This window comes from Aliterella atlantica CENA595, assembly GCF_000952155.1.
GTDB lineage: Bacteria > Cyanobacteriota > Cyanobacteriia > Cyanobacteriales > Chroococcidiopsidaceae > Aliterella > Aliterella atlantica.
The window spans coordinates 57,672-115,342 of record NZ_JYON01000010.1 but is presented as its reverse complement, the minus strand read 5'-3'; the positions used below and the strand labels follow the sequence as shown (position 1 = coordinate 115,342).

Annotated in this window: 54 protein-coding genes (2 of these 54 cut by a window edge); 34 read left to right on the top strand and 20 right to left on the bottom strand. The window is 42.9% G+C overall.

Going from position 1 to position 57,671, the window contains the following annotated elements:
• From UH38_RS11480 to UH38_RS24810, 6 genes are all read left to right on the top strand, one after another.
• On the top strand, window positions 1-2,775 hold the 3' portion of the coding sequence (locus UH38_RS11480) for a type I secretion system permease/ATPase (protein WP_045054783.1). Its footprint begins 168 nt before the window's first position; 2,775 of the gene's 2,943 nt are visible here — the last part of the coding sequence; the start codon falls outside the window, past its left edge; it ends in the stop codon at window positions 2,773-2,775.
• A 104-nt stretch (window positions 2,776-2,879) separates the two neighbouring features.
• Entirely contained in the window at window positions 2,880-3,254 is a 375-nt protein-coding gene (locus UH38_RS11475) for a four helix bundle protein (RefSeq protein ID WP_045054835.1), read from the top strand.
• Window positions 3,255-3,278: 24 nt separating this feature from the next.
• Window positions 3,279-4,805: an HlyD family efflux transporter periplasmic adaptor subunit gene (locus UH38_RS11470; protein WP_045054782.1), complete on the top strand. Its 1,527-nt coding sequence runs from the start codon at window positions 3,279-3,281 to the stop codon at window positions 4,803-4,805.
• 21 nt (window positions 4,806-4,826) lie between these two features.
• Entirely contained in the window at window positions 4,827-6,086 is a 1,260-nt protein-coding gene (locus UH38_RS11465) for a M28 family metallopeptidase (protein ID WP_235355205.1), read from the top strand.
• A gap of 217 nt (window positions 6,087-6,303) precedes the next feature.
• On the top strand, window positions 6,304-7,419 hold the full coding sequence (locus tag UH38_RS11460; RefSeq protein WP_045054781.1) for an HhoA/HhoB/HtrA family serine endopeptidase: 1,116 nt from the start codon (window positions 6,304-6,306) through the stop codon (window positions 7,417-7,419).
• Between the two features lie 121 nt (window positions 7,420-7,540).
• A complete protein-coding gene (locus UH38_RS24810; RefSeq protein ID WP_052672350.1) occupies window positions 7,541-7,957 on the top strand; it encodes a hypothetical protein in 417 nt (138 codons plus the stop codon).
• Between the two features lie 41 nt (window positions 7,958-7,998).
• Here the strand turns inward: UH38_RS24810 and UH38_RS11450 are convergent, their stop codons facing one another.
• Both UH38_RS11450 and UH38_RS11445 read right to left on the bottom strand, forming a co-directional pair.
• The gene (locus UH38_RS11450) at window positions 7,999-8,385 is read right to left on the bottom strand and encodes a GxxExxY protein (protein WP_045054780.1); all 387 of its coding nucleotides are present in this window, start codon (window positions 8,383-8,385) and stop codon (window positions 7,999-8,001) included.
• Window positions 8,372-9,283, bottom strand: a complete 912-nt coding sequence (locus UH38_RS11445) for a ParA family protein (protein WP_045054779.1) — start codon at window positions 9,281-9,283, stop codon at window positions 8,372-8,374. Before UH38_RS11445 ends, UH38_RS11450 begins: the two co-directional genes overlap by 14 nt.
• Before the next feature lie 196 nt (window positions 9,284-9,479).
• On the opposite strand from UH38_RS11445, the gene UH38_RS11440 reads away from it, so the two are divergent.
• Entirely contained in the window at window positions 9,480-10,103 is a 624-nt protein-coding gene (locus UH38_RS11440; protein ID WP_045054778.1) for an FMN-dependent NADH-azoreductase, read from the top strand.
• A gap of 94 nt (window positions 10,104-10,197) precedes the next feature.
• Here UH38_RS11440 and UH38_RS11435 read toward each other — a convergent pair whose 3' ends face one another.
• Genes UH38_RS11435 through UH38_RS11420 form a run of 4 tightly spaced genes read right to left on the bottom strand, consistent with a single transcriptional unit; the run spans window position 10,198 to window position 16,348 of the window.
• Entirely contained in the window at window positions 10,198-10,890 is a 693-nt protein-coding gene (locus UH38_RS11435) for a cytochrome b/b6 domain-containing protein (protein ID WP_045054777.1), read from the bottom strand.
• An 11-nt stretch (window positions 10,891-10,901) separates the two neighbouring features.
• Window positions 10,902-13,514, bottom strand: coding sequence for a DNA translocase FtsK (locus UH38_RS11430; RefSeq protein ID WP_045054776.1), 2,613 nt, complete (start codon window positions 13,512-13,514; stop codon window positions 10,902-10,904).
• Window positions 13,515-15,539 (bottom strand): ATP-binding protein, encoded by a 2,025-nt coding sequence (locus UH38_RS11425; protein ID WP_045054775.1) that lies wholly within the window; start codon window positions 15,537-15,539, stop codon window positions 13,515-13,517.
• A gap of 17 nt (window positions 15,540-15,556) precedes the next feature.
• On the bottom strand, window positions 15,557-16,348 hold the full coding sequence (locus UH38_RS11420) for a hypothetical protein (RefSeq protein WP_045054774.1): 792 nt from the start codon (window positions 16,346-16,348) through the stop codon (window positions 15,557-15,559).
• Between the two features lie 334 nt (window positions 16,349-16,682).
• Here UH38_RS11420 and UH38_RS11415 point away from each other — a divergent pair, with 334 nt between their 5' ends.
• Entirely contained in the window at window positions 16,683-19,007 is a 2,325-nt protein-coding gene (locus UH38_RS11415; RefSeq protein ID WP_045054773.1) for a hypothetical protein, read from the top strand.
• 13 nt (window positions 19,008-19,020) lie between these two features.
• Here the strand turns inward: UH38_RS11415 and UH38_RS11410 are convergent, their stop codons facing one another.
• Window positions 19,021-19,206: a hypothetical protein gene (locus tag UH38_RS11410; RefSeq protein ID WP_045054772.1), complete on the bottom strand. Its 186-nt coding sequence runs from the start codon at window positions 19,204-19,206 to the stop codon at window positions 19,021-19,023.
• 258 nt (window positions 19,207-19,464) lie between these two features.
• On the opposite strand from UH38_RS11410, the gene thrC reads away from it, so the two are divergent.
• The 10 genes from thrC (at window position 19,465) to UH38_RS11365 (ending at window position 27,911) form a co-directional block, all read left to right on the top strand.
• Entirely contained in the window at window positions 19,465-20,556 is a 1,092-nt protein-coding gene (gene thrC / locus UH38_RS11405; RefSeq protein ID WP_045054771.1) for a threonine synthase, read from the top strand.
• A gap of 370 nt (window positions 20,557-20,926) precedes the next feature.
• On the top strand, window positions 20,927-21,844 hold the full coding sequence (locus tag UH38_RS11400) for a YihY/virulence factor BrkB family protein (RefSeq protein WP_045054770.1): 918 nt from the start codon (window positions 20,927-20,929) through the stop codon (window positions 21,842-21,844).
• A 91-nt stretch (window positions 21,845-21,935) separates the two neighbouring features.
• Window positions 21,936-22,436 carry a DUF4112 domain-containing protein gene (locus UH38_RS11395; RefSeq protein ID WP_045054769.1) on the top strand — a complete coding sequence of 167 codons (501 nt, stop codon included), beginning with the start codon at window positions 21,936-21,938 and terminating at the stop codon, window positions 22,434-22,436.
• A gap of 637 nt (window positions 22,437-23,073) precedes the next feature.
• On the top strand, window positions 23,074-23,589 hold the full coding sequence (locus tag UH38_RS24805; protein ID WP_052672349.1) for a cupin domain-containing protein: 516 nt from the start codon (window positions 23,074-23,076) through the stop codon (window positions 23,587-23,589).
• Between the two features lie 40 nt (window positions 23,590-23,629).
• Window positions 23,630-24,142: a flavodoxin FldA gene (gene fldA / locus UH38_RS11385; protein ID WP_045054768.1), complete on the top strand. Its 513-nt coding sequence runs from the start codon at window positions 23,630-23,632 to the stop codon at window positions 24,140-24,142.
• A gap of 6 nt (window positions 24,143-24,148) precedes the next feature.
• Complete coding sequence (locus UH38_RS27220) at window positions 24,149-24,373, top strand: hypothetical protein (protein WP_200892397.1); 225 nt, start codon at window positions 24,149-24,151, stop codon at window positions 24,371-24,373.
• An 84-nt stretch (window positions 24,374-24,457) separates the two neighbouring features.
• Window positions 24,458-24,955 (top strand): class I SAM-dependent methyltransferase, encoded by a 498-nt coding sequence (locus UH38_RS27215; protein WP_200892396.1) that lies wholly within the window; start codon window positions 24,458-24,460, stop codon window positions 24,953-24,955.
• A 27-nt stretch (window positions 24,956-24,982) separates the two neighbouring features.
• Window positions 24,983-25,750, top strand: a complete 768-nt coding sequence (locus UH38_RS11375) for an alpha/beta fold hydrolase (RefSeq protein ID WP_045054767.1) — start codon at window positions 24,983-24,985, stop codon at window positions 25,748-25,750.
• Between the two features lie 110 nt (window positions 25,751-25,860).
• Complete coding sequence (locus tag UH38_RS11370; protein WP_045054766.1) at window positions 25,861-26,781, top strand: alpha/beta fold hydrolase; 921 nt, start codon at window positions 25,861-25,863, stop codon at window positions 26,779-26,781.
• A gap of 83 nt (window positions 26,782-26,864) precedes the next feature.
• Complete coding sequence (locus UH38_RS11365; protein ID WP_045054765.1) at window positions 26,865-27,911, top strand: hypothetical protein; 1,047 nt, start codon at window positions 26,865-26,867, stop codon at window positions 27,909-27,911.
• A 67-nt stretch (window positions 27,912-27,978) separates the two neighbouring features.
• Here the strand turns inward: UH38_RS11365 and UH38_RS11360 are convergent, their stop codons facing one another.
• Entirely contained in the window at window positions 27,979-28,812 is an 834-nt protein-coding gene (locus UH38_RS11360) for a carbohydrate ABC transporter permease (protein ID WP_045054764.1), read from the bottom strand.
• A 188-nt stretch (window positions 28,813-29,000) separates the two neighbouring features.
• Here UH38_RS11360 and UH38_RS11355 point away from each other — a divergent pair, with 188 nt between their 5' ends.
• From UH38_RS11355 to folE, 5 genes are all read left to right on the top strand, one after another.
• Complete coding sequence (locus UH38_RS11355; RefSeq protein ID WP_045054763.1) at window positions 29,001-29,696, top strand: aldehyde oxygenase (deformylating); 696 nt, start codon at window positions 29,001-29,003, stop codon at window positions 29,694-29,696.
• A 181-nt stretch (window positions 29,697-29,877) separates the two neighbouring features.
• Entirely contained in the window at window positions 29,878-30,897 is a 1,020-nt protein-coding gene (locus UH38_RS11350) for a long-chain acyl-[acyl-carrier-protein] reductase (protein ID WP_045054762.1), read from the top strand.
• 68 nt (window positions 30,898-30,965) lie between these two features.
• The gene (locus tag UH38_RS11345) at window positions 30,966-31,946 is read left to right on the top strand and encodes an acetyl-CoA carboxylase carboxyltransferase subunit alpha (protein WP_045054761.1); all 981 of its coding nucleotides are present in this window, start codon (window positions 30,966-30,968) and stop codon (window positions 31,944-31,946) included.
• Window positions 31,947-32,081: 135 nt separating this feature from the next.
• The gene (locus UH38_RS11340; RefSeq protein ID WP_045054760.1) at window positions 32,082-32,801 is read left to right on the top strand and encodes an SDR family oxidoreductase; all 720 of its coding nucleotides are present in this window, start codon (window positions 32,082-32,084) and stop codon (window positions 32,799-32,801) included.
• An 85-nt stretch (window positions 32,802-32,886) separates the two neighbouring features.
• A complete protein-coding gene (folE, locus tag UH38_RS11335; protein WP_200892403.1) occupies window positions 32,887-33,555 on the top strand; it encodes a GTP cyclohydrolase I FolE in 669 nt (222 codons plus the stop codon).
• Between the two features lie 74 nt (window positions 33,556-33,629).
• Here the strand turns inward: folE and UH38_RS11330 are convergent, their stop codons facing one another.
• Window positions 33,630-34,280, bottom strand: coding sequence for a phosphoribosylanthranilate isomerase (locus UH38_RS11330; protein ID WP_045054758.1), 651 nt, complete (start codon window positions 34,278-34,280; stop codon window positions 33,630-33,632).
• Between the two features lie 124 nt (window positions 34,281-34,404).
• On the opposite strand from UH38_RS11330, the gene psaK reads away from it, so the two are divergent.
• Complete coding sequence (psaK, locus tag UH38_RS11325; RefSeq protein WP_045054757.1) at window positions 34,405-34,674, top strand: photosystem I reaction center subunit PsaK; 270 nt, start codon at window positions 34,405-34,407, stop codon at window positions 34,672-34,674.
• A gap of 322 nt (window positions 34,675-34,996) precedes the next feature.
• A complete protein-coding gene (locus UH38_RS11320) occupies window positions 34,997-36,199 on the top strand; it encodes a site-2 protease family protein (protein ID WP_045054756.1) in 1,203 nt (400 codons plus the stop codon).
• A 124-nt stretch (window positions 36,200-36,323) separates the two neighbouring features.
• On the opposite strand, the gene UH38_RS11315 is transcribed toward UH38_RS11320, so the two are convergent.
• Together UH38_RS11315 and rimI are read right to left on the bottom strand one after the other, a co-directional pair.
• Window positions 36,324-38,798 carry an ATP-dependent Clp protease ATP-binding subunit gene (locus tag UH38_RS11315; protein ID WP_045054755.1) on the bottom strand — a complete coding sequence of 825 codons (2,475 nt, stop codon included), beginning with the start codon at window positions 38,796-38,798 and terminating at the stop codon, window positions 36,324-36,326.
• Between the two features lie 388 nt (window positions 38,799-39,186).
• On the bottom strand, window positions 39,187-39,783 hold the full coding sequence (gene rimI / locus UH38_RS11310) for a ribosomal protein S18-alanine N-acetyltransferase (protein WP_045054754.1): 597 nt from the start codon (window positions 39,781-39,783) through the stop codon (window positions 39,187-39,189).
• Between the two features lie 91 nt (window positions 39,784-39,874).
• Here rimI and lysA point away from each other — a divergent pair, with 91 nt between their 5' ends.
• The 3 genes from lysA to UH38_RS11295 all read left to right on the top strand — a co-directional run bounded on the left by lysA (window position 39,875) and on the right by UH38_RS11295 (window position 43,128).
• Window positions 39,875-41,284 (top strand): diaminopimelate decarboxylase, encoded by a 1,410-nt coding sequence (gene lysA / locus UH38_RS11305; RefSeq protein WP_045054753.1) that lies wholly within the window; start codon window positions 39,875-39,877, stop codon window positions 41,282-41,284.
• A gap of 177 nt (window positions 41,285-41,461) precedes the next feature.
• The gene (gene cdaA / locus UH38_RS11300) at window positions 41,462-42,385 is read left to right on the top strand and encodes a diadenylate cyclase CdaA (protein ID WP_045054752.1); all 924 of its coding nucleotides are present in this window, start codon (window positions 41,462-41,464) and stop codon (window positions 42,383-42,385) included.
• Complete coding sequence (locus UH38_RS11295) at window positions 42,382-43,128, top strand: isoprenyl transferase (protein WP_045054751.1); 747 nt, start codon at window positions 42,382-42,384, stop codon at window positions 43,126-43,128. Before cdaA ends, UH38_RS11295 begins: the two co-directional genes overlap by 4 nt.
• A gap of 136 nt (window positions 43,129-43,264) precedes the next feature.
• Here the strand turns inward: UH38_RS11295 and UH38_RS11290 are convergent, their stop codons facing one another.
• The 9 genes from UH38_RS11290 to mnmA all read right to left on the bottom strand — a co-directional run bounded on the left by UH38_RS11290 (window position 43,265) and on the right by mnmA (window position 50,963).
• Window positions 43,265-43,777 carry a GNAT family N-acetyltransferase gene (locus tag UH38_RS11290; protein WP_045054750.1) on the bottom strand — a complete coding sequence of 171 codons (513 nt, stop codon included), beginning with the start codon at window positions 43,775-43,777 and terminating at the stop codon, window positions 43,265-43,267.
• Window positions 43,768-44,064 (bottom strand): type II toxin-antitoxin system TacA family antitoxin, encoded by a 297-nt coding sequence (locus UH38_RS11285; protein WP_045054749.1) that lies wholly within the window; start codon window positions 44,062-44,064, stop codon window positions 43,768-43,770. Before UH38_RS11285 ends, UH38_RS11290 begins: the two co-directional genes overlap by 10 nt.
• A 272-nt stretch (window positions 44,065-44,336) precedes the next feature.
• Window positions 44,337-45,071 carry an ATP-grasp domain-containing protein gene (locus UH38_RS11280; RefSeq protein ID WP_045054748.1) on the bottom strand — a complete coding sequence of 245 codons (735 nt, stop codon included), beginning with the start codon at window positions 45,069-45,071 and terminating at the stop codon, window positions 44,337-44,339.
• A gap of 22 nt (window positions 45,072-45,093) precedes the next feature.
• The gene (locus UH38_RS11275; protein WP_052672348.1) at window positions 45,094-45,279 is read right to left on the bottom strand and encodes a type II toxin-antitoxin system TacA family antitoxin; all 186 of its coding nucleotides are present in this window, start codon (window positions 45,277-45,279) and stop codon (window positions 45,094-45,096) included.
• Between the two features lie 13 nt (window positions 45,280-45,292).
• Entirely contained in the window at window positions 45,293-45,565 is a 273-nt protein-coding gene (locus UH38_RS11270; protein WP_045054746.1) for a DUF3143 domain-containing protein, read from the bottom strand.
• Window positions 45,566-45,616: 51 nt separating this feature from the next.
• Window positions 45,617-46,126, bottom strand: a complete 510-nt coding sequence (locus UH38_RS11265; protein ID WP_045054745.1) for a J domain-containing protein — start codon at window positions 46,124-46,126, stop codon at window positions 45,617-45,619.
• 29 nt (window positions 46,127-46,155) lie between these two features.
• Window positions 46,156-48,348: a caspase family protein gene (locus UH38_RS11260; RefSeq protein ID WP_045054744.1), complete on the bottom strand. Its 2,193-nt coding sequence runs from the start codon at window positions 48,346-48,348 to the stop codon at window positions 46,156-46,158.
• A gap of 232 nt (window positions 48,349-48,580) precedes the next feature.
• Window positions 48,581-49,762 carry a sulfate adenylyltransferase gene (gene sat / locus UH38_RS11255; protein WP_045054743.1) on the bottom strand — a complete coding sequence of 394 codons (1,182 nt, stop codon included), beginning with the start codon at window positions 49,760-49,762 and terminating at the stop codon, window positions 48,581-48,583.
• 145 nt (window positions 49,763-49,907) lie between these two features.
• Window positions 49,908-50,963: a tRNA 2-thiouridine(34) synthase MnmA gene (mnmA, locus tag UH38_RS11250; protein WP_045054742.1), complete on the bottom strand. Its 1,056-nt coding sequence runs from the start codon at window positions 50,961-50,963 to the stop codon at window positions 49,908-49,910.
• A gap of 352 nt (window positions 50,964-51,315) precedes the next feature.
• Between mnmA and UH38_RS11245 the strand changes: the two genes are divergently transcribed.
• From UH38_RS11245 to UH38_RS11220, 6 genes are all read left to right on the top strand, one after another.
• Complete coding sequence (locus tag UH38_RS11245) at window positions 51,316-51,975, top strand: SPOR domain-containing protein (protein ID WP_052672347.1); 660 nt, start codon at window positions 51,316-51,318, stop codon at window positions 51,973-51,975.
• A 297-nt stretch (window positions 51,976-52,272) separates the two neighbouring features.
• Window positions 52,273-54,093, top strand: a complete 1,821-nt coding sequence (locus tag UH38_RS11240) for an iron uptake porin (RefSeq protein WP_045054741.1) — start codon at window positions 52,273-52,275, stop codon at window positions 54,091-54,093.
• A gap of 219 nt (window positions 54,094-54,312) precedes the next feature.
• The gene (locus UH38_RS11235) at window positions 54,313-54,750 is read left to right on the top strand and encodes an RrF2 family transcriptional regulator (RefSeq protein ID WP_045054830.1); all 438 of its coding nucleotides are present in this window, start codon (window positions 54,313-54,315) and stop codon (window positions 54,748-54,750) included.
• 96 nt (window positions 54,751-54,846) lie between these two features.
• On the top strand, window positions 54,847-55,806 hold the full coding sequence (cysK, locus tag UH38_RS11230; RefSeq protein WP_045054740.1) for a cysteine synthase A: 960 nt from the start codon (window positions 54,847-54,849) through the stop codon (window positions 55,804-55,806).
• A gap of 89 nt (window positions 55,807-55,895) precedes the next feature.
• On the top strand, window positions 55,896-56,600 hold the full coding sequence (locus UH38_RS11225; RefSeq protein ID WP_045054739.1) for a J domain-containing protein: 705 nt from the start codon (window positions 55,896-55,898) through the stop codon (window positions 56,598-56,600).
• 208 nt (window positions 56,601-56,808) lie between these two features.
• Window positions 56,809-57,671 carry the 5' portion of a 6-carboxytetrahydropterin synthase gene (locus UH38_RS11220; RefSeq protein ID WP_045054738.1) on the top strand. The gene runs 4 nt beyond the window's last position, so 863 of the gene's 867 nt are visible here — the first part of the coding sequence; the start codon lies at window positions 56,809-56,811; its stop codon lies off the right edge, out of view.

Sequence of the window (57,671 nt, the reverse complement as noted above, 5' to 3'; positions counted from 1 at the left end):
CTCTACCAAGGACAAGCAAGAGTTGTTTGTTATCCAGCCAACGCACCGGAGACTTTAGAATTAGTCGAACCAGGATACATATTTGGGTGGGTAAGTGCAATTAGACAAGTACCCTGCGAAACAGCCTTAGCATCCACAGAAGCTATTTGCCTGACACTACCTGTTACAACCTTTTTAGAATTTTTAGAGCGCGAACCGCAATTTGCTGCTGCCTTTTACGAGCATAGCAGCGCGATTGAGGTATTCAACTTATTAGAGGGCGATCGCAGCGCTGCTAAAAATACCAACCTCAAAGAACTAGCTTTAACAGCTTGCAAGGAAGCTACCGTACTCAATTTACCACCTGGCAAAACATCCTTACATTCCTTAGAGCCAAACAAGGTATGGTTGCTAAGTGGAGGAACAACTAACTTTGCTGTCGGTAGCCGCTTAGTACCAACTTTGGAGCGAGAATATATCAAAGTATCGCCTCCTGGTAATGCGCGTTTAGTGGGGTTGCATTTACCGGAAGAATATGAACAGAGAGAAAAAAGTAGCCTTCCCAATACCCTACTGTCAGAAATACCTTATGCGCCCGAATACCCAGAATCACAAGAAAAGGGCGCTACAAAAATAAAATACCCTTATATCCACGCCAGAGGACCTGTAGAGGCAACACTCGCCTGTTTGCAAATGGTAGCTCAACATTTGAGCATACCCTTTCGCCGCGACGTGCTGCGCCGCTCTTTAACTAACTCATTTACACGTACGGGCAGTATTTCGCTGCAATTATGCGGCGCTGTAGGCGAATTAATAGGCTTAAAGTCCCAAATAGTAAATATTCCAGCTTCTACTATTAGCCGCTTACCCACTCCGGCGATGATCCCTTGGCAAGACTCTTTCGCCATCCTTTATAAAGCAAGTCAAGAGCAAATAGTTTTAGCTATTCCCGAAACTGGCATCCGAGAAATGAAAATAGCCGCTTTTGTGGATGCTTGGGGCGAATCGGGGCAAGTGCTGTTACTGCAAGCTACTAGCCATACGCCTACTAGGCGATTTGGCATTTCTTGGTTTTTACCTTCTCTCTACCGCTACCGCAAAGTATTACTAGAAGTATTTATTGCTTCTTTTTTTGTGCAATTATTTGGCTTGGCGAATCCCTTGGTTACTCAAGTCATCATCGATCGCGTCTTAGCGCAAAACAGTATAGAAACTCTCAACGTCTTAGGCATTTTTTTGATCGTCATAGCGACATTTGAAGCCGTTATTACTAGCTTGCGGACTAATTTATTTGTCGATACGACTAACCGCATCGACTTATCATTGGGCGCACAAGTCATCGATCGCTTATTGCGCTTGCCCTTGCGTTATTTTGAACGCCGCCCAGTAGGAGAACTTGCTACCCGCGTAGGGGAACTTGAAAATATTCGCCAATTTCTGACAGGTACAGCTTTAACTGTAGTCTTAGATGCTGTATTTTCGGTCATTTACATCGTAGTAATGATCTTTTACAGCCCCTTACTTACCATTGTTGCCTTAGCTACAGTTCCGTTATTTGCCTTACTTACCCTAGTAGCTGCGCCGATAGTCAGAAATCAAGCGCGTACCAAAGCCGAACGCAATGCCGAAACTCAATCGTATTTAGTAGAAGTAGTATCGGGAATTCAGACAGTCAAAGCCCAAAATATAGAATTGCGATCGCGCTGGCAATGGCAAGAACGTTATGCTCGTTATGTCAGTGCAGGTTTCAACAGTACCTTAACTTCAACTACTGCAAGTTCCATCAGCAATTTTTTAAACAAACTATCAAGTTTATTGCTGCTGTGGGTAGGTGCTTATCTAGTATTGCAAGGCAACTTAACTTTAGGGCAATTGATCGCTTTTCGGATTATCGCCGGATACACCACAAGCCCACTGCTGCGACTAATTCAACTGTGGCAGAACTTTCAGGAAACTGCTTTATCTCTAGAACGCCTCGGCGACATTCTCGATACGCCTACAGAAATTGAAGTTGCAGGCAAGGATAATATTCCCATGCCAGAAATTAGCGGGCGCGTGCAGTACGAATCTGTATCGTTTCGTTTTAGCAGCAGTGGCGAAAAGCAGCTAAAAAATGTCAATCTAGACTTTCCTAGTGGTACTTTTGTCGGCGTTGTGGGCTTAAGCGGCGCAGGTAAAAGTACGTTAACCAAATTGCTACCGCGCTTGTACGAACTTGATTCGGGCAGAATTTTGATTGATGGCTACGACATCAGCAAGGTAGAACTGTATTCATTACGCAGTCAAATCGGAGTAGTGTTGCAAGATACCTTATTATTCGACGGTACAGTGCAAGAAAACATTGCTCTGACTAATCCTGACGCGACACAAGAGGAAATTGTCGCAGCAGCAAAAGTAGCTGTCGCCCACGATTTTATTATGTCCTTACCTCAAGGTTATAACACGCGAGTAGGAGAAAGGGGAGCGGCATTATCAGGAGGACAAAGACAAAGAATTGCGATCGCGCGTACCGTACTGCAAAACCCGAAAATATTAGTTTTAGACGAAGCTACCAGTGCTTTAGACTATCATAGCGAACGCCAAGTATGCCTGAATTTAGCAGATGTATTTAGTGAGCGCACAGTTATGTTCATTACCCACCGTTTAGCAACAATTAAACACGCCGATGTAATTGTGATGATGGATGCAGGAAGAGTCAGCGAACAGGGAACCCATGCCGAATTAATGCAAGTTAAAGGGCATTATTATTGTCTGTATCAACAGCAGGAGGCTGTAACAGTGACCAGTAACCAGTGACCAGTGACCAGTTAAATAATCAATCAATTTCTCGATTGGCAACGAATAAATTTGGGGGCTTGTACCTATTACTAACTGGTCAGCGTTTAAAGCAGGGGCAAGGAATGGAAAAAAAGCCAATAAAAACTTTTGAGGATTTATATGTATGGACAAGAGCTATTGAGTTAGTTCAACAAGTATATTTGTTGACGCAGGGTGACAAACTCAGTCAGGATTTGGGCTTATGCGACCAATTGCGGCGTGCATCCATATCCATCTCGACAAACATTGCTGTAGGTTTTGAACGTTATTCTCGCCGAGAGTATATAAATTTTTTAAAGATTGCCAAAGGCTCTACAGCAGCAGTCCGCAGCCTTTTGAAAGTAGCCCTAGAAGTCGGCTATATAGAACAAGCTGAATGCGAAGAACTTTATAACTCGGCTGTAAAATTGAGCCGGATGCTGGCAATTCAAATCCAAGCACTCAATAAATCTCTTTAAACCTTCTTTCTCCCTGCTTTTGCAATGAATTTAAATAATGGTAACGGCACTAAAAACGCTCTAACAAATAACACTCAAGAGAACGTAAAACCCCAAAACCTTTCCCCTGCTGCCTTTGACCAACCTGTCATCCTCCAACAATCCCCCCTGTGGTCGAGATGGATACTATGGTTATTGATGGGAGTTACTACAGCGGCAGTTGTTTGGGCATCTGTAGCCAAAATAGAAGAAGCAATTCCAGCTACAGGGAAGCTAGAACCAACTGGCACAGTTAAAGAAGTCCAAGCTCCAGTTAGTGGCGTAGTTAAAGCAATTCATGTCAGCGATGGGCAAATAGTCCGCAAAGGACAAACTCTAGTTAGCCTAGATTCAACCGCGGCTAAATCTCAAAAAGCTTCACTGCAAAAAATTCGCACATCTCTTACTCAAGAAAATCAATTTTATACTGCTCAACTTAACGGCAATAGAGAGATCGCATTTCTGCCAACTCAAGTACGACAGCAAATACCACCAGAAATAATTTCGCTAACCAAAAGTCGCGCTACATTGGTAGCAGAAAATCAACTTTACCGCGCGGGGCTTGACGAAACAGCTAGTTCTCGCCTCGATAGCCAACAAATCGAACGCTTACAATCGGATGCAGCAGAATTAAACTCGCGCACCCAAGCTGCTAATTCAGAAGTCGAACAGTCAAAAGCGCTATTAAATCAAAACGATGTCCGCCTGGCTAGCGCGCGTAAAAAGCTAGCGATGAATCAGGCAATTCTTAAGGATCTTAGTCCTTTAGCTAAGACTGGAGCAATATCAAAGATTCAGTATTTGAAGCAGCAACAGGAAGTCGAGACAGCACAAGCCGATGCTGATGCGCTAATTCAAGAACAAGCAAGGTTAAAGTCAGAAATTAGTGCAGGTAATTCCAAACTACAAAATATTCAGACTCTAAACCGCAAAGAATTACTCACTCAAATCGCCCAAAACAATCAACGCATTGCCGAAATTGACAGTCAGTTGACAAAAGCAATGGTAGACAACAACAACCGCATTGCCGAAATTGATAGTCAAATCGATGCTGCCGAACTAACTTTACAGTACGAAGAAATCAAGGCTCCAGCTAATGGAACGGTGTTCGACTTGCAGGCGCATACTCCTGGCTATGTGACAAATAACAGTCAACCGCTTTTGAAGATCGTTCCTAATGAGGCATTGATTGCTAAGGTATTTATTACCAATCAAGATATTGGGTTTGTCAAAGAAGGCATGAATGTAGACGTGCGAATTGATTCATTCCCTTTTAGCGAGTTTGGCGATATCAAAGGTAAGTTGGTTTGGATCGGTTCGGATGCATTACCACCAGACCAGGTGCATAATTTTTATAGGTTTCCCGCTAAAGTAGAGCTAGCAAGTCAGTCTTTGTTAGTTAATGGACGGGCTGTTCCTTTACAGTCGGGCATGAGCGTCAATGGCAATATTAAAGTACGCGATCGCACCGTCATGAGTATCTTTACCGATTTGTTTACCAAGAGCGTCGAGAGTTTGCAAAATATCCGATAAATACATACCAGCGACATACTCGTGTCACATTGGTCAAGCACAATAGGAGTTACAAGATATCTAATAGGAGACAATACAGTGCAACTTGGGCGATCGCTTAAATTGCTGGTTGCTGGTGCAAGTATGATAAGTTTTGGTGTAGTTGCAGGGTGCGCTCAACAAATTGATGCCCAAACTCTCCAGCAAAATCAAAATAGCGATGTTCGAGCTTTAGTCAATTTCGGTCCTAGAGCCAGTGGAACTCAAGCAACAGAAAAAGCTAGCAATTATTTACAACAGCAGTATCGTCAAGCTGGCTACGAAGTTAAAGTTCAGACTTTTACCTACCCTAAATTTACAGATTTAGGCTCAAATTTGACTGTCGATGGTAAGACAATCGAGGGTATAGCTCTAAATGGCTCCCAAGCTGGAACGCCTAATGCTCGCTTAGTTGTCGTACCCAATGCAGGTAGGGAAGCTGATTTCGCGGCTGTAGATGCCAAAGGTGCGATCGCAATTGTCAAGCGCGGTGAAATCCGCTTTTTGAACAAGGCGCAAAATGCCGTCAAAGCTGGGGCTGTCGGGTTAGTTATTGTTAATACCGAGCCTGGTAACTTCTATGGCACGTTAGGAGGAGATGTCCAAATTCCCGTGTTAGGGCTTTCCGGTAAAAGTGGCAGTTCCCTATTGCAAGCTAACCAACTGCGTCAAGCAAATCTTGCTGTCAATACTCGCCAGGGCAATGTCACAGGGCGCAATACAATCGCTCATTTACCAGGAGTAACTCAACCCAAGGTAATTTTAGGCGGTCATTATGACTCAGTTGTAGATTCACCAGGAGCAAACGACAATGCATCGGGTACGGCTGCGGTACTTGCGATCGCGCGTCAAGCTGCAAAAACGCCTCTAGCTCGTCAAGCCTGGTTTGTGGCTTTCGATGGCGAGGAAGATGGTTTGCATGGCTCTAGGGCTTTTGTAAGCCAAGCTCGACCTGAATTCCTCAAGGGGTTAAAGGGGATGCTGAACTTCGACATGGTAGGTATAAACGATCGCCTGCTAGTAGGCGGAACTGAGTCTTTAACCAAATTAGCTAAAACTACTGCTCCTCAAGTCTCCACTTTTGGCAGTCGGGGAGGTAGCGATCACGCTCCTTTTGCTAGCGCTGGCGTACCAGTATTATTCTTCTACCGAGGTCAGGATCCCAACTACCATCAGCCAGGTGACAAACAGGTAGATGCCAGGCTAATTGATGAAACTGCTCGTTTAGGTTTTAACCTTGCCAGCAAAATTAGCAGTCAGTAACGCCGATGTGGAAATCCGAACTTTAGCAATCAGCTAACTTCGTACTCGTCACGGCTACGATTTAGATTAAAGGCAGTTACTTTACCAACAGCAACAGACCATTTCAGAGCATTAAACTGGTCACTGGTCACTGGTCACTGTTTTAGGTCACTGGTCACTGTTTCAGGTGTGAGAGATAGTTTGAGGGGATTTAATTCACTTACCAATTAGGCACAAAATGTCTCAAAAATTTTCTATCCAAAAATCTGCTAGCGCCTTAGCTTTGGTATTTGCTGGAGCAGCAGGAACATTTATCGGGGTACAAAGTTTTCCATCCAAAGCTCAAATATCAGAGCAACCAATAGCCCAATTACCTGCGCCTATACCTAGCAACGTAGCGCCTAATTTTATTGCTACAGCGGTAGAAAGAACAGGAGACGCTGTAGTGCGGATTAATTCATCTCGCAATACAAGTAGAGAATCGCGCTTCGGTAGCGATCGCGTTTTAAGAGGTACGGGTTCGGGCTTTATTATCAAATCTGATGGACTAATTTTAACCAACGCTCACGTAGTAGACGGAGCAGATAGAGTTAGCGTCACTTTAAAAGACGGTCGCAACTTTACAGGTCAAGTATTGGGCAAAGATGAACTGACAGATGTAGCAGCAATCAAGATCCAAGCTGCTAACTTGCCAACCGTAAGAATTGGTGACTCAGAGCAGCTTAAAGCAGGAGAATGGGCGATCGCCATAGGCAACCCATTAGGGCTAGACAATACCGTTACAGCAGGGATTATTAGCGGTACGGGGCGTTCTAGTTCGGTAATCGGAGCGCCAGACAAGCGAGTTAGTTTTATTCAAACTGATGCTGCGATTAACCCAGGTAATTCTGGCGGACCTTTGCTAAATCAACAAGGGCAAGTAATTGGTATGAATACAGCGATAATTGGTGGAGCGCAAGGACTAGGCTTTGCAATTCCCATTAACACAGCGCAAAGAATAGCTAACCAGTTAATTGCAAGTGGTGAAGTAAGTCATCCATATTTAGGCATTCAGATGGCAACAATTACACCAAGTTTGAAAGAAAGCCTAAATAGCGATCCTCGTAGCAATATTCGAGTACAAGCAGATCGAGGCGTTGTAGTTATCGATGTAGTTGCCAATTCCCCAGCAGCTAGAGCCGGATTGCAAGCTGGCGATGTAATTTCTCAGATTAACAATCAATCGATCCGAACAGCCGAAGAACTCCAGCAAGCCTTGGATGCTAGTACAATCGGTAGCAACCTACCTTTAGCAGTTGTTCGTAACGGTCGCAGTTTAGCATTATCAGTGCGCCCAGGCGAATTTCCTACCTAATTCGCGCATTCGTAATTACAGCAATTCAATTACGAATTGCCGCTTTGCGGCTTGACTTTGGCTAATGGCTCCTATTAGTTAGGAGCCTAACAACACATTTACGCACATCTAGGAAATAACGATGCTGAAATATTTACCTCTAGGTGCTGCTATAGCCATTATTGCCAGCACCCAAATACCAATCGAAATCCCAGTTTTAACAACTAGCGATCGCCAAATCCAAACAAGTCAATTAGCCAATCCCAATCAACCAGATGATAACAGTGGCGTTAACACGTTACTAACAGCAGCATTAGTCGGCGGTACTGCGGCGACGGGCGTTATCTTAGCCACTAAAAAGGCAAATAAACCTAGCTCTACTGGTGTAGACCAAGCTAGCCCAAAACTGCGGAAAAGACTGCTGACGCTTCTGCACAACGACGAAGCAACGGCTAGCCGTTTAATAGCTCAAATTAAACGCAATCACCCCAATCAGTCTACTAATTGGGCAGCAGAAAAAGCGATTTATGATTTAGAACGCGATCGCGGTGGTAGATAGTAATAACGAACGCAGATGGACGCAGATGAACGCAGATAAGATTAGAAATTGCGGACGATGCGTTTTACCTCTACTTTTGTGTTGCCAAAATTGATAAGTAGACCTAGAGTTAGGTCAGTGGCTTTAAGATAATTCATGCATTGGGCAAAGTGTCTGCTATCGAGTGCTGTTACCGCTTTTAACTCAACGATAACAGCCCTTTCAACTAATAAATCAGCCCTGTAGTTGCCGACAACAATGCCGTCATACCAGACTTGAAGCATTTTTTGTTGCTCGTAGTGCAAGTTACTTTTACCTAACTCATGCACCAAGGCATTTTCATAAACCTCCTCCAAAAAACCAACCCCCAGAGCATTACTTACCTTAAACGCACACCCAATAACTTGCTCCGTTATTACATTCTGCCATCTGCGTTCATCTGCGTCCATCTGCGTTCGCCACTATTTTCAACTTCTCTAAAAACTCCTGAGTTAACTGATTAAAAGCTTTTGCCCCTGCAGTATTAGGACTATTCAAAACCACAGGCATAAAACTATCAACAGCTTTAGCTACATTCACATCTAGCGGTATATTAGTGCTGAAAAGTTTGCCTGCACCAAAGTCTTGATTGACTCTTTGCATAACTTGCCGATAGTATCTACCTGTAATTAAATTACCAGACATAGTAAATACTATACCCAGCATAGCTACGTCTAATAATTGTTCGTTTTTATGGCTTTCTTTTAAACTAATAATACGTCTTTCTAATAGCTGAATTCCTATTACAGACAAAGGTTCAGGTTTAGCAGGTAGTATATAATAATTGCTGGCAACCAAAGCACTGCGCGTCATTAGGTTATAACCAGGGGCGCAATCTAAAATAATGAAGTCATATTCAGGAACGAGCGGTTCTAATATTTTTTTTAACAAAAATCTTTCAAACCGATTCCAAACAATTTCAAATTCGCACTTGCCCAAATCAATAGCTTCTTGATAAAGCATCTGGGAAACAACAAATTCATCGTATAAATCTATGTCTCCAGGCAATAAATCTAAGCCCTTGAGATTGCAGACATCGTGTTGAACGACATCTTGACTAGAAAATTTGGGATCGTCGACAGGATTAATAATTTGCTCTACCAAATAGCGCAAAGTTTGTTTGCGTTTTCTAAATTTGGCAAATTCAGGCGGTGGCATCAAACTTAAAGTAGCACTAATTTGTGTATCTAAATCTACAACTAAAACTCGCTTGCCATGCTCTTTTACTAAGGCAGTAGCTAAATTAACAGACAAAGTTGTTTTCCCAACTCCACCCTTCATATTTGCAGTTGCAATGATATACCCCATGCTGCAATTCCTTTACTGATGACACCACTACTCAATAGGATAAAATCCCGTACGGGCGCAAAGCTTTGCGCCCCTTCTGGCTTTATAGACTTTACCTGGCTTGGGATATTTAGGCAATTTTCCTGTCTTTAGATATACACGGCAAGCTATTAGGTAATGATATTTTAAATTAGTTTGATGTTAAATTATTTATTTCATGGCTCATATACTACATATAGACTCTAGTCCACGCGGACAGCGATCGCACTCACGCAACCTAACCCATAGATTTATTACTGACTGGAAAAATGCCCATGCTCAAGATACAGTCACTTACAGAGACTTAGGACATCATCCAGTACCCCATGTAGACGAGCCTTGGATTGCTGCTGCTTACTCAGCACCAGAAACACATTCTCCCGAACTACAAAGGGCTATCAGTACCTCCGATACCTTGATAGATGAGCTATTAGCCGCAGATCGTTATGTATTTGGCATACCGATGTATAACTTTAATGTACCATCTACATTCAAAGCCTACATCGATCAAATCGTCCGCGTTAATCGCACATTTGCAGTCAACGAACAAGGCTATCAAGGCTTAGTACACAACAAGAAGATGCTAATAATCACCTCTAGCGGTGGTAGTTATCGCCCAGGAACCCCTGCGGCTGGCTACGATTATCAAGTACCATTCTTAAAAGCTATTTTTGGCTTAATAGGGATAACAGACATCACTTTTATCCACGCCGATAACATGGATATGGGCGGAGATGAAGGGCGCAAAGAGTCATTAACAGAAGCCAGTAACACTATTACCCAAGCTGTAGCTAGCTGGTAATACAATATTTTGCATTCCTCACCCACGCATTAGTAAAGCAGCGTGGGTGTTTCATCTGCGTTTATCCGCGTCCATCTGCGTTCGCCCCATATTGCTACTTTAATACCGAAACAACCCAAGCAACAACAATACTCACCAGCACAACTACTTCAAGACGAGAAGCAGACTGCAACCAGTTAAATTTCGCAGTTAGTGGCAAACACCACCACATCATAATATTATTAGCCCACAATGCAGGACTATCCTTAGCCCGAAACCGCCAACTCAGCATCGACAGCAGCAAAGGCATCCCCCCAACTTTAGCATTCATCAACAGATGCAGGGCGACGCAGACAACCATAATTAGCCATGCAATCAGATGTGCGTAGTACCAGAAATGGTTGAGTTCTCCATTCGGCAGCCATTTTTCATCCATCATCTTGCCACTAAACAGGGCAAAAGTAAGCGCCACAATTACCACTGTGTTAGTAATGCGGTTTAAGGTGTACCACCAAATAGGTTTGCCAAATTGAGTTAACTTAGCTAGCGAATCAGGCTGAATCAATCGTTTTTGCCCTCGCTGGAAGGCGTAAACAACAAATACAGGGAAAATAAGCAGAGTAAACAGCCCAAACGTTCCATGTACGCCCTCAATTTCAGGGTAACTAGGTAGAGGAATTTTACCCCAGCGCCCATCGTAAGTGTTATAAGTCCAAAAAGCAGTCAAAACCGCCGCAATGAGAAAAAGCCCTGTTAACCCGTGTAATATGCGAAGTAATAGCGGCTGATAAGGTTGGGAAGATTTCATACAGATCGCATCTATTCTATATTGATACTTGTAGCTAGCAAACTCTGCAAGCGATACATAGAAGCACCAGATAGATAAAGCAAGTCTCCCTTACCTAGCAAATTAGCAGCGTCGGTTTGCTTACCTCCCAAAATAATTGCTGAATCAGCTTCGCTAGCAGTCCGTAAAGCAACTCTTCCTGGTAAATTTGAGCGAATAATTGGGGTAACAACTTTAGCCTCTGGGCGCTGAGTCGCAATAATTAAATGAATCCCTGCTGCTCTTGCCATTGCCCCTAAACGCTTGATACTTTGTTCTAAAGCAGTGCGACTGTCTTTTTCTGCCATAAAGTCGGCATATTCGTCAAAAATGCAGACAATACGCGGTAATACTTGAGAGGCTTTTTGATTGTAGGTGCTTATGTCTGCACATCCTGCTGCCTCAAAGCGTTGATAGCGATCGCTCATTTCCTTCACTAATTGTTCCATAAGTGCGATCGCGCGATCGCTTTCTTTGACAATTGGGGAGTACAACCAAGGTATATTAGCAAATTCGGGAAAAGTTACTCGTTTGGGATCTACCAAAACTATTTTTAAGTTATCGGCACTATGGCGCATAATTAAACTAAGCAGAAGACTTCTCAAAAACTCGCTTTTTCCACTTCCTGTTGTCCCGCCAACTAGAAAATGGCAAGTATTAGGATCTGCTAAATCTGCTTCTACTAATTTTCCTGCTAAATTTATGCCCAGCGCAATTTTTACAGGTGCGTTAGGTGGTAGGGATGCAGGCGTGATGTACTCTGCAAAACTAGCAATTTGGCGATCGGGGCGCGGTAGGTCTACACTAATATAGCCAGGTTGAGTCGCAATTAAAGGTATGTTTGCTATGCCTAAATGTACTTTTAAGTCTTGAGATGTATTGACAATAGAGCTAAACTTTACTCCCAAATGAGGTTTTAGCTTGACGCGAATAAATGCTGAACCTACTACAGATCCCAAGTAATCGACACCAAGCTTGAATGATTGTAGAGTTTCTACTAATTGGTGAGCGATCGCATCTACTTCAGTTTCTTGTTTTTGGCTGTTAGGTTGGGTATCTTCTCTGCTTGCAACAATTACTCGTTTTTGAGTGGTAGGCTGAGGAGTTTCTATGCTTTGAGAAACAATATTTTTTGATTCGCTATTAGGCTCAAAATAGCTTTGACACTTAGTTTTTTGCGGACAAATATTGCATAACAATTCTGGCTGAGTTGTTGGCGGTGGGGGATTAGGTTGAGGTGCTTCCCAAGCAATCCATTGGCGCATCTGTTGCAGCTTTTGGGGAATTAGCTGATGTACTGTTTTTTCCAGTTCATCACCAGTAAATATTAATTCTTCCCAATTAGGTAAAACGCTATATACTGCTGAATTTATTGGTACTCCTAGCTTTTCTTTCAGCATATAGCTGTAGAGAGCAACTTGCGCTAACTGTGCTGATTTATCTACAGCAAGATAAGTTTTGTATTCCACCACACGAAGGCGATGATTAGCAAAATCATAAACTATACTATCAAAACGTCCTTGAACTAATTGCTGCGTACCATCTGCTAATTGAAAAGAGTGTTTGACAGTAGGCTTAAGTGTAATTAAAGTCTTACTAATTACATCTGTATAGTTGCAATAGCGTCTCTTTTCAACTAATAATTTTGCCCAATAGTAAATCAGCCTTTTTAAAGCTTCCCAAAGTTGGTATAGAGTGTTTGCTTTGCTTGGATTTGTTTTTACTATTGCTTGCAAATGAGGGAAAAAAGATAGTTCGTAGAATAACTGTTGCATCTGTTGGGCGATCGCATCTACCTTCAACTCTTCTACTTCTGGTTTAAGTAATAAGCTAAACCTATCATCCTGTTTGGCAACAAATGCAAAATTATCGGCTAATTGATGAAACTGCGTACCTATTCTTGATGAATTATTTCCTGGCAAAAACGTTATATTTCCACCCCAACGCTGCCCTAAATAAAATAAACGCGGACATTCAAAAGCTACTCTAACTTTAGTAACGCTAAAAGAACAATAATGAGAATAATTAGCAAATTTTCTCTCTAGCTTTATACTATTTTGTTCGCTTATTTCTAGCAAACGGCGATGTATTTGTGCTAAATATACCGCATCCATTTTGGCATATTCTAGCTGCGTTTTTGTGAGCGGGCGTTGTCTCCAATCGCTTGCTTGTTCGCTCTTATCTACATTAGTAAAATAACAAAGTTCTTCAGCTAAGGTTTTAAGCTTTAAATTAGGTAATTGAGTGATTATGTTAGATTTGTATCTTAATTTTTTTGCTAATTGCCAAGTACAAGTGATATTTTTTGCTCTTTCTTTACCTAAAAACTTTAAGTCGTAACTAGCATTATGAAAAACTTTCTCTATTTTAGAGTTAACCATAATTTGATTAATAAAATACATAACCAACTCTGGTTTATTTAGCACATCTAAAATATAAGTATTATCTCCAGTTATATCCGTGATATCGTTTGCAGCTTGAATTAAAGATATTTTAGGATAAGGAGTTTTCCAGTCAGCCGTTTCTGTATCTAGCCAAAGTATTTTACTAAGGGCGAGTTTATTAATTGCTATAGTTATTTCATTAGCTTTTGTTAAATAAATCATTTAATTTTTGACATTAGATTTTTTTACTACTAAACAAACTAACTGTTCTGCTAATTTAGCTTTAGAATCGACAATTTGAATTTCTTCTTCTTGACACAATTCCTGTATTAGCTTAACTACTTGCGATTCCTTTACGTCAGGAAAGTAGTCGAGCGCATTTTGAATTAATGTTTTTCGTCCTAAAAACGATTGATTTGTAACTATATTCAACAAAAACTCTTTAACTGGAGATAGTGACGGTACAACAGTAGTATCTTTGCCTTGTAGTTGTTCCAATAAAGTACATTTATCTAATACTTTTGCCTCGCGGGTGACTTCTTTAAGCTTTTTTAGATTAACAACTTCGCTACCAATAATTAAATCTCCCTCTCGCGCATCTTTAACTAACTCGTAATATGTAGTCAAAATATGAATTGAGTTAATATCTGGCTGAATTTGACGACAATTATCAGAATTAAAAATTTGCGTGTAAATCTTATAACCTTTATTATTTGCACTACCTAGTTTTGCACTGCGAATTAAATACAAGCTACTGCACATTTTTTGCTCGATAGCTTTTCTACAAGCTTCCATTACATGAAAAAAAGTAGTCATATTTTGGTCTTCCGTCCAAACAACACCTATACATTCGCTCTTGCTAAGTGACTTATAACTAATAGAATAATTAGCAAACTTCGTCGCTCTTAAAAATGGATTATTTACATCCTCCATTCCTAAAGCAATTAGTCCTTCTTGCAACATTTTGACTAATTCTGGAGATGATTGCTGGTTAAGTGTAGTAATTCGTTTTTGAACCTTAGTTAATTCATTTGTCCACTTCAATTGAAAATTTACTACTAATTTTGGCTGCTCATTTTCTACGCTAGGCTTAAATACAGCTTCTTTGCCCGAAATTAGCCAACTTTTATAGGATTGCAGTACATCTCGTCCAAAAATGAGAATTTCTCTAGGGTTTGTTTTTTTGCGTGGAAATTGTTCGATCAAATCCTGTCGATTTATAGGATAAATATTTGATTCTGGTTGCGGCTGGGATTGACGATGCAAAAAGTGTAAGCGAGTTGCTAAAATTGCTTCTGCTACAACTAAGTCTATAGGTTTTAAATAAGTTTGTATATCAATTCTATCTTTATGCGATCGATCTATATAAGTTTCATTTTGTCGCCAAGTATCTGTACTAATACTAATAATTACCAAGAAGTTTTTACTGTCACCGTGAATTTTGGTTACAATGCTAAATAAAATTTGTAGATCGAGCAGTCCATTAGGTAAACGAGCAATACTTTCCAACTGATCGAAGCATAGTACAATCGGCTGAGTTTCTTGAGCAATTCTGCCAAAGTTAAATAAAGTCTCACAAGCTGCTTCTTCTGTATCAATAGAAGTTTTTATACCCAACTCTTTGAGAGATTCTTCACTCAAATCGTCGCCGCGCAGCCATTCACAAGCTAAATTGTACTTTTTAGGATTAATTAAGTCGTATAATATGCCAAAAAATATATCTTGATTATAAATACCTGAACTTTTATAATTATTTTTAAGATGATTGATAAACTTTTGCCGATCGCTTGTTAATCCCTCCCAAAAGTTATCTTGCAAAATTCGCTGTTTTACAGTGCGCTTAGTAAACACAGACAAACTTTTTAGCCATAACATCAATTGAGAATCTTTTTGTCCTTGGGGAACTTTTACCAGACTCTCTACCGTGTAACGTAAAATATGCCGCCAAATGCGATCGCTTTGCGGAAACGGGCTAATATAAGCAAAAAAAGCTCGATCGTTTAAAGTCTTCTGCAATCGCCCTAACAAATAAGTTTTACCCGAACCAGGATCGCCTGATAACATCAACGTGCGCGTCAGGCAATCTCCTGCTACTTGCGCCAAAGTTTCTGCTACTGTAGATACTGCCTGTTGATGAATAGACTCAACTACAGGTTCATCATCTTGCTCGTTAAGCCAAAAATTAACCGAACGGTAATTATCAAAAGGATTGGTACTTTGCAGAATTAGGCGATCGATAGATGTCATGCTGAGGATATTAGTATTTAGGCAATAAATTTAATAAAAAATAGCGGACTACCCGAACGCTGCTTAATTCCAGCATTAACTTGTGCGGGTTCATAACGACTTGCTTCTACTAACGCACTTAATTCTATTTTGTCGTTTCCTTCTAATCTGTATAGTGCTTGTTCTAATTCTTCCGCACTTAAAGGTGGCTGTAACTTCTGCCTTAGATAGAAAATTGGTAAATAATTATCTGTATGTAGTTCTCGATCTAAATCTCGAACAGTCTGCAAAACCTCTTCATCGCTAGGTTTAGTCAATACTTCAGGATTAGAAGCACGCAAAAAACGTAGATAATTGTTAAGCAAATTTAAACTAATAGTCGCAGTACCCTTGGGGACGTATTCATTTCTCAAATAATCTAGTCCTTGTTGTGTCAGCCAAACTTCCTTAATTTTTCTATCTGCTTCATTGACTTGAATCAGTCCCTTTTGCGCCAAACCCTGAATTAGTCCCTGCGCTTCTGCTGCAGGAATACCAGTTTTACCAGGCGTAATCGCTGCTTTTTGGCACGATTTAAGAATTTTTAACTCCTGAGACGTTATAGGTACTTGCGTCGCTTCTAACTTCAATAAAGCCCTACCAGGAGCAGCAATTTTAAACTTACTAATTTCATCAGAAATAGCAACCAATTCACGCTTTAGCAATTGCTGACAAATGCGCTTTTGCTCTGCTGCTGAAGTTTGAGAATTAGGCTTAACTTTAGTCAACGCTTCTCGATAATCAGGAAAACCAAGCAACTTCAAAACAAACTTAACTTCACTTAAATCCATACAAAGCAACCCTCAATAACTTCCTACCTTGGCATACTTGGGGGGTTGGCGGTTCCTCCTCCCCAACCTAACCACAATAGACTTCTTGCAAAAGTAGACAATCCCATCTTTTTCTCCCTTGTCTCCTTGTCCCTATCCCCCTGTAGTCCCCCTTGTCCGATGAATTATAGGCTTATATAAAAGGTCTAATCTGTTGTAGCCCCAAACTGCCCAAAAGTTCATCCAAAGTTCAAAAAGCAAAGCCGCGAATTTACCCCAAATCAGTTTAAATCGCCATAGACTTAGAACGGAACACTCCAAACCCGTAACTAGCAAAATTTCTAGACCGTTCTAAATGAGAAATAAACGGCGCAAGCAAAGACTACAAGCAATCGAAAGCCTTCCACCGCCAATTATTCACCGCCCTATATCTGCTAAAAAAAAACATAGTTGGGGAAATTCGCTACTAGCGATCGCGCTAATCTTGACAAGTGTTAGTTTAATCGTTGGGGGCGCATGGCTAGGCTTGCAACTATTTATCAATCCCAATGCAGCAGTTGGTATAAACAAGTTCCTCCCCAAATGGGCGCAAATCCCTGTAGTCGAATCAGAAGACGCACCGCAAACCCTCACCCAAATTCAAACTCATCTGCGCCAACAAGGACAAATTCCTGGAGAACCTATAACCCTAGAAACTGACTCTAAAACCTTAATTGCCAAATCGTTAGTTATCCCGATCTTAAAGCAACGAGCAAACTGCCAAAGCGATTGTCAAGAAATATTTGAATTAAGGCTATACCAACTAGCTGTAAATAACCTCCAAATACCCCTGCAACTAGAAGAAAATACCTATCAACTAATTAGCCAGCTACCGATAATAGGACCAGAAGAATCCTTTGCGATCGCTCCTATGGTCGATCCAGACACTCCTAATTACGGTTCGACGCAGGTTTTACCCTTAACTCAACTCCAGCGCTTTATCGGCGCTACACCGCCTGGAATATGGCTATATGTTTTCGGCGAACGCCAACAAGCCACAAATGCGAACGCCTACGGTCATATACTGCATTACAGCCCCACTAGCAACGACCTAGATTTAACATTAACTTGGACTAGCCCTACAGGACAAATCCCCAAATGGCAGCAAATAACAGGCAGTAAGTTACCAGAATTGATTGTAGATCGCACTAGCGACTTAGAACCGCAATTGCAAGTTTACCAAGTAAAACCAGCACAAGATGCTGAAGACCAATACCAGTTAGAGCCAATATCTCTAGAACCACCAGCAATAAAAACTCGTGCTTATAGCGATGCTATTTTTCTTGCTCGTAACGGTTTGTGGACTCCCGCATGGCAATGGTTAAAATCTATCAAACAGCAGCGTAAAGGCAAAATATCACCAGCGGCTCAAGCCCAAATCGATCTAGTAGGTTTATACGCCAAATACACTCAAAAGCAAGCCGAAAGCGCTTGGGCAAGTCCCAGCCAAGAAGTTTTAGCCAACTTAATTGACGGTCGCTGGCAAAAAGGCTTACAAGTATTTCAAGCTTCACCAGAAAATACTCAAGAAGTTGCAACGCTTTTAGTCAACGATTCAGGACGGTTGCGAAACCGCATAGATGCAGCCTTAAAAGTCAACCCCAACCGCTTAGAAGTCCAAGCTTGGGCAGCATTACTTCTCGGCGCTCAAGAAGGACACCAAAATGCGATCGCCAATTTTAAACAGCAACCCCAAGCTACTCCAAAAAACATTGCATACATAGATAAGCTACTAAAAAGGCTAAATGGCGATTATTCAGACAGTAACCCGATGTCACGCACTAGCCGCATTATTGGCTATGCCGAAGCGATCGCCAATCCTAACTTAGCTGACTGGTTGCAAATACCACAAGCAACTGATAACTCAACTACGCAGCAATGGCAGCAAATCAAAGTAATTGCCTATCACGATGGTAAACGCTGGCAAAGGCAACCTTTTAGCGATCTCAAGCTCCCAGAGAAAGAGCCTGCTAAGTTTGTCTGGAAAAAGTTGGGTTTAGATATAGATGCCAAAATCGAGCTTGCAATCAAGCTTCCAGATGGGCAACAACAAACGACTTCTGCTACTGTCAAAGCTGTGCAACTGCAAAACGGATTGCGATTATTGACTGCAACTGATGGCGCGATCGATCCTAAAGCTGCCCCAACTTTAGCTCTAAGTGCTGAAGCAGTAAAATGGATTGAGCCAGCGCCCATTACCCTCAAAGAATTTATCCAACAAGAAACATTAGATGCAACGCAATTTCTCCCTAATATCTGGCGAGAATTGCAAAAATCTCATCCCAGTCTCGGTAAAGAAGTCCCTGATTTTGAACAATTGCAGCAACAACTAGGACAATTCCCCGTTCAGCTAATCGATTTGACTGGGGATGGAGAATCTGAAGTTGTTTTGACTATCTCTCCACCAGTAATTAATAACTTGACAAAACAAGACAAACGTGCAGGCGAACAGAAAAAGCCCAACCGTACGATGATTTTTGCTGGAAGTGGGGATTTAATGTATAGCGAATTTAGTAGCGCTACTGGAACGGTAAGCGCGATCGCCGACTTACAAGATACTGCCCCGCCAGCATTATTAATTGAGGAGGCAGGAAAATACAGTATTATACGCTGGTCAACTTTGAGCCAGCGTTTTGAGTGAGCCAAAAGAGCAATTAATCGTTCTGCTCTTGACTTGTAGGCTCTAGCCGTTGTTGACTAAGGCTTTGCAAGTGCTGCAATAGCAACTCAATTTCTGCTTCTAAATCCAGATAATGAGCTTGCACTACATCCTGATAGGGGACTTTTTTGGCAGAAATAGTATCAGGGCGATCGGTTGTTGTTGCGGAAAGTGTACTCACAGACTGGGACTTGTTTGTTAACGACAGAGAATGCGAACGATTGGACATACAAGTTGACATAGTAATTATGCCTACTCACACCAAGTAGTTATTCTAACTCGAACACTCAACATAATCCGTATTTTGTGTGTCGATTTTAGAATTGGCTGCCAAAAAGTTAACAGGAACATAGAGCGATCGCAAGTAAAATAGAAGCAAGAAGCATTAAATTTAATTGCTGAACGATCGCTTACAATTTACTGAGCTACCAATAGACCCGTGACTCTAAGCTTGCCTACCGTTACATCTCGCCAACAATCCTGGGCTGGACTAATTGAAACCTACCGCCCTTATTTGCCTGTAACAGACACAACGCCAGTTGTAACTTTACTAGAAGGCAATACGCCTTTAATTCCGGCTCCTGCCATTGAAGCGCAAATCGGCAGACAAGTGCGCGTCTTAGTCAAGTATGACGGGCTTAACCCAACAGGCAGCTTCAAAGACCGAGGAATGACAATGGCAATTTCCAAGGCAAAAGAAGCAGGGGCAAAAGCAGTAATATGTGCGAGTACGGGCAACACCTCAGCCGCCGCCGCAGCTTATGCCAAACGCGGCGGAATGCGTGCCTTTGTGCTGATTCCTGATGGCTACGTAGCATTAGGTAAGTTAGCGCAAGCACTATTGTACGGCGCAGAAGTATTAGCAATCAAAGGTAATTTTGACCAAGCGTTACATATAGTCCGAGACATGGCGACTAGCTATCCTGTAACCTTGGTAAATTCTGTCAATCCTTACAGATTAGAAGGACAAAAAACTGCTGCCTTTGAAATTGTCGAAGCTTTAGGCACTGCCCCAGATTGGCTGTGCATTCCAGTCGGTAATGCAGGCAATATTACAGCTTATTGGATGGGCTTTTGCGAATATCACGCCACTGGAAAAAGCGATCGCTTACCCCGCATGATGGGCTTTCAAGCGGCGGGTGCAGCGCCCTTGATTACTGGGCAAAAAGTAGCCAATCCAGATACGTTAGCCACAGCAATTCGCATTGGCAACCCCGCAAATTGGGAAAAAGCGATCGCCGTACAATCGGCAAGTCAAGGGCAATTTAACGCTGTCACCGACGAAGAAATTTTAGACGCGTATCGCCTTTTAGCTTCACAAGAGGGAATTTTCTGCGAACCTGCTAGCGCCGCTTCTGTAGCAGGACTATTAAAAGTCAAAGACCAAATCCCCACAGGTGCAACAGTAGTATGCGTCCTGACAGGTAACGGATTGAAAGATCCAGATACCGCCATTAAACACAGCCAAAGTTCATTTAAACAAGGAATAGCACCAGAACTTAAAGCTGTAGCCGAGGCAATGGGGTTTTAACAGTGACCAAATAATTCGTAATTCGTAATTCGTAATTTAAGAAACTTACAAATCCCTTAATTTATTGATGGAGAAACAAAATGCATAGCATTATATTTCAAGCCCCATACCTTCAGTCATGGGATAATAACGTGCGTTCTTCGCGCATTACAAAGAGCGCGAATTGCCGCTTTGCAGCTTGACCAGTTACCAGTTATGAGGTTCGTGCTTGTTGGTTCTGGCAAAACCTTTTAACTAATTTATTTATAATTTTTACCAGTCCGCACAGGCGGACGCGCCTTTTTGGAGACGCGAATTATATTTGCCTTATACTTGTGCAAGAATTCTAATGCGAGTAGACCGTAGATTAACCTCATTCGCGATCGCATTTATGCTCAAAATTCGCTTCTTCCGGTTTTTTGGTTACTTGCGTTGGGCTACTATCAAAAAAACTGCTATCCGCGTTGGCGAACGGCGATTATTTGGATTCTCTTCGGAAATTGCTTATAACGCAATGTTATCGCTGTTTCCAGCTATTTTAGCTGTGCTTACTGCCATTGGCTTGTTTGAGGAGTCTTTGCAATCGTTTTTTAGAGACTTAGCAGTTCAAGTAAGCAAGGTTGCACCAGATGAAGCATTAGTATTAATCCGTGACTTTGCTAGACAAATAACTCAAACAAAAAATAGTGGTTTATTCTCTATCAGTTTTTTAGTCGCAATTTGGGCAGCTTCGGGAGCTTTAAGCGCGGCGATGAACGCTCTCGACCAAATTCACAAAATTCCTCCTACCCAAATTCGCCCGTTTTGGAAGTCTAAACTTATTTCTATTTGTTTAACTATTGGCACGATCGCACTATTAGTAATAGCTTCTTTCTTAATCTTTATTAGCGACTGGTTGCTGAAGTTTTTTGTCCGCGAAAGCGGTCTAGATATTGTGTTAGTGATATGGCAACTATTGAGATGGCCCCTAGCATTAGCTATTGTTTCCACAGCTTTTGCCTTTGTCTACCGCTACGGACCGAGCAAGTGGGACCCTGGTACGCCAATGATGCCAGGTGCAGTTTTAGCGGCTGTTTCTTGGGCGATAGTCTCTGGTTTATTTCGGCTCTACGTGTCTAACTACGGCAACTACAACCAAGTTTACGGCGCAGTTGGGGCGGTAATTGTCTTGATGTTGTGGTTGTATATGAGCGCTGTAGTTCTACTGGTGGGAGATCAGTTGAATGTGACTGTTGGCGAAGCAATGCGATCGCACTTAGCTAATAAGCAATTAAATCCCTCAAAATCAAAAATTAATCGTTCTTTCTAAAGTTATAATTTTCTGTTAAATCTGGCTAGAGGTACAACACAAATAAAATGTGATTATGCTTGGATAGCATTAACACCTATAATGCACATCTATGTCACAAACTTCTCAACTTTCTGCTTTGGCAACTCAGTCTAAACTTGCTACCTTACAACGCCTGCGTAAATTTAGCCGCTTGCTTGATAATGCGATCGGTATTCCTGGCACAAAATTCCGCGTTGGTTTAGATCCAATCTTAGGTATTATCCCAGGAGCAGGAGATTTTATCGGTACAGCTTTGTCTGCTTATATTGTCTTGGAAGCAGCGCGTATGGGTCTGCCAAAAGAAACATTAGGGCGTATGGTGTCTAATATTGTCCTCGAAAGTGCAGTAGGAACAATCCCAGTATTAGGCGATCTATTTGACTTCGCTTGGAAAGCAAATACAAAAAATATCGAACTATTAGAAGCACATTTAAATATCTCTCCAGAAATAGAGAAAAAGAATCGTTGGTTTATCTTTTTCTTATTAGCAGGTCTGCTTGTTTTTAGTATAGGAATACTGACTTTAAGTATTTTCATTATCAGACTGCTAATTCAAGCTGTAAGCGGCTAAAGTTTACAGAGAAATAGCATTAATTTAATAAAAATAGGTATCATTATTACCTCGATTTTATAAAACACACCTAATAAAAAGCCGCCTTGCCATATCTTTAAAGGGCGTTTGAAACCCATTTTCCCTTTACTCAACCGCCGATCGCCGACTGTTCGCTCCTAGATCGGAGAGTACATTCGCCCTACCTTGTGCCTAGAATTTTCTCCTTGTATCTAGGCACAGATACTTTTTTGCTAAGTTTTATCTGGTGATAGGAACTTGAGTTTGTAGGTTTCATCAATAACATCGCAAATAACAGTAAATTACTGCAATCTATTCTTGATAAAACTTGGCAAGAACAATACATGACCCTAAAATTACTTGCAAGTGATTATCAAAGTTTTTGGGGATATTGCCACAGAACAGCATAATCCTGCAACTGCGGCTATGGCGACATCTCTGCCACATATTGGGCTAGGTCGCATTTGTTCGAGAAACTAAGAGACAGACACAGGCGTTCCTTTACTTGAGTCCTGCTATCTTAATATTTCTTAATTATGCTTAATCGTAAATTGTCGCAACAGTCATGTTAAGATGCCTCTTAATTAATTGAGGATAATTCTCAACAAGCAAGTTTTAAATAACCCAGTTTAGGAGAATGGGTGGCGCGATCGCATCGGTTGCAGCACTTAATTTAGGCGATCGCGCGAGCATGAATATTTCGTCGATAAGTTGCCTCTCAACTGTAGGCAATCCGTCTCAAAAACCTGATTATTCAAAGGCATTCATTATGGTTCAGACAACAGCTATCGATCGACCATTTAATCTTCAACTATTGCCATCGAGCGTCGCCTCTGGGCAAGTAATTAATTTCGAGATTGTTGAATACACTCACGAACAGCAAACCTTGTATCAACAGAATTTAATGAGTTTAGGTGCAGAAACTCAACTGCCAGAAATCTGCGATGACAAGGACGTGACGATCGCAGTGCTAGAAGGGCAAGGCAATTTGACATTGAATCAAGAAACTATTCTCCTTGAACCTGGACGGTTTATCTTCATTCCAGCGCAGATGCCTCATACCTTGCAGACACAAACCAGCCTCGTTGTTCTGCTCAGTCGTTGCGAATCTAATTCCGGTTTACCCGAAAAAGCTTGGTCAATTACGTTGTAACTGAAATTTTTTCTAGTCTCACAATTAGCAAGGAGTTGATATGACTAAAATTGGTTTATTTTTTGGTACGCAAACGGGCAACACCGAAACGATCGCTGAAACAATGCAAAGAGTATTTGGTGGGGAGGATATCGTTACACTACACAACATTGCGGATACTGAAGTTGCTGAACTAGAAAGCTATGAGTATTTAATTGTCGGTTGCCCTACTTGGAACATTGGAGAACTGCAAGCCGATTGGCAAGGCTTGTATGACGAATTAGACGGCATTGATTTTAGCGGCAAGAAGGTAGCTTATTTTGGACCTGGCGATCAAATTGGTTATACCGACAATTTCCAGGATGCAATGGGCATTTTGGAAGAAAAGATTTCTCAATTAGGTGGTACTACGGTTGGTTATTGGTCAACCGATGGCTATGACTTTAACGAGTCCAAAGCAGTCAAAAACGGCAAATTTGTTGGATTAGCCCTTGACGAAGATAATCAGTCCGAACTAACTGATGAACGCATCAATACTTGGGTTGCCCAACTGAAGCGAGAGTTTGGGGTGTAAATAATCATGCCTAAAACAAAAGTAGCCCTAGGTGCAATACAAGAAACACTGCTGATTCCTCTATGGGCAAGAGCAGTTGAAAAAGAGCAAAGCAATCCTATTATTGTTGACCCAAAATCTGCTGAAATCATGGCAGCAATCGACTATGACTTTGACAAGTTTAGTCACGCCAAAAGTTCTCAAATTGGTTGCTGTTTGCGGAGATTAATTCTTGACAACTGGGTGCGGTAGTTTCTCGAACAAAATCCACAAGCCACTGTAATTGAAATTGGAGCCAGACTCAATACCCGCTTTGAGAGAGTTGATAACGGTCAGGTGTGCTGGTTCGATCTTGATTTGCCAGATGCGATCGCGATTCGGCAATCATTTTTTTCATCGAGCGACCGTCGTAAATTGATTGCTGCTTCTGCACTTGATACCGATTGGATTGCTCAAGTAAAAGCAACTAACAATGCACCTTACCTATTTATATGCGAGGGTGTGTTGATCCAAGTCAAGCAACTATTTGCCAACTTGATGCAGCATTTTCCAGGCGCATTATTTGCCTTTGATTCGATGTCATCTCTAATGGCAAAGAATCAACAACGACACGACATTATGAACAAAATGGCTGGCAGATTTGATTGGCATATTTCCGATGTGCGTAAAATTCAAGACTGGGACGATCGCTATCAAGTTTTAGAAGTCGTTCGCTTCGGTGACTTGCCCGTTCAATATTGGCAGCGATTTTCACTAAAAGAGCGAATTCTTTTTTCGCTACCAGTGCTACGCAATGCCTACCGCCTAGCGATCGCGCAACTTGGAAAAGCGTAGACACTCATCAACCTATACCAAATAATCATGTCTAATTTGCCTGAAGTGCTTTGCCTAAATGCCAGCCCGCATTTGCAAGTATTCGATCGCCCGTTGCTACAATCTCTTGCCCAACACACCTCCATTGCTTGCTGGGAATATCAACTCTCGCCTGATGAACCTTGTTCCCTGGATGCTGCATTAGTGTTGCTGCATGACTATTTAAAACATAGCAATCGCCCCATTCATCTGATCGGTCACGGAGTTAGCGGGTTGTTGGCGTTGCTATATACTCAAAGACATCCCGAAAGAGTGCGATCGCTTACTTTACTGTCTGTTGGTGCGTATCCTGCGCTAGATTGGCAGGCATATTACTACACCCAGCGCAACCTTTTACCCTGTAGCCGCCAAATCTTGTTGACTCGCATGGTGGATATGTTGTTTGGCTGCTCGTCTCTACCGATGACAAAGGCGTTGGTGAAGATTTTGGGGCAGGATCTTGACTATTCTCTGTCTCCTCATAGTCTTGCCAAGTGCTTGAAGTTGACACCGATTCAAGTAGCTGTGCCTCTGCTAGTATGTGGGGGTGTAGATGATGTTGTTGTTGATGCACACCAACTTCGCAGTTGGCAGCAGTATTTCAGCAATGATGCATCACTGTGGGTTTGTCCAGGTGGACGCTATTTCTTTCATTACTTTTATCCTCAACAGACAGGAGAACAGATTTTAAGCTTTTGGCGATCGCTCTTATTAAGTCAGAATAACTACTCATCAAATTATTTGGAACATCAAGTAACTTCGCCTCTTGTTGAGTAACTCCAGCAGATGCAGTGAGATTTAGCTCTGAGTTTGCAACTTATTGTGGTGGCGGTAAAAATGTAGTAGCACTTCTTAAATAACTTGATATTATTCGTCTGAAGAACAAAATGCAAGATTGGTGGCAAGCAACATTTCCCCAAGGGAGACAAACTGTAGAAATTACTGATGCTAACGGGTATCAAGTTTCTATTGCCTACGGGGAAAAAGGGCAAGGACAACCATTAATTTTAATTCACGGGATTGCTAGTTGGGGTTACAGTTGGCGGCATTGTATTCACCCTTTATCGCAATACTTTCGAGTTATTTGTTTTGATGCTAAAGGCTATGGCTTTTCTGAAAAGGTAAATTACCCAGAAAAAGCTGGTCATCAGGTCATAGAATTAGAAAGAATTATTAGGGCGTTATGCGATCGCCCAGCAATCATTGTTGCGGAATCATTGGGTGCATTAATTGCTCTTGCAGTAGTACAAGCGCATCCAGAATTGTGCGAGCGCCTGATAATTATGAATGTGCCAGTTTTCCCTACACAATTGCCTAGTCAGGGAATGCGATTACTTTCATTAATTCCTATACAATTAATACAATTAGTTGACTTTTTGCGTTTAACTTACTTATTTGCGCCCTTAATTAGAGCGATCGCCCAATACGAACGTCAAGATGTTTTGTCAGATGATATAAAAAGTGCGCCGGATGAAATATATTGGCTAACTTATCCTTATATTGAATTTCCTGGTGCGATCGCTAAACTGACAGAAGAAATGCAACTATCAGCGCGAGAGATAGAAAAGTTATTGCAAAATCAACCCAATCATATTAGCGATATTCAGGCACAATTAGGCAATATCAAGTGTCCGACATTAATATTGTGGAGTGATGGCGATCGCTGGTTTCCGAGTAGTGATGGCGAAAAATTGCGCGATCGCCTTCCTAATTCTCAATTGCAGATATTAGAAAACTGCGGTCATAGTGCTTCTTCTAGTTGTCCAGAAGCAGTTAATACAGCCATACTTGGTTTTTTAAGTAATTGATAAATGCAAATTGGCTAAGACAATTGCTATAGCATCGAAAGATCGTGCAATAATAATCGGGCTGTAAGTGCGATCGCTTCTTTATGCTTCAACATCCCCAAACCGATATCGATCTTGTCGCTGCGCTTGCTGAACCAGCAGATTTAGACTTTCAATTGCCCGATCCTGAAGATGAAGAAATTCCAGAAATAGAATTTCAGCAAAAAGTCGATACAGCTTGGCAAGTATGCGATCGCTTTGACTTGCAAACAGAAATTTGGCGCGGGCGAATTTTACGGGCGGTACGCGACAGGGAAAAGCAACAAGGCGATGCGCGTGGTACTGGCTTCCTCAATTGGCTCAAAGCCAGAGAAATTAGTAAAAGCCAAGCCTATTCAATGATTAGTTTAGCTAATAGCGCCGACACTTTAATGTCTCAAGGACAACTAGATCCAGCAGCGGTGAGATGCTTCAGCAAAAGAGCATTTATGGAGACTGCCAAAGCAGATCCCGAAATCCAGCAATTAGTTACAGATGCAGCCAAAAATGGCGATCGCATTACACGCCGAGAAGTGCGTCAAATAGCCGATGAATGGACGGCGATGTCCTCAGATTTAGTTCCAGACACCGTTAAAGCCAAAGTCAACGATCGCACCCTTCCTAGCCGCTATTTACCGCCAATGGTAAAAGAAATCGAGAAGCTACCAGAATCGCATCAAACAATTTTGCGCCAAGAAGTAGCTCAAAATCCTGATATCGATACTGTCAAACAAGTCACCTCAGAAGCGCGGTACTTAGCCAAGTATCTAGATGCTGCTGCTAGCGTGCAAGTATTTAGCGATGACACTGTGGACTTAGAAAGAGCGTTGGAAGAAGCTTTAAGGTTAGGCTGTATCAATGTCGCCGCCGATTTAGTCAACCAAGCGTCGCAGCTAGAACAAACGATCGCCAAACTATACACCACTTGGAAACGCATCGGTAGCTTATCAGATAGGTTATACGTCGATACAGGTGCAAGTACCCCTAACTTACGCAGTCTGTTGAACTGTTTAGAACAGCTTGCAGGAGAAGTTATGGAAATTCAATTAGGGGAAAATAGCGATCGTACAATCCGCCTACAAATCCAGGAAAATGCCGAAGGCGCAAGTTAAGCAAAGAGGGGGTGACAAGGAGAAAATTCTTCCTTGTCTCCTTGTCCCCTTGTCTCTAACTTACAACTTAATTCTTGATCCCCGTAGTCGCAATCCCGCGAATAAATTGGCGCTGACCAATGAGGAATAATAAGACTACAGGTATAGTTGCGATCGCTACTGCTGCCATCAACAAAGACCAATTGTTAGTATATTGCTCTTGAAACTCTGCTAACGCTAGTTGCACAGTCCTTAATTCTGGTCTAGTTGTAAAAACTAGCGGCTTAAATAAATCGTTCCACTCGCCGATAAAGGTAAATAGAAATAACGTGACTAATGCAGGGCGTGCTAGCGGTAACATTACTCGCCATAATATCTGTAACCTATTTGCACCATCAAGGGCAGCAGCTTCTTCTAACTCTACAGGAATCGTTTGAAAATACTGCCGCAATAGGAAAATCCCAAAACCATTAACAGCAGTAGGTAAAATTAGCGCCCCATAAGTATTAATTAAGTGTCCCCACTTCAACACTAAAAATATCGGAATTACCAATAACTGAAACGGAATAACTAAAGTTGCTACCACAATTAACAGCAAAGCTTGTCTACCGCGAAACTTCAGCCTTGCCAAAGCGTAACCTGCTAAAGCTGCGGTAACTATTTGAATCGCTGTCACTGCTAAAGCTACCAGCGTAGAATTAGCAAAAGCCAGTAGGAACTCTCCTCGCCGCCAAGCGTCTTGATAATTTACCAAAGTCCAACCAGCTTGCAGCCCAAGTTGGCTAGTAGCACCAGGGGGCGCAAAAGAAGCAAGTAAAACTACTCCCAAAGGTAGCAATATTACTACCGCACCTAGTAACAAAAGAAACAAGCTGAGATATGCCCAAAAGCTTCTAGATTCAGGTTTTTTACTTTCTCCCATCAGTTTATTGTCCAGCTTTGTGTTTTTATTGTGTAGAGACGCGATCGCTCTCTCTGGAGCGTTAATATTTAACATAATGACTTGTTTAAGTTAAATTAAGCTCAGTGACACTAGCTACTCCACAAGTAGCAGCGTCATCGCAATTTTGCTGTCCACCGATTCACGTTAGATTAGGAGTGAACAGACCTATGCAGCAGCTTGCTGACAGTTCTGAACTGGATTTCCAAAGCGATGCTTACAAAGACGCTTATAGCCGCATCAACGCCATTGTAATTGAAGGGGAACAAGAAGCTCACGAAAATTACCTTGCGCTCACGCAATTTTTGCCAGAATACAAAGACGATTTAACGCGGTTATCCAAGATGGAAAGCCGTCACAAAAAAGGCTTTGAAGCTTGCGGACGCAATTTGCAAGTAACCCCAGATTTAGAATTTGCTAAATCTTTTTTTGCACCTTTACATCAGAACTTCCAAGAGGCAGCTTCTCAAGGCAAAGTAGTAACTTGCTTGCTGATTCAATCGCTAATAATCGAATGTTTTGCGATCGCAGCTTACAACATCTACATTCCTGTTGCTGACGACTTTGCTCGCAAAATCACTGAAGGCGTTGTTAAAGACGAATATACTCACCTTAACTTTGGCGAAGTGTGGTTAAAAGAAAACTTTGCCGCCTCAAAAGCCGAACTAGAAGAAGCTAACCGCCACAATCTACCGATTGTCTGGAAAATGCTCAATCAAGTAGCAGATGATGCCCAAGTTTTGGCAATGGAGAAAGAAGCTTTAGTTGAAGACTTCATGATCCAATACGGCGAAGCATTAAGCAATATCGGCTTTACTACCCGCGACATCATGCGGATGTCAGCCTACGGCTTAACTGCTGCTTAGAGAACCCAAAGGCAATTTCACCACCCTTCAAGGGGGTATGAGTTCCGATCGAGTGAATGAAAAGTTAACATTAAATCCCCTTGTCTCCAACCAGGGGATTCTAACTCAAAACTCACTGGCTCAAAACTATTTATTCACTTAGTCCACTTTGACCGGGTATATAGGTCTAATAAAGTAATTCATGTTTGGTCTAATCGGTCACCTAACCAGTTTGCAACACGCTCAATCTGTAGCTAAAGAATTAGGATACCCAGAATACGCCGATCAAGGGCTAGATTTTTGGTGTAGCGCTCCGCCCCAAATTGTCGACAATATTACCGTTACTAGCATTACTGGGCAAACTATAGAAGGGCGGTATGTAGAGTCTTGTTTCTTGCCAGAAATGCTAGCCAATCGCCGCATTAAAGCCGCTACTCGCAAAATTCTCAATGCAATGGCGCACGCGCAAAAGCATGGTATCAATATCACAGCCTTAGGCGGTTTTTCTTCAATTATTTTTGAAAACTTCAACTTGCAGCAAAATAAGCAAGTCCGCAATATTAAATTGGAGTTTGAGCGTTTTACGACAGGCAATACTCACACTGCTTATATTATCTGCCGTCAGGTAGAACAAGCATCGAAGCAATTAGGCATTGAACTATCCAAGGCGACTGTTGCTGTTTGTGGTGCTACAGGAGATATTGGCAGTGCTATTTGTCGCTGGTTAGATAGCCGTACAGATGTAGCAGAATTGCTCCTAATTGCCCGCAACCAAGAACGCCTGCAAGAATTGCAAGCAGAATTAGGACGCGGCAAAATTATGGGCTTAGAAGAAGCATTGCCCCAGGCAGATATCATAGTCTGGGTTGCTAGTATGCCCAAAGGTGTAGAAATCGATCCTACAGTCTTGAAGCAACCATGTTTGCTAATTGACGGCGGTTATCCTAAAAATTTAGGCACTAAAGTCAAGCATCCAGGCGTTCACGTTCTCAATGGCGGAATTGTCGAACATTCCTTAGATATTGACTGGCGGATTATGCACATTGTCAATATGGATGTACCAGCACGTCAGTTATTTGCTTGCTTTGCGGAATCGATGCTCCTAGAATTTGAAAAGCTGCATACTAATTTTTCCTGGGGACGCAATCAAATTACAGTCGCCAAGATGGAGCAAATTGGCGAAGTATCGGTTAAACATGGATTTAGCCCGCTGTTAGTTTAGAAGGATAGCTCCCCCCTGTACGGGCGCAATGCCGCCGCGCCCCTACCCTACCTCCCTATTGCACAAAAATGCCAACTACCGAGCGCAAACCCTTACTTTTAGACTTTGAAAAACCATTGGTGGATCTAGAGTTGCGAATCGAGCAAATCCGCGAACTAGCTTCAGATAATGGTGTTGATGTTTCTGAGGAAATTCGCCGCTTAGAAGCGCGAGCAATGCAACTGCGCGAAGAAATTTTTAGCAGTCTTTCGCCGGCACAAAGACTGCAACTAGCGCGTCATCCTCGCCGCCCTAGTACGCTGGACTATATTCAAGCGATTAGCGATGAGTGGATGGAGTTGCATGGCGATCGCCGAGGCAGTGACGATCCTGCTATAGTTGGCGGTGTGGGTAGGCTGAATGGTCAACCTGTGGTGATGCTAGGACATCAAAAAGGTCGGGATACTAAAGATAATATTGCCCGTAATTTTGGCATGGCAAGTCCTGGCGGCTACCGGAAGGCGATGCGGTTGATGGATCATGCCGATCGCTTTAAAATGCCGATTATTACTTTTATCGATACTCCAGGCGCTTTACCAACTGTAGTTGCCGAACATCAAGGTATTGGCGAAGCTATAGCCTATAACTTGAGAGAAATGTTTCGCCTTGATGTCCCAATTATCTGTGCGGTGATTGGCGAAGCTTTTTCGGGGGGCGCGATTGGTATTGGCGTTTGCGATCGCTTATTGATGTTTGAACACGCTGTTTATACTGTAATTACCCCAGAAGGCTGTGCGGCAATTATTTGGAAAGATGCTAGTAAAGCTCCTCAAGCTGCTACGGCGTTGAAAATTACTTCTTGGGATCTCAAAAATTTAGGACTAATTGATAAAATAATTCCCGAACCAATTGGGGGCGCTCATTCCGATCCGATCGCTGCTGCATCTACTCTCAAGCAAGCTTTGATCCAGAATTTAGACGAACTCTCGCAACTTAGCGGTTCCCAGCGCAAACAAATGCGCTACCAAAAGTTTCGCCAAATGGGCAAGTTTGCCGAAATGTCTAATTGAATACAGTCGCTTGTGGGATCTGCCCTCAGTGGTATAATTGAGGATGGAATGTAAAGGTTTATTGCGAAAATAGATCGAAGGTAAAAGTCAAAAAACAGTAATGCCATACCAGCGCCAGGAAGATCGATAATTTTCATGACTTTGACCAATAAACAAACAGCCTTAATTACTGGAGCTAGTAGCGGAATTGGTAAAGCAACAGCTTTAGCATTTGCCAAAGCTGGTGTAAATGTTGCCTTAGTTAGCCGTTCGGCAGCAAAGTTAGCCGCAGTTGCTAGCGCGGCTCAAGCTACAGGAGTAACAGCTAAAACTTATGTAGTAGATTTAGCCCAAGTCGAACAAGTGCAAGCGCAGATAAAAGCGATCGCTTTGGATTGTGGCAGCATCGATATTTTAGTTAATTGCGCCGGAATGGCTTATATTGGCACATTAGGCGAGACACCGCTAGCAGACTGGCTAAAAGTGATCGACATCAATCTGACGAGTGTATGGCAGTGCATTTTAGGCGTATTACCATCAATGCGCGATCGCGCTGGGGGGACAATTATTAATGTTGCCTCAATTGCTGGCAAACAACCATTTCCTGAATGGGGAGCATACAGCGTTAGTAAAGCTGGTTTAATTGCTCTATCTAAAACACTTGCTGCGGAAGAACGCGCTAACGGTATTCGCGTCACAGCGATTTGTCCTGGTGCTGTAAATACAGAGCTTTGGGACACGGTAGAGTCAAACTTCGACCGCCAAAGTATGCTAACTCCAGAAATTGTTGCCGAGTCAATCGTGCATACAGCTTTATTACCACAACAGGCGGTAATAGACGAATTGACTTTAATGCCCAGCGCAGGCGTTTTATAAGCGCGATCGCGCATTAATTCCCAAATTATCATCTCCAAAACTGACATTTATGACAAATAGTGCTTCCGATCGCGGTAGAGAATCTATGGACGGACTAAACTCGTTAAATCGCGGCGTTTCGACAAGACCCGATCGCAATACTCAAAACGGCAAACAACCAAACATACAACCGCCCACAGAAGAACTCAACGAACCGATGATGGAAGCTGTACGAACGCTGTTATTAGGTGTAGGCGAAGATCCAGAGCGTGAGGGACTTTTGAAGACTCCAAAGCGAGTTGCTGAAGCCATGCGCTTTCTCACTAGCGGTTACAACCAATCTTTAGAAGAACTCGTCAATGGCGCAATTTTTGATGAGGGACACAATGAAATGGTACTGGTTAGAGATATCAATACCTTTAGCCTGTGCGAACATCATATGCTGCCATTTATGGGTAGAGCGCACGTTGCCTATATTCCCAATCAAAAGGTAGTAGGTTTGAGCAAGCTAGCGCGAATTGTCGAGATGTATTCGCGGCGCTTGCAAGTACAGGAGCGATTAACCCGTCAAATTGCCGAGGCTGTGCAGACAATATTAGAACCGAAGGGCGTTGCAGTCGTAATTGAAGCTAGCCATATGTGTATGGTCATGCGCGGCGTACAAAAACCTGGTTCTTGGACTGTAACCAGTGCCATGATCGGCGTATTCCAAGACGAGCAAAAAACCCGCGAAGAGTTTTTTAACTTAATTCGTCACCAGGCTGCGTTTTTCTAAGAGACAAGGGGACAAGGAGACAAGGGGGATGAGGAAAATAATCTAAACTCCTGTTTTATCTCTGTAATTACGAATTACGAATTACGAATTAAACTCTCCCCGTCTCCTAGTTGCTCAAATAGCCGCGCAACTTTTCGCAAATCCTTGTCTCCTGGGGCGATTTCTACACCGCTAGATAAGTCAATACCATGTGGTATGACTTGACTTAGAGCATTTAAGATATTGTCTGGTGTTAAACCCCCAGCTAATAACCAAGGAATTTGCGGGTTAAATGTCTCTAAAGTATTCCAATCTAAAGTTTTACCTGTACCGCCTAATTGCTGAGGATGATAAGCATCTAAAAGTAGCGTGTCAACGCAATTAGTGTATATATCTATCTGTTCTAGCGCTTGGGAGTTTTTTACTCTCAGCGCTTTGATAATTTCTGTATTGGGTAAAACTTGGCGCAACTTCAAGCAATATTCTGGAGACTCGTCGCCGTGTAATTGCACGCCTGTTAACCCAGAATCAGCAAACACTTGATAGATTTCTTCTACCGTAGCGTTGGCAAATACGCCGATGCGCTCGATATTGTCTGGTAACTGTTCTACTACTGCTCGGATTTGCTGGCAAGTTACGTAACGCGGTGAAGCTGAAACGCAGATAAATCCTAGGGTAGTCGCTCCTAATTGGGCGATCGCTTTTCCTTGTTCTGGTTGAGTAATTCCGCAAATTTTAACTCGCATTGCAATTTGTATCAAAAATTTAATTAACTTTTTAAACAGATAGTAGTCTTTGGTTGACTAATTTTGATAATCCTTAAATTGTTAATATCCTTTTTTTTCAGGAGAAAGCACCTTGATTAACTTCATGCTACTAGCAGCAGTCCAGCCAACCGTTCCTGACACCTTGCGGTGGAGTTGGACGGGTACAGGTATTATCGTTGGCGTTAGCCTATTTATTTTATTCGTCGCTGGTCGGACTATCCGCTATCCTCAAGTTGGTCCTAAGATGCCTTTACCTTTTCCGTCGCTATTCAATAATCCCAGCGTTGGTACTTTCCTAGCTGCAATGAGCTTCGGTCATATTCTCGGTATTGGTGCTGTTCTAGGACTAACTAATATCGGCGTTCTCAAGTAACCTTGAAAATAGTTTTGAGTTTTGAGTTTTGAGTTTTTTGAACTAAAACCTAAGATTCAGAACTTGAAACTATTTTTTGCAAGTACAACGTCAAATAGTTGTGATGACCAAAACTTGGGATTTAGGACTTGTAACTTTTTTTTTCAAGTACGGATTCCTCGAATCATCGCAGATTACCCTCTCTAACTGTAATTGTCTATTCTAGAAATTAGAGGCTTCATACTGCTTGTATTACTTTTAGGAAAATTCCTAAAGATTATACTTGACAATTGCTGCAAGGTATGAATTGTTGCCTGAAAATATCTAATTTTAAGGAAATGCCATGCAAACGAGTTGGCGAGTTGGATCTTTATTTGAAATACCTTTATATTTAGATCCTTTATGGTTTGGGATAGTTGCGATCGCAACTATTAACTTTGGCGTTGCTTATACCCAATGGGGCAGTGTTTTAGCTTGGAGTGCAGGGCTAGTAATGGCTTTGCTCTTATTTGGTTCGGTGTTGTTGCACGAACTAGGTCATAGTTTAGTAGCTAGAGCGCAAGGAATTAAAGTTAATTCAATTACACTATTTTTCTTTGGTGGGATCGCGGCGATAGAAGAAGAATCGAAAACCCCAGGTGGAGCATTTCAAGTTGCGATCGCTGGACCTGCAGTTAGTATTGGTTTATCTATATTGCTGATATTGCTAAGTCTTGCCTTGCCTGTAAATAGTTTAGTCAGCCAAATGAGCGGAGATTTAGCCCGAATTAACTTAGTTTTGGCACTATTTAACTTAATTCCTGGCTTGCCCTTAGATGGCGGACAAGTATTTAAAGCAGCAATTTGGAAAGCTACAGGCGATCGCTTTAAAGCAGTACGCTGGGCGGCGCGGGGCGGACAAGTTTTAGGTTGGATGGCGATCGCTGCAGGTTTAGCTGTAGACTTCTTTACAGGTCAATTAATTACAGGCTTGTGGATTGCTTTATTAGGGTGGTTTGGTATCCGCAATGCTAGCGCTTACGAGCGCGTGACTATCGTTCAAGAAACTTTGCTCAAAATAGTTGCTGCTGATGCTGCTAGCAAAGATTTTCGCGTGATTGATGCTGACCAAACTTTGCGTTCTTTTGCTGACTCGTACTTGCTGCAAACTACAGCGCCAGAGACTTATTTTGCCGCTTCTGACGGACGTTACCGAGGAATAGTAGCGATAGACGATTTGCGGACAATTGAACGTAGCGAGTGGGAATATAAGACTGTAAACGATATATTGCATCCATTATCAGATATTCCTACAGTCAACGAGTCAACGCCAATAGTCGCAGTTATAAACCAGTTAGAAACCAAGCAATTACCGCGCGTTACTGTGTTATCTCCCGCAGGTGCGGTAGCAGGAGTAATCGATCGAGGCGATATTGTGAGAACTGTAGGCGAAAAACTAAACAAGCCCTTCGCCGAAGCAGATATCAAGCGAGTCAAAGAAGAAGGTAGTTATCCCCCAGGATTGCAATTAGCAGCGATCGCCAAATCAGTCACCAACGACCTGTAGAGACGTTGCAGTGCAACGTCTCCACACTGCAACGTCTTCAGCCTACCGCAAAAAACAAAAAGCTACGTGGCAAGCGTCAACCTACCACGTAGCTATTTTTATATCTGTACAGAACCAGAAACAGTTACGAATCTACTGCTTGAGGCAATAACTCGCGTCTTTGCTCGGAAGCTACCTTAACAGTACCAGTCTCATCAACATCAACTACAGCAGTATCGCCATCTTTGATCCGACCTGACAGCATTTCCTCAGCTAGGCTATCTTCTAATAGGCGCATAATTGCTCTACGTAAAGGTCTAGCACCGTAGCTGGGGTTATAACCCTCGTCTACTAGACGGTCTTTAAAGCGTTCGGTAACTTCTAAGGTAATGCCCTTTTCAGTCAAGCGACCGAACACCTCTTTGAGCATGATGTCGGCAATTTCCTTGACTTCATCTTTGTTCAACTGACGGAAGACGATGATTTCGTCGAGTCGGTTGAGGAACTCAGGACGGAAGTATTGCTTGAGTTCTTCGTTAACTAGCGACTTAATCCGGTTGTACTGAGATTCGGCTACGTCTTGCCCTAACTCAAATCCTAAGCCAGCCGCACCTTTTTCAATTACCTTAGAACCGATATTAGAAGTTAAAATCAGCAACGTATTCTTGAAGTCTACAGTCCGACCTTTAGCATCCGTTAACCGACCGTCTTCCAATATTTGCAATAGCATATTGAAAACATCAGGGTGGGCTTTTTCAATTTCGTCAAATAGCACCACTGTGTAAGGACGACGACGTACAGCTTCAGTTAACTGACCGCCTTCGTTGTAGCCTACGTATCCCGGTGGCGAACCAATCAACTTAGATACTGTATGGCGTTCCATGTACTCAGACATATCTAGCCGGATCATTGCATCTTCTGAGCCGAAGAAGTAGGCTGCCAATGCCTTCGTTAGCTCAGTTTTTCCTACCCCTGTAGGTCCTGAGAACACGAAACTTGCGATCGGACGGTTGGGGTTCTTCAAACCAACACGCGCGCGGCGAATTGCCTTGGAAACGGCTCTTACAGCTTCTTCTTGACCGATCAAGCGCTGGTGTAAGGTGTCTTCCATGTGCAACAGTTTCTCAGACTCAGACTCAGTTAGTTTATTAACTGGTACGCCAGTCCAAGAAGCAACAATGTGAGCGATGTCTTCTTCTGTTACAACTGGTGAATCTTCGCCTTCGGGGCGGTTTGCGGTTGCTTTATTTTGCGAGAGCGAACGGATTTCGCCTTTGATTTCCATTTCGCGATCGCGCAATTCTCCAGCTTTGGCAAAGTCTTGACCGCGTACTGCATCGTCTTTTTCTTTCAAGACTTGACGCAGTTCTTTGTCGAGTTCTTTGGCTGCGGGTGGCAATGCTGAATTAATTAGCCGTACTCTCGAACCTGCTTCATCGATCAAATCGATTGCCTTGTCTGGCAAATAGCGATCGCTAATATATCGATCTGATAGTTTGGCGGCGGCGACTAGAGCCTCATCAGAGATTTTGAGTTTGTGGTGCTGCTCGTAGCGATCGCGCAGTCCGTACAATATCTCGATAGTTTCATCTACTGATGGTTCGCCTACCATTACAGGCTGGAAGCGGCGTTCTAGTGCGGCATCTCTTTCGATATGCTTGCGGTATTCGTCTAGGGTTGTTGCACCGATGCACTGCAATTCACCTCTTGCCAATGCTGGCTTGAGAATGTTCGCAGCATCGATTGCGCCTTCTGCTGCGCCTGCACCAATTAGAGTATGTACCTCATCAATTACCAAAATCACGTTCCCCGCCGAACGGATTTCGTCCATGATTTTTTTCAGGCGTTCTTCAAATTCACCTCGATACTTCGTACCTGCTACTAACAAGCCGATATCAAGAGTAACTACGCGCTTTTCTTCTAGAATATCGGGAATATCTTTATTGGCAATCCGAGATGCTAGACCTTCAGCTATAGCTGTTTTACCTACACCTGGTTCGCCAATCAATACTGGGTTATTTTTTGTTCTGCGACCCAATATCTGAATTACCCGTTCGATTTCTTTAGCCCGACCGACTACTGGATCTAGCTTGCCATCTGCTGCCATTTGCGTCAGGTTCGAGCCAAATTCGTCCAATGTAGGCGTTTTTGTTCTTCCTGCTTGTCCGGCGGTTGTGACTTCAGCCGTTTCTCCTAGCATCCGAATTACTTGAGTGCGAACTTTCGATAAGTCAACGCCCAAGTTTTCCAATACTCTTGCTGCAACGCCTTCGCCTTCGCGAATTAGACCGAGTAGCAAGTGTTCCGTACCGATATAATTGTGTCCTAGTTGCCGCGCTTCCTCTAAAGAAAGCTCCAATACCCGTTTTGCCCTGGGGGTAAAAGGAATTTCTACGGCAACAAAACCCGATCCACGTCCGATGATCTTTTCGACTTCAATTCGGGCATCTTTGAGATTGACACCCATAGAACGAAGTACCTTAGCTGCTACGCCCGTACCTTCGCCAATCAGACCCAGGAGGATCTGTTCTGTACCTACGAAGTTGTGACCCAGGCGACGGGCTTCTTCCTGGGCCAGCATGATCACCTTAATGGCTTTTTCTGTGAAGCGTTCAAACATAGCGTTTTCGATTCCCCTGAGTCTTGCCAGTACGCTGATTTTAGCATAGGCTATATTTCTGGCTGTCTTATGATAATAGCTACAACCAGTACGGTTTACCCCCCTCTTGGGAAGAATTTTTTATTTTTTGTTGAATTTATCGCTGTTTTTAAGTAATTGTACTCATAAAATTAGTTTCAACCGCCATTAAATAAAGTTACCAGCGATCGCCTACTTACTACTAGCTTTTTAAGAGAAAATTCGCCTCAGCTTAAGCAGTCTAAAGTATACATGAGCAAGTCCAAATAAATCTAGCTATATTATCCAATTTATATACTTATTGCCCCTAATTACCAGGAAAAATATTGACTTTTCCTCCCCCTGCCTCCCCTGCTCCACGCCAGTCGCCTCAATGGGGGGAACCCCCACACGGCGCTGGCTCCCCTGCTCCCCACTCTGGCAAATCGAGTTGTAGTTGATAACCTGTAGATTGAAAAATGAGATCGCTAGTTTCCTGCTGCCAAGTTGCTAAAGTATTGGTAAATTCGGGTGCTTGCAAGTCACCCCGCCATAAAATTAGGGCATCTTCGCCTGTATCTTGGTAGTATTTCCGCCGCCGTCCGGCAGTTTTAAAGCCAAATTTTTGGTACAAAGCGATCGCACTTTCGTTAGAAGCACGAACTTCTAAACTGGCACGTTCTAAGCCGCGCTGATTAGCCGACCAAAGTAAAGCGACAAGTATAGCTTGTCCTAGTCCTTGGCGTTGATGTTCGGGGTGAACCGCCAAAATTGTAATATGCGCTTCATCAACAATCGACCACAAACAGCCAAATCCCACGAGTAAAGATGAAAATGGCAAAAATAAACCAAATAAGTCGCTATGAGAACTATCTACTTCTCTTTGGTAGCCTTCTAGCGTCCATAGACCGCCGAAACACAAACGATCTAGTTCTACTACAGCATTGAGCTTTTCTGCGGTTAAACGATTAAGAATTAATAAATTCACCTGATAAATCTGGGACGAGTGCTTAGTACACTAAAGAAATGAAATCTATTGCTACTTGTAAATTTTAGATTAAGGATTATTTTTCAAAGCTATGGTATCGACGTTTGACCCAGTAGAACAAGAAAATTCTGGTAAGCATTATTTACCTAAATTAGCAAATACTCCAGTAACTTCTTCCCCGAACCAACACCTTTTACCTCTTAGCGCCAAAGTCAACAGCCAAGATTGCTTAGAAATTGGTTGTTGCGATGTCAGCGAGTTAGTGCAGCAGTTTGGTTCGCCATTATATATATTAGACGAAGAAACGCTGCGTACAGCTTGCCGTCAGTATGTTGCAGCGATGCAGAAGTATTATCCTGGATCGTCACAGGTATTGTATGCTTCAAAAGCTTGGAATTGTTTGGCTGTTTGCGCGATCGCTTTTTCCGAAGGTTTGGGCATTGATGTAGTATCGGGGGGCGAACTCTACACTGCTTTAGAAGCAGGAGTAACAGCCGATAAGTTGTACTTGCATGGCAATAATAAGTCTAAAGATGAACTAAATTTGGCAATTTCTGCTAGTTGTACGATTGTTGTTGACAATTGGCAAGAACTGCACAATTTGGTTGTTATAGCAAGCATTAACGAGCTAACTAATCCCATTCGGATTATGTTGCGCCTAACTCCAGGAATTGAGTGTCATACGCACGAATATATCCGCACAGGGCATTTAGACAGCAAATTTGGTTTCGATCCCAACCAGTTAGACGATGTATTTGCTTATATTCAAAAGCAACCTAGTTTAAATTGCGTGGGATTGCACGCTCATATTGGTTCGCAGATTTTTGAACTGCAACCGCATCAAGATTTAGGTGCAGTTATTGTTGGGTGGTTGAAAAAAGCTAGCACCTACGGATTGCAAATTAGTGAATTAAACGTTGGTGGTGGCTTGGGTATTCGCTATACAGAATCAGACGATCCCCCAAGCATTGACGAGTGGGTAAAAACTGTGTGCTACAGCGTCAAAGATGCTTGCAGCGCCGAGAATATCCCATTACCTAAATTACTATGCGAACCAGGGCGATCGCTCATTGGTTCGGCTTGCGTCACTGCCTATACTATCGGTTCGACCAAAGAAATTCCCGAAATTCGCACTTATATTGCTGTAGATGGGGGAATGTCTGATAATCCTCGCCCGATTACTTATCAATCTCTATATCGCGCCGTAGTGGCAAACCGGATGTCTGCTCCTCAAAGTCAAAAAGTTACAGTTGCTGGAAAGCACTGCGAATCTGGAGACATTTTAATTAAAGATGCAACATTGCCTCAGACAAATGTAGGGGATATTCTCGTCGTCATGGCAACAGGTGCTTACAATTACAGCATGGCATCAAACTATAACCGTTTGCCGCGACCTGCGGCAGTATTAGTCAATGGAGGCGAAGCAAACTTAATTGTGCAGCGAGAAACTTATCAAGACTTGATTCGCCAAGATCGCTTGCCAGCAAGATTGAGTAATTAATCAGGTAGGGAAATAGCCATTTTGAGCGCAATGCTGCTATTTCTCGTTAACTATTGCTAGTAGAGGGCAAATTTCCTCAAATTTGCCGCTCAAGAGCAGGCGTTGCAGCGGAGGATAACTTCGCTGAAGCGATCGCGTTTACTCCTACTCACCATAAAAAAGGTTAATCCAAATCTGATGAGAGACTGGTGGAAGCAATGGCTGACAAACTTAGGCTGGACTCAGCCTTTGTTGCTTCACACCCTCGATTTGGGGTTGGTGTTGGCGCTTACATACATGGTGTTGGTGATTATTGGCGAACGGCGAACGCTGTGGATGGTACGCGGGTTTATTGTCTTGATGGTAGCCTCAGCTTTGAGCGGTTATTTGCGCCTGCAATTACTAAATTTTGTTTTAGAAAAGTTGGTAGTTGGTTCGGCGGTAGCAATGGCAGTAGTATTTCAACTAGAATTTAGGCGATTTTTGGAACAATTAGGACGTGGCGAATTTAGTCAATTGTTGCATCCTTCTAATAGTGCTATCCCCAAGCCTGATAGTGTAGTTGATGAAATTGTTGATGCTGTCAAAGAACTATCGCAAAATCGTATTGGTGCATTACTAATTTTGGAGACTGATAGCCCTATCGACGATCGCTATTTTTCTGTTCCTGGCGTAAAGCTAAATGCAGAAATTTCTAAGGAACTGATTCAAACAATTTTCCAGCCTAAGACGCTATTGCACGACGGAGCGACATTAATTCGCGGTTCGCGGATTATGGCATCAGGGATAATTTTGCCGCTGTCAGAGCGTACTGCATCGCGCCAGCTAGGTACGCGCCACCGCGCTGCAATGGGAGTCACCGAGCGGGTAGAAAATTGTGTTTGTGTCGTCGTATCTGAGGAAACAGGTTCAATATCTTTGGCAGAACGGGGAATACTAAATAGACCGTTAACCAGCAGTAAACTTAAAGAACTGTTGGAGACTAGGTTCTCGCCTACGGTAGAACGCGAAGCTGTTGCGCCAAGTTTGAGGAGCTTGGGCAATCAAATTAGCTCTAAGGGGTTAGCATTAAGTTCGCGTTTATTCGGTCTACCATCATTGCGCCAGCGAAAAAAGAAATGAAAACGCCAATTGTAATGCAAGATTTGCCGCCAGATTTAAAACCCGAACGACTGCCAAACCATGTGGCGGTGATTATGGATGGAAATGGTAGATGGGCTAAACGTCAAGGTATGCCCCGAATTATGGGTCATAAGCGGGGTGTAGATGCGCTTAAGGACTTGTTGCGTTGTTGTAAGGATTGGGGAGTCAAGGCGTTAACTGCTTACGCTTTTTCGACCGAAAATTGGAATAGACCGTTGGAAGAAGTTGATTTTTTGATGACTTTGTTCCAGCGGGTATTGCGTCAAGAACTGCGCGAAATGATGGAGGAAAACGTCCAAATTCATTTTGTCGGCAAGTTAGATGTACTACCGCGTTCTTTGCAGGCAGAAATCGAGCGCTCGATGGCGGAAACTCAGCACAATCAAGATATTCAGTTTACGGTAGCAACTAATTACGGCGGCAGACAAGAGATTTTGGAAGCGACACGAGCGATCGCGCATTTAGTTCAACAAGGTAAAATTCAACCAGAAGATATTGATGCAGCGTTGTTTGAAAGTCATCTTTACACCAAGAATACTTGCGATCCTGACTTAATTATTCGTACCAGCGGGGAAATGCGGATTAGTAACTTTCTGCTGTGGCAAATGGCGTATGCAGAAATCTATGTGACCGATACATTGTGGCCCGATTTTAATCGCTCGGAGTTTCACCGCGCTTTATCTTCGTATCAACAGCGCGATCGGCGTTTTGGTAAGGTTTAGAGCAAGACTGCTTTTCCTATTACTCGTTCAAACAATCTCACCGTAGCTCAATGTACTCAAGCAATTTTTATCTAGCGATCGCTCACTAATATAATGAAAAGCCAATCTTGAAAGATAATTTGAGTTGCTACCAAGTTTACAAGTCAAGGGAAGCAATCGCATCTTTAACAGTCACCATAAGAGTCATTGGCTCTACAGGTGAAACCGTAAAACCACATTTCTGATAAAACTTTTTCGCCTCTTCCGAGATAGCGTGGACAATAATTGCTCTTATTCCTGCGATTTCAGCAGCTTGCAGAATGCGAAGAATTGCATCTCGCAGCAAAGCACGTCCGATCCCGCTACCCTGCCAGTTGCGATCTACTGCCAGCCTGCCAATAACTATAACTGGAATTGGATCGGGCATATTGCGCCGAACTCGACCTGTAGCAACAGTTTGCCCTATTGCTCCATTGGCAAGACAATAGTAGGCAACAACAACTTCCCCAACGCAGAGAACATAAGTGCGTGAAGCCCCTTCGGACTCATTTTTCAGAGCGCGGCGTTTTAACCATTCATCTAGCTGAGTATTGCCAGAGTCAAATCGCTCAAATTGATGTGATGAATTGAGTTTTTCAGGGGGGCGAAGCTTGTCTCTATCTAGTCCCACGGAGACTTAGTTGTTAGTAGTACGTGCAATTTCTCGTTGCGTGTAGGCGGTGCATCAAGTAATTCTACAAACTGCTTAAATTTAGTTTTGTCTAGCCCAAAGAAACTGCGGTCTAGAAGAACATCTTGGGCTTTTTGATAAGCTGACTCAAGCATAAACTCTGAGCGGCTCTTGCCTTGCACTTCTGCTGCACGATCTATTAAATCCCGTTGAGTCTGTTTAGCTCGGATGTTAATTGTGACATCGCGGATCTGGTTAACCGACTCTTGATCTGTGGAGGGACACATAACACTTACTCTTTCTAAGACAGATAAAGGATGTGTTTCCTTTCAGCCTTACTTAAGCTTCTGACTGTAGGAAGCTATCCTAATTTAAAGTATTTGTCTACACAATGTCAATACACCTCAGCGCTTGGGCGATCGCTTACTAGCGACAACAAATTTGTTCTGATACGTTGTAACCAGATTTTGACAGTTTGGAGTTTCATCACGCTTTATCTTCGTATCAGCAGCGCGATCGGCGTTTTGGTAAAGTTTAGAGCAAGACTCGCCAACAAAGGTTATCGCACTGCAACAACACTATACCGTAGCACTTCTAAAACCTGAATCGGATCGCAACCATATAAACCTGCTCCCCACGCTGCATTTTGTTCTACTACTGCCCATCCACATCCGCGAACTACGCCTATATCAATAACTGTTGCTTGGGGGAGTTCGACTCGTTCATCAGATAGCACTGTTTCAATAAAAACTCGAACTTCACAATCTTCCTCGTCTGTGTGGGCAAAATCATTCTCTGACTGCAACTCCCCATCACGAAGATAAATAGAAAAGGTTTTCAAAGAACGATTTAAAATAAAGCAACGAAACTCTTTATCCCACTGCACAATTTCAGCAACTAAAACTAGCGTCTCACCAGGATAGTCAATCGGTAAGTCCGCTGCAGCGTACACACGGGCAGGAAAACTTTTATCATTTGGCGGTTTTATAAAAGCTGCGTGTTCTAAGTGCCTTGCTTTATCTAAATTAGTGAGATAAACCCAACGTTTTCGATATTCTTGGGGAAGATTAGGCAGCCAGTCACTTGCTGAATCAAGCAATCGTACTCCTATCTGTTCGGCGATTTCTTCCGCCATTAAAGCTTCCAGATATAAGACTGGTTCAGAAACAAGTTTTAGGTCATCAGGCAACCGCCAATTTACTAATCGCACCACTTTCCAACCCAGATGATTGGCTGTACGCCATAAAGATTGAGCATCTTCGCTATAGCGTGAAGTCAAAATTAGTGTTGGCATTTACAGTCTCTACCGACATTATTTACTTGTACCGTAAAGCAGCCTTTTTTAAACCATCATTAGGCTTAGGAGGATTAAGAAGTGCATCAGCAAACGCAACGCTATCTTCAACACTTAACTTGAGTGTTAGGTGTTGCTCAATGACTTTTTTTGCTTCTGGTTGAGCGCTTGTAGCCATAAAATCAGTATCAATAAAAAAGTTTTCCAAAGCTAATTTCCTACTAAGGACCGGAAAAAACAGCCTGTTCTATATCTTGCCTGCTGAGAGAATACTTAAAGGCGCGGTGAATGTCTTGCCCTTGTTCTCCAGCTTGCAAGTAACGAACTGTAATTTGATCGACATCTAGGCATACTTCCGCTTGCCACTGCGACTTAGAAATGTGCCAGCAATGCAGTTGCGTACTATCTTGCTGGCAACCTTGACTTACTAACCACTGCTCGATATTTGGTAGAGGATGATTGTATAGAGGCGTATCGGCACTAGGAAGAGGCATAGAAACTAAACATAAAAGTAAACTGTATTACTCTTTAAATAAGAGTTAATGTCATTGTAGACTGACAAACGCGATCGCCTGCGAGTACAAAAAGGTTGATATTGGTTGCCAAGCAGCATCGCCACGAATTAATCCCACAATTACAGCTAGCAGCAAGCAACCCAAAAAAGTCAAGCCAAGCAAACATAAAGCAAATAGTTCTCCGGCTGACAAAGGGCGATCGCTCGGATCGAGATACGCCGAACGCGAATGATAAGTTGTAGACTCAGACGATCGATCGCTATATGTTGGCGCTTGAATTACAGATAAACGCGAATAACCTATTTGCAGATCGTAATTGGCGCGTCGTTCTAAATGGCTGAGGGTAGCGTAAGCTTGGTTGAGTTCTTGAAACTTGGCTGTCGCGATCGCTTTAGGCAAGCTGGTAGTGTCGGGATGATATTGTTTGCTCAGTTCTCGATAAGCGCGACGAATCTCCATTGCTGAGGCAGAAGGGTGCAACCCCAGTAAGGTGTAATAACTACTTTGCTCGGAAGAAACCGCTTTAAAGTCTTGAGTCATTGCTAATTTGGCTGCTCTGCTCAAATATATTAGACAATTTGATAAATAAAGTTAAAACTTGCCCAAGTATTAACATTTAAATTATAAGTGTCAGCAGTGGTAGTAATAGGTTCGCTCTTGACAGCGCTAGCGTTGTGCAAATCTTGAAATACAGCTTGGGCAACTTCTAAGGGATTTGCTAATGTGCCGATATATCCCTGTTCGCCTCCAGAGCGCATACCATTTTGCAAAGCGGCTAGAGTTTGAGTAAAGCTTGCTGTACTAAAGATTAAATGAGTTTCAGCGATCGCTAGTGGTGGATGTACCAGCCATTGAAAATCAACAGCAGTTTGCGGCACAATCATTGTCTCGACAGGAGGTATAACTAAGTCTTGGAGCAGTGGTTTTGCTTCTTGGGTATTAGATTCTGGCGCTGTTTGTAATGGATAAAGAGCGATCGCGCTTTTAGTGCTATCCAAACCCACGAGGAGAAAATATACTGGGCGATCGCTGTAGTTTTGCAGGCGGTACTGAATGCGGCTACCTACAGGAATCGTGGGTAGTTGTAGCGATATATTCTGTAAAGACTTGCCTGGTGTAGGTAAAACTTGGGATCTGGCGGCGTATTGTTGCGTTACTATTATTTGTTCGGGGCTAACTATTTCTAAAGTTGCTTGCACTCCTAACCTAGAAGAACCCGAATTATTTGTCAACCGCCATAACTTTGCGGCTAGAAGCGATCGCAGTTTGGGAATTAACCGTTGCACCGCTACTTTGACAGCTTCTCCTGCTTCGCCCGCTGCAAGTGGGATGGGTTTACGATCGTCAAAAAATAATCCATAACGACTAGCTGGTGTAGTTACTTCTTTTGATTCTATTACTCGTCCGAATAGATAATCTACTGGCACATCGTTAGCTGTAACTAGGGATACGCGCGGCATAGCAGCAAAAGCACTGGTAGCATCTACTCGCTCAATTCGTTCCAAACTAGGATCTAAAGCAACATTAAGGCTGATATTACGTGGTAAAACTCGGATTGCTTCTTGCAGCAGTTGCCCGACTTGGAGAGAATTACTATTGTTACTAACAATTTGTGCTTTAGCTGTCAACCCAGTACGCGATCGCACTTGCAGTTGTAAAGCCGAATTAGTATCTAAATTTTCTGTCCACTGTTTTTTTGGCTCAACTACAGTTAGGCGAGAATTTACACCATAATATTCCAAAAGTGTTGCTGGCAGTCCTGCTAGCCACAGTTGGGCGCTTTTGCCATCATCTTCTATAGCTCTAACTACTCCATCCGCACCAGCAATTGTAGAGTCAGGCATTAGCAACAAAGAGCGAGTATCAACACTCTTATTTGAGAATTTTTGCTTGCTATGTGTTTGTTCGACTACTCCACCAACTTTACCAAGATTAATTTGAATAGAGTTTGGTGAGGTAAATTCCCACAAGTATTGAGTTAAGGCATAAGTAAAAAGCCCTGCAACTAAGCCAGTCCATTGCGCTTCTACCGCTACTTTATCTGTATCTGCTGCCCTCAATAGTGTTCCTGGCATTTGCAGATCGGTTAACTTGCCTTCAAGCATTTGTTTATCAATTAGTTGCTGTTGAAAGGCTAATTCTTCTGGAATTAGTTGCCATTGTTCTAGTTGAGGTAGAGAGCGAACGCGCAAATAGTTAGGAAGAACGTTAGGAAAATAGAAACTTGTATCGAGGACAGTTGTAACAGCAGAAGTAGAAAGCGATCGCAACATCAACGCCAAGGTATGTTCTGGCAAATCGTTATCTGTGCCACTATCTGCTGTAACTAAGCTATTTATGTCGATCCCCCTGTAGTCCCCCTTATCTCCTCCCTTCTGGCTCAATTGCAAGCGACGACCGCAGCCGCTAAAGTGAAATACAACCACATCACCAGGTTGTGCTTGCTCAATTAAACGATCGCTAAAAGCATCTTCAATTTGTCTTCTAGTAGCTTGGGCATTAGTCAGCGTGAGAATATCGCTGCTTTTAAACCCAAAACGGTGAATTAGTAATTCTTTTTGCAGTTCTACATCAGTTAGACAACCATTTAAGCTTGAATTACCTGGATATTGGTTAATACCTACTAATAAGGCTAACTTGCGGTTGAGTGGAGATGCGATCGCCTGATAGTAGCGATCGCCTAATCTCAACCAATCACTTTCGCTTATCCCTAGTGCTGCTAGTATCCAACCAGTAGCTTTGAAAAAATCCCGCCGTTTCATGCTATCAGCCTAAACAGTGACCAGTGAACAGTTACCAGTTACCAGTCATACAATATCAGTTACCAAGTGGCAGAGATACAGAAAAACACTGCCTTGTCTAGTAGATGATAACTGCATAAATAGTCTTTGTTAAATCAAAAACTGTTTTGCATATTAGCTAATAACTGGTAACTGCTTACTGTTAAAGAGTTATTAGTTAAGATAATTAATAGTAACTGGTCACTGGTCACTGTTAACTGGTCACTGTTAAAGGCGATCGCATTGCTCTTGCTAGTTCCGCTGCAACTTCTGGGCGCGAGAACTGGGGCGGTGGTAATTCGCCTCTACGCAGCATTTCCCGAACTTTTGTCCCTGATAAATGAACGCGCTCTGCTGGAGTGCTAGGACTTGTTTTAGTTGTCGCCATTGACTCAGTTCGAGTGCAGTAAAAAGCGTGTTCAAATTTCATTGGCACAATGCCTAATTCTGCTGACTCGAATTCATCAAAAATATGTTGAGCATCATAAGTCCCGTAATAGTCGCCGACACCAGCGTGATCGCGTCCGACTATGAAGTGAGTACAGCCGTAATTTTTGCGCACAATGGCGTGAAAAATTGCCTCGCGCGGTCCAGCATAGCGCATCGCCGCCGGATTAATTGCTAAAATTACTCGCTCTTGGGGATAATAATGTTCCAAGATAATTTCGTAGCAGCGCATCCTTACATCGGCAGGGATATCGTCGTCTTTAGTTGCTCCTACCAATGGATGCAAAAATAACCCGTCTACTGTCTCCATCGCGCACTTTTGGATGTATTCGTGGGCGCGGTGGATGGGATTGCGGGTTTGGAAGCCGACGATAGTTTTCCACCCTTTTTCCTTAAACATTTGCCGCGATTGGGCAGGGTCGATTTGATAGGCGGGAAACTGAGGATGAGCTTCGCGTTGCAATAACCAGATTGGACCTGCTAAATTGATTTCACCCTGGTTGTAGACTACTTGTACGCCTGGGTGTTTGGCATCGTCAGTCCGATAGACGTTAATTGCTTCAGTGGTTTTGTCGTAGCGGTATTTTTGAGTTAATTCTAAAACGCCGATAAATCTACCACTAGGATCGTCTAAGCGAATTAAACTACCTTCTGTGAGGGAAGATGCGATCGCCTCTTCTACCGATAGCGTAATCGGAATTGACCAAGGTAAACCGTTGGCTAGACGCATATCAGCTACTACGCGATCGTAGTCTGCTTGTGCCATAAAGCCAGTTAGCGGGCTAAATGCACCAATGGCAATCATCTCTAAGTCAGAAACAGCACGCTCGTCAAGCTGCACGCGCGGCAAGTCATCAGCTTTTGCCAAGAATTCTTGTCTTTGTTCGGGCGTGGCAATCCGATTAATCAACTGCATTCCGTGAGGAGCAATGCCGTCTCGATAACTCATAACTTTCTTTAATTTTTATTTAGATTCTTGCTGCCAGCATTATCGTATCAATTTATGGGTGTTCTGCGGGCATGGGGTGGTAGGGACGTAATGATGTAGGGGCGCAATGCCGCCGCGCCCCTACAGGGAAACATTTGGTTTTGGGTTAATTTTGTTTCTCAATGATGCCGCCACCTAAAACTATATCGCCTTCGTACCAAACTGCTGCTTGACCTGGGGTGATGCTAAATTGCGGCTCTTCAAAAACTAATTTGACGCGAGAATTTTTCAAAGGAATTACAGTTACACCTACACCCGCAGACCGATAGCGGACTTGAACTTGCGCCCGAATTGGTGCAGTTGGTTCGGTAATACTTACCCAATTGACACGTCCTACTGTACATTCTGACTTATCGGCACAATTGCGATCGCCAACAATTACTCGATTCATCACCGCATCCAATCCCACTACATACAACGGTTCGGGGGCAGCAATGCCTAAGCCTTTGCGCTGACCTATAGTATAGTGGTGTACGCCGTCGTGCTGACCTAATACTTGCCCTTGTTGGTCAACAATATCGCCTTTTTTCGGCGTAATGTATTTGTCTAAAAATGATTGCATCGAACCGTGACTTTCTACCAAGCACAAATCTTGGCTTTCTGGCTTATCTGCCGTTTTTAAGCCAAATTTTGTCGCTATTTGTCGCGTTTCGGCTTTGACGTATTCTCCCAATGGAAATACAGAAGCAGCTAGCAAGTCTTGCGTTAAGTCGTATAAAAAGTACGATTGATCTTTGTTGCGATCTACTGCCCGTCGCAACTGATAGCGCCCCGACTCTGCATCGTAAGTGATTTGGGCATAGTGACCTGTAGCAATTTTATCTATACCTAGCTGTTCGCGGGCATACTGAACCATCGGTCCAAATTTTACCGACTTATTGCACGCAGAACAAGGCAAAGGCGTAATTCCAGTGCTGTAACCTTCTACCAAATAGTTGATAATACTTGCCTCAAAGACTTCCCGACTATCAACAATATGATGCGGTACGCCTAGCTGTTCGCAAATAGCAGCCGCATCTACCATGCCTTCCGAACAGCACTGACCTTTCCCTTTCATTAACCATAGGGTTAAGCCCACGACTTCGTAGCCGCGATCGTGCAGTATAGCAGCGGCGGTGGAACTGTCAACGCCACCAGATAGACCGACTACAACTTTATGCATAAACTTGAGTGAACTAAAAAATTGCCCGGATACTTATTCTAAAGTAACATTCCTGCTATTGTGGCGAGGAGCGATAGGGCAATATGAATACTTTGTTAATTAGTTAATGGCAAACCGCACATTTACGGAATTTTCTCTACAGATCGGTAAATGTTTCCGCGAAATTGCGCTTGGATAGGCGGCAAAAGCAACTTAACGTTACTTTTTATAGTCTTTTTATTTAAGGGTGGCTTACTTGCGTTGTTTTTCCAGTAAATTCGGCAAGATGCAAGTCACCGCAGGTTTACTACATTAAATTTCTTATCGATGTCTGCTTATGAATCTGAAGACACATCTGACAGCAGTGCTCAATATGCGAATGCCGATTGCAATTTTGGCGATCGCCGGATGCTTTACTTTAACTAATGCTAGTTTTGCCCAAGTGGTAGTAGAAACACTGCCAGCCGAGAACTTGAGTAAATCTAGTCAACAGCCACCTGATGAGGTATTTGTACCGCGCGATCTTGATTTTCGCGTGCGATCGCAGCCACCTAGTTCGCCAAAAAGCGATCGCTATTTAGTTTACGTTAATAGTCCTAATTCAACTCAGTTAGAGCAAGTCAAGCAGCTAGAACCTGGCGCTTTTTTGCGTCAATATCAGGGCAAATCGGTAATTCAAGCTGGCGTTTTTAGCCAACAGCTAAATGCTACTAATATAGCCAAACAACTACAATCTCAAGGGATTGCTACGCACATCATTAATTTGAGTACGGGGCAAGAAGTAGCTTTACAAAGAGCAATCTCTAAATTTTATTTTGTAGTTATTCCTGCGGGTGCGGAAGATTTACCGATAATTGAACGTCAAGTCAAACAACTGCCCAACAAAGTGCCAGCTATCATTAGCCAAAGACAGGAACCGCGTGGCTCTCATTTACGGGTAGGTCCATTTACGGAAAGAGATAAGGCAGAAAGTTACAATCGCTACTTGATTAGTACGGGCTTAACCAAGGCGCGAGTTTATTATGGGCGTTGATGTCTAAACTAGGCACAAACTAGCTTGTAAAAACGGCTATTTCCAGATTAGAAACATAGTATCTGCCAGTTTAACTGTTAATAAAATTACAAAATGCTGCGAAAATTTAACTGAATAAAAATTGCTAATTATAAATGGTCTTAAGTAAAGCTTAATTAAGCTTTACAGTAACAAATGATTAGAGGTAAGATTCATATTAAGTGTAACTCTTGGAAAAGTGTCACTTAGGTAGCAGATAGTTTTGCTGGACTTGAGAGACAATTTTTCAGAGAAATGGTGTGAGGAGTAAGGAAAACTATGTCTAAGATATTGTGGAAATCTCTGCTTGTCTGTCCAGCAGTTTTAGGAGCAGCCTTAGCGATCGTCCAAAGCGCAGTAGCTAGTACAGGTGCAGCAGATTTAGTTATTGAAGATGAGCAAAAGCAAGCAAACGTAGAGCGACCAGTAGTTGTAGCTCAAGTTCAAGAAGGTGTAGCTAATCCAGCAGCAAATACATCTGCTGACGACACCATGAACCAAGTCAATACCTACAGCAATGAAGGTAAAGGCAGCAGCCCTACTGATGCTAATACAATTGCTCAAGTTACCTCAGTATCCCAGCTATCAGACGTTCAACCTACAGATTGGGCATTTCAAGCATTGCAATCATTGGTGGAACGCTACGGCTGTATTGCTGGTTATCCCGATGGTACGTACCGAGGAAATCGGGCAATGACTAGATACGAATTTGCGGCAGGTTTGAATGCTTGTTTAGATCGGGTGAACGAATTAATCGCGACAGCTACCGCAGATAAGGTAACGAAGGAAGATTTAGCAACACTGCAACGCCTGCAAGAAGAATTTGCGACCGAACTTGCTACTTTACGTGGTAGAGTAGACACCTTAGAAGTTGCTACCGCTGAATTAGAAGCAAATCAATTTTCAACTACTACTAAGTTAGTTGGTGAAGTTATTGGCGTAGTTACCGACGAGTTTGGCAATAACGGTGTCAACAACAACACAGTTTTGCAAAGTCGGGCGCGTTTAGATTTTCAAACTAGCTTTACGGGTAGAGACACGCTCCACACCCGTTTAAATATGGGTAATGGGAACTTATTTAACCTACCTGGCGGCAGAACGCTAGCTGATGGCACAGAGATACCTGGCACATTTGAAGGCACCCAAGTCTCTAATCAAGGTGACACTGACAACAGCGTGGTTTTGGATTGGGCAGCTTATCAATTCCCCTTATTCGGTAATGGACAAGTATATCTTGCGGCTGTAGGTGGACTTCACTCCGATTACGTACCTACAGTAAACCCTTACTTTGAAGGGTTTACTGGCGGTAGTGGAGCGCTATCTGCTTTTGCTGAACGCAGCCCAATTTATAACATTGGTGGCGGTGCTGGTGGTGGTATTAACTTTCCCTTAGGTAGCGGTGGTGGAATCCTCGGTAATAGCTCTTTATCGTTAGGATACTTGGCTGACAACCCTAACTTGCCCGATGACAGTCTTGGTTTTACCAATGGTGACTTTAGCGCTTTGGCACAGCTTAACTTTAATTTAGGCGATCGCTTTGCTGTAGCTGCAACCTACGTACGCGGTTATCATAACGCTGGAGATGGAATTTTTGACCTAGGTGGTTCAGCTTCTAGAAATCTTGGTAGCAATTTCCCGATTGAAGGTTCGGCTGAAGCTAACGATCCTAGTTTAGTAGATGGAGCACTTGGCTCTTCTCGGCTATCTACCGACTCCTACGGGTTGTCTGCGGCGCTCCGCCTCAGCGATAGAGTATCGATTAGCGGCTGGGTAATGAAATCTGATATCGAAATCATTGATGTTGGCGACGCTGATGTTTGGAGTTATGCATTAGGAGTTGCTTTCCCCGATTTGGGCAAGGAAGGCAGCGTATTGGGGATTATTGCTGGCGTACAACCTACTTTACGCTCTGTAGATGCTCCTGGCGCAGTTGACTTTGATAACGACTACGGCTACCACATTGAGGGCTTCTATAAGTATCAGTTGACAGACAATATCTCAATCACTCCTGGCGTAATCTGGTTGACATCTCCAGGTCAAAGTACGGCTGAGGCTAATGACTCAGTTATTGGTACTTTAAGAACGACATTCACTTTCTAAGTTATCTAAGTAATAGATTCTATTCGCTTAAACCTCGCTGTACAGCGGGGTTTTTTCATAGGCAATTAGCAACAATTTAATTAATAGTTGCACTGTATAGTAGTCACTGGTCGCTGATTACTGATCGCTGATAATTAGGCAAACCCCAGTGGAGAACTGGGGTATAATAAGAGTAAAGCCGATAACGATTTAAATTACCTTTCGTGCTTGCTTTTGCCTGTGGAACTTTCGTGTAAATCTGAATACGCCTTGCTTGCCCTATTAGAGTTGGCAACTCACTACAATAGTGGCGAACCACTGCAAATTCGCCAAATAGCCGCAGAACAAAATATTCCCGATCGCTACTTAGAACAGCTACTTGCAACTTTGCGGCGTGGGGGAATAGTCAAAAGCCAACGCGGTGCTAAGGGCGGCTATGTATTGGCAAGAGAACCTTGGAAAATTAATCTACTGGAGGTGGTGGGATGTTTAGAAGGCTCAAACTCTAATTTATCTGAGGAAGAAACTAAACCTAAAACTGTTGAAAGTACAGTAGTGCAAGAAATTTGGACTGAAGCTAGGCAGGCAGCTAACCTGGTTTTGCAAAATTATACGCTGCAAGATATTTGCGAACAACGTGCAGCGAGAAAACAGTTGAATATAATGTATTACATCTAAGCCTCAAGACAAGCGGCTAGAGTTAATGCATAAATTTAATCTATAAAATTGTGAGTTCTAGTTAGCATTTTTGACCAACTACAAACAACCATAGTTATGCGTATTGCTCAAGATATTACAGCATTGATCGGTCGTACTCCTTTAGTACAGCTAAATCATATTCCTCAAGCTGAAGGTTGTGTCGCGCGGATTGTCGTCAAACTAGAGAGCATGAATCCTTCTGCCTCAGTTAAAGACCGGATTGGCATCGCCATGATTAATGCTGCTGAAAAAGAAAATTTGATAAGTCCTGGCAAAACGCTCCTCGTAGAGCCAACTTCAGGAAATACAGGCATTGCCTTAGCGATGGCAGCAGCAGCTAAAGGCTATCGCTTAACCTTAACTATGCCAGATACAATGAGCAGCGAACGTAGAGCGATGCTGCGGGCTTATGGAGCCGAATTAGAACTAACACCAGGAATTGAAGGCATGAGCGGAGCAATTCGGCGGGCGCAAGCAATTGTGGATACAACGCCTCATGCTTATATGTTGCAGCAGTTTCGCAATCCAGCTAACGCTCAAATTCACCGCGATACTACCGCAATGGAAATTTGGGAAGATACCGACGGCGAAGTAGATATGATAGTGGCGGGAATTGGCACGGGAGGAACGCTGACGGGAGTTGCAGAAGTAATTAAACCAAGAAAACCGAGTTTTAAAGCGATCGCTGTCGAACCTGCTAACAGCCCTATTTTGTCAGGTGGCAATCCTGGACCGCATAAAATTCAAGGTATTGGGGCGGGTTTTGTTCCTCAAGTTTTGAACGTAGATGCGATCGATGAAGTAATTACTGTTAGTGATGAAGAAGCGATCGCCTACGGTCGTCGTTTAGCACGCGAAGAAGGCTTGCTTTCTGGTATTTCATCTGGTGCGGCTTTAAAGGCAGCAATTACTGTTGCTCAACGTCCAGAAAATGCCGGACGCTTAATTGTAATGGTGCAGCCGAGTTTTGGCGAACGTTATTTAAGTACGCCCTTATTCCAAGATTTGGAGCCGCGAGTACCCGCCTCTGTGTAGTTTTGAGCTTTAAATTTTAAGTTTTGAGTTGATAAAAACTTAAAATTTAACAATTAAATCTACCTTTCTCGGCACGCTAAAGTGGGGGAATGGTAAATGCTTCTTACACCCACTACGACACCTTACAGGTAAGTCCTGATGCTACGCCAGCGGAGATTAAGCAAGCTTATCGCCGCATGGTGAAACTGCACCATCCCGATAGCCATCAGGACGCAACCGACTTAGACCAAATTGTGCGGATTAATGCTGCTTACGAGATATTAAAAGATACAGCTAATCGGCGCTCTTACGATCGCACGTTAAATTCTGGTAAAACTCAAAATCATTACAGTTACGAGCCTACCACCCCCTCTAGGCAAACTACCCAAAAGCCCTTGCGCAAAACGGGTAGAAATGCCGACGAGCAGTTAGAAAAATGGTTGCAACAAGTCTACCAACCTGTTAACCGCCTGTTATGTCGCATTCTTAATTCCCTAGAAGACCAAATTGAAGAACTAGCAGCCGATCCTTTTGACGATGAATTGATTGAAGGATTTCAAGACTATCTCAAAACTTGCCGAGATATCCTCAAACAAGCTCAAGGAATTTTCCGCTCTATGCCTAATCCGCCCAGCGTAGCTGGTGCTGCGGTTCATCTCTACTATTGTTTGAATCATTTATCTGATGGATTGGATGAATTAGACTATTTTCCGCTCAACTACGACGATCGCTATTTGCACATCGGTCAAGAATTGTTCAGAATTGCGGCTGGTTTGCATTGCGAGGTGCAATTTTCGTTGGAAGCGATCGTTTGAATAGTTGGGGAACGCAGATGAACAAGGCAGTGCGTTGGGGAGACAGCGCTGTGAACGGGTTTCCCGACTTGAGGCGACTGTCGTCGGCTTTGCCGACTTGTAGCACCTGCCGCGCGGATGAACGCAGATGAATGCGGAGGTGTGCGATCTGGCTTATGCTGGAATAGAGTTAGATTAAGAAATTATATGTATTGCGGATAATGTCCTCATGCAATGTATCATCAACCGCCGCGCTCAGTTTTCGGCAAGTCATCGTTATTGGTTGCCAGAACTGAGCGAAGCTGAAAATTACCAGCGTTTCGATCTTTGCGCCCGCCATCCAGGACACGGACATAATTATGTCTTGTATGTATCTATTTTGGGGGAACTAGATCGATACGGGATGGTAATGAATTTGTCGGAAGTTAAGCAGGTAATTAAGCAAGAAGTTACAAGTCAATTAGACTTTTCTTACCTAAATGACGTTTGGGTTGAATTTCAACAAACTTTACCGACTACAGAAAATATTGCTAGGGTAATTTGGCAAAAGCTGGAGTCTCATTTACCTTTAGTTAACATTCAGCTATTTGAACATCCTCAACTTTGGGCAGATTATCAAGGAAACGGTATGGAAGCTTTTTTAACTGTTAGCACTCACTTTAGCGCGGCTCATCGTCTTGCCCATCCTGACTTAAGTTATGAGGAAAATGTAGAAATTTACGGTAAATGCGCTCGTCCTAACGGTCACGGTCATAACTATCATTTAGAAGTGACAGTCAAAGGCGAAATTGATGCGAAAACAGGGATGCTGGTCGATTTGGGCGCGTTGCAGCAAGTAATTGACGAGCAGGTGTTAGAGCCATTCGACCACACCTTTTTAAATAAAGATATTGCTTACTTTGCTGAAGTTGTCCCGACAGCAGAAAATATTGCCGTGCGGATTGGCGAATTATTGCGATCGCCCGTACAGCAATTAGGAGCAGAACTGCACAAAATTAAGCTGATTGAAAGCCCAAATAATTCCTGTGAAGTGTATTGCAGTCAGTTAGATGCAAATCAACTCAGTACAATTAGCCAACATCTAACTTCTGT

Coding starts and splice junctions, on each gene's coding strand:
- UH38_RS11475 (WP_045054835.1), top strand. CDS start 2,880: ATGGAAAAAAAGCCAATAAAAACTTTTGAGGATTTATATGTATGGACA.
- UH38_RS11470 (WP_045054782.1), top strand. CDS start 3,279: ATGAATTTAAATAATGGTAACGGCACTAAAAACGCTCTAACAAATAAC.
- UH38_RS11460 (WP_045054781.1), top strand. CDS start 6,304: ATGTCTCAAAAATTTTCTATCCAAAAATCTGCTAGCGCCTTAGCTTTG.
- UH38_RS24810 (WP_052672350.1), top strand. CDS start 7,541: ATGCTGAAATATTTACCTCTAGGTGCTGCTATAGCCATTATTGCCAGC.
- UH38_RS11450 (WP_045054780.1), bottom strand. CDS start 8,385: ATGGACGCAGATGAACGCAGATGGCAGAATGTAATAACGGAGCAAGTT.
- UH38_RS11445 (WP_045054779.1), bottom strand. CDS start 9,283: ATGGGGTATATCATTGCAACTGCAAATATGAAGGGTGGAGTTGGGAAA.
- UH38_RS11440 (WP_045054778.1), top strand. CDS start 9,480: ATGGCTCATATACTACATATAGACTCTAGTCCACGCGGACAGCGATCG.
- UH38_RS11435 (WP_045054777.1), bottom strand. CDS start 10,890: ATGAAATCTTCCCAACCTTATCAGCCGCTATTACTTCGCATATTACAC.
- UH38_RS11430 (WP_045054776.1), bottom strand. CDS start 13,514: ATGATTTATTTAACAAAAGCTAATGAAATAACTATAGCAATTAATAAA.
- UH38_RS11425 (WP_045054775.1), bottom strand. CDS start 15,539: ATGACATCTATCGATCGCCTAATTCTGCAAAGTACCAATCCTTTTGAT.
- UH38_RS11420 (WP_045054774.1), bottom strand. CDS start 16,348: ATGGATTTAAGTGAAGTTAAGTTTGTTTTGAAGTTGCTTGGTTTTCCT.
- UH38_RS11415 (WP_045054773.1), top strand. CDS start 16,683: ATGAGAAATAAACGGCGCAAGCAAAGACTACAAGCAATCGAAAGCCTT.
- UH38_RS11400 (WP_045054770.1), top strand. CDS start 20,927: ATGCTCAAAATTCGCTTCTTCCGGTTTTTTGGTTACTTGCGTTGGGCT.
- UH38_RS11395 (WP_045054769.1), top strand. CDS start 21,936: ATGTCACAAACTTCTCAACTTTCTGCTTTGGCAACTCAGTCTAAACTT.
- UH38_RS24805 (WP_052672349.1), top strand. CDS start 23,074: ATGGGTGGCGCGATCGCATCGGTTGCAGCACTTAATTTAGGCGATCGC.
- fldA (WP_045054768.1), top strand. CDS start 23,630: ATGACTAAAATTGGTTTATTTTTTGGTACGCAAACGGGCAACACCGAA.
- UH38_RS27220 (WP_200892397.1), top strand. CDS start 24,149: ATGCCTAAAACAAAAGTAGCCCTAGGTGCAATACAAGAAACACTGCTG.
- UH38_RS11375 (WP_045054767.1), top strand. CDS start 24,983: ATGTCTAATTTGCCTGAAGTGCTTTGCCTAAATGCCAGCCCGCATTTG.
- UH38_RS11370 (WP_045054766.1), top strand. CDS start 25,861: ATGCAAGATTGGTGGCAAGCAACATTTCCCCAAGGGAGACAAACTGTA.
- UH38_RS11365 (WP_045054765.1), top strand. CDS start 26,865: ATGCTTCAACATCCCCAAACCGATATCGATCTTGTCGCTGCGCTTGCT.
- UH38_RS11360 (WP_045054764.1), bottom strand. CDS start 28,812: ATGGGAGAAAGTAAAAAACCTGAATCTAGAAGCTTTTGGGCATATCTC.
- UH38_RS11355 (WP_045054763.1), top strand. CDS start 29,001: ATGCAGCAGCTTGCTGACAGTTCTGAACTGGATTTCCAAAGCGATGCT.
- UH38_RS11350 (WP_045054762.1), top strand. CDS start 29,878: ATGTTTGGTCTAATCGGTCACCTAACCAGTTTGCAACACGCTCAATCT.
- UH38_RS11345 (WP_045054761.1), top strand. CDS start 30,966: ATGCCAACTACCGAGCGCAAACCCTTACTTTTAGACTTTGAAAAACCA.
- UH38_RS11340 (WP_045054760.1), top strand. CDS start 32,082: ATGACTTTGACCAATAAACAAACAGCCTTAATTACTGGAGCTAGTAGC.
- folE (WP_200892403.1), top strand. CDS start 32,887: ATGGACGGACTAAACTCGTTAAATCGCGGCGTTTCGACAAGACCCGAT.
- UH38_RS11330 (WP_045054758.1), bottom strand. CDS start 34,280: ATGCGAGTTAAAATTTGCGGAATTACTCAACCAGAACAAGGAAAAGCG.
- psaK (WP_045054757.1), top strand. CDS start 34,405: ATGCTACTAGCAGCAGTCCAGCCAACCGTTCCTGACACCTTGCGGTGG.
- UH38_RS11320 (WP_045054756.1), top strand. CDS start 34,997: ATGCAAACGAGTTGGCGAGTTGGATCTTTATTTGAAATACCTTTATAT.
- UH38_RS11315 (WP_045054755.1), bottom strand. CDS start 38,798: ATGTTTGAACGCTTCACAGAAAAAGCCATTAAGGTGATCATGCTGGCC.
- lysA (WP_045054753.1), top strand. CDS start 39,875: ATGGTATCGACGTTTGACCCAGTAGAACAAGAAAATTCTGGTAAGCAT.
- cdaA (WP_045054752.1), top strand. CDS start 41,462: ATGAGAGACTGGTGGAAGCAATGGCTGACAAACTTAGGCTGGACTCAG.
- UH38_RS11295 (WP_045054751.1), top strand. CDS start 42,382: ATGAAAACGCCAATTGTAATGCAAGATTTGCCGCCAGATTTAAAACCC.
- UH38_RS11285 (WP_045054749.1), bottom strand. CDS start 44,064: ATGTGTCCCTCCACAGATCAAGAGTCGGTTAACCAGATCCGCGATGTC.
- UH38_RS11280 (WP_045054748.1), bottom strand. CDS start 45,071: ATGCCAACACTAATTTTGACTTCACGCTATAGCGAAGATGCTCAATCT.
- UH38_RS11270 (WP_045054746.1), bottom strand. CDS start 45,565: ATGCCTCTTCCTAGTGCCGATACGCCTCTATACAATCATCCTCTACCA.
- UH38_RS11265 (WP_045054745.1), bottom strand. CDS start 46,126: ATGACTCAAGACTTTAAAGCGGTTTCTTCCGAGCAAAGTAGTTATTAC.
- UH38_RS11260 (WP_045054744.1), bottom strand. CDS start 48,348: ATGAAACGGCGGGATTTTTTCAAAGCTACTGGTTGGATACTAGCAGCA.
- sat (WP_045054743.1), bottom strand. CDS start 49,762: ATGAGTTATCGAGACGGCATTGCTCCTCACGGAATGCAGTTGATTAAT.
- mnmA (WP_045054742.1), bottom strand. CDS start 50,963: ATGCATAAAGTTGTAGTCGGTCTATCTGGTGGCGTTGACAGTTCCACC.
- UH38_RS11245 (WP_052672347.1), top strand. CDS start 51,316: ATGCGAATGCCGATTGCAATTTTGGCGATCGCCGGATGCTTTACTTTA.
- UH38_RS11240 (WP_045054741.1), top strand. CDS start 52,273: ATGTCTAAGATATTGTGGAAATCTCTGCTTGTCTGTCCAGCAGTTTTA.
- cysK (WP_045054740.1), top strand. CDS start 54,847: ATGCGTATTGCTCAAGATATTACAGCATTGATCGGTCGTACTCCTTTA.
- UH38_RS11225 (WP_045054739.1), top strand. CDS start 55,896: ATGGTAAATGCTTCTTACACCCACTACGACACCTTACAGGTAAGTCCT.